Annotated in this window: 44 protein-coding genes (1 of these 44 running past the window's edge); 27 read left to right on the top strand and 17 right to left on the bottom strand. The window is 68.7% G+C overall.

The genetic code is table 11. The features are described 5' to 3' along the window. The 3 genes from ACIREE_RS21615 to ACIREE_RS21605 all read left to right on the top strand — a co-directional run. Positions 1-3095: the 3' portion of a trypsin-like peptidase domain-containing protein gene (locus tag ACIREE_RS21615; protein ID WP_404154412.1), read on the top strand. It extends 283 nt beyond the left edge of the window; 3095 of the gene's 3378 nt are visible here — the last part of the coding sequence; its start codon lies beyond the left edge, outside the window; its stop codon occupies positions 3093-3095. A 157-nt stretch (positions 3096-3252) separates the two neighbouring features. Next, positions 3253-4203, top strand: coding sequence for a bifunctional riboflavin kinase/FAD synthetase (locus ACIREE_RS21610; protein WP_404154409.1), 951 nt, complete (start codon positions 3253-3255; stop codon positions 4201-4203). Between the two features lie 106 nt (positions 4204-4309). Next, on the top strand, positions 4310-4798 hold the full coding sequence (locus ACIREE_RS21605; protein ID WP_404154407.1) for a carboxymuconolactone decarboxylase family protein: 489 nt from the start codon (positions 4310-4312) through the stop codon (positions 4796-4798). 249 nt (positions 4799-5047) lie between these two features. Here ACIREE_RS21605 and ACIREE_RS21600 read toward each other — a convergent pair whose 3' ends face one another. The 8 genes from ACIREE_RS21600 to eccE all read right to left on the bottom strand — a co-directional run bounded on the left by ACIREE_RS21600 (position 5048) and on the right by eccE (position 16547). Next, positions 5048-6121, bottom strand: coding sequence for an ABC transporter ATP-binding protein (locus ACIREE_RS21600; RefSeq protein ID WP_404154404.1), 1074 nt, complete (start codon positions 6119-6121; stop codon positions 5048-5050). Beyond that, positions 6118-7113, bottom strand: a complete 996-nt coding sequence (locus ACIREE_RS21595; protein WP_404154401.1) for an ABC transporter ATP-binding protein — start codon at positions 7111-7113, stop codon at positions 6118-6120. Before ACIREE_RS21595 ends, ACIREE_RS21600 begins: the two co-directional genes overlap by 4 nt. Further along, on the bottom strand, positions 7110-8033 hold the full coding sequence (locus ACIREE_RS21590; RefSeq protein WP_404154399.1) for an ABC transporter permease: 924 nt from the start codon (positions 8031-8033) through the stop codon (positions 7110-7112). The genes ACIREE_RS21595 and ACIREE_RS21590 overlap by 4 nt, the downstream gene beginning before the upstream one ends. After that, positions 8030-9118 carry an ABC transporter permease gene (locus ACIREE_RS21585; protein WP_404154395.1) on the bottom strand — a complete coding sequence of 363 codons (1089 nt, stop codon included), beginning with the start codon at positions 9116-9118 and terminating at the stop codon, positions 8030-8032. Before ACIREE_RS21585 ends, ACIREE_RS21590 begins: the two co-directional genes overlap by 4 nt. Before the next feature lie 55 nt (positions 9119-9173). Continuing rightward, entirely contained in the window at positions 9174-11063 is a 1890-nt protein-coding gene (locus ACIREE_RS21580; protein ID WP_404154392.1) for an ABC transporter substrate-binding protein, read from the bottom strand. A gap of 287 nt (positions 11064-11350) precedes the next feature. Then, positions 11351-14047: an SCO5717 family growth-regulating ATPase gene (locus ACIREE_RS21575; protein WP_404154389.1), complete on the bottom strand. Its 2697-nt coding sequence runs from the start codon at positions 14045-14047 to the stop codon at positions 11351-11353. A 359-nt stretch (positions 14048-14406) separates the two neighbouring features. Beyond that, on the bottom strand, positions 14407-15144 hold the full coding sequence (locus ACIREE_RS21570) for a hypothetical protein (RefSeq protein WP_404154387.1): 738 nt from the start codon (positions 15142-15144) through the stop codon (positions 14407-14409). Beyond that, entirely contained in the window at positions 15144-16547 is a 1404-nt protein-coding gene (gene eccE, locus ACIREE_RS21565; RefSeq protein ID WP_404154385.1) for a type VII secretion protein EccE, read from the bottom strand. The genes ACIREE_RS21570 and eccE overlap by 1 nt, the downstream gene beginning before the upstream one ends. A 261-nt stretch (positions 16548-16808) precedes the next feature. Here eccE and eccB point away from each other — a divergent pair, with 261 nt between their 5' ends. The 5 genes from eccB to ACIREE_RS21540 all read left to right on the top strand — a co-directional run bounded on the left by eccB (position 16809) and on the right by ACIREE_RS21540 (position 22179). After that, the gene (gene eccB / locus ACIREE_RS21560) at positions 16809-18338 is read left to right on the top strand and encodes a type VII secretion protein EccB (protein ID WP_404154382.1); all 1530 of its coding nucleotides are present in this window, start codon (positions 16809-16811) and stop codon (positions 18336-18338) included. Positions 18339-18407: 69 nt separating this feature from the next. Continuing rightward, on the top strand, positions 18408-19676 hold the full coding sequence (gene mycP / locus ACIREE_RS21555) for a type VII secretion-associated serine protease mycosin (protein ID WP_404154380.1): 1269 nt from the start codon (positions 18408-18410) through the stop codon (positions 19674-19676). Positions 19677-20016: 340 nt separating this feature from the next. Further along, a complete protein-coding gene (locus tag ACIREE_RS21550; RefSeq protein ID WP_404154377.1) occupies positions 20017-20322 on the top strand; it encodes a hypothetical protein in 306 nt (101 codons plus the stop codon). Positions 20323-20341: 19 nt separating this feature from the next. Then, positions 20342-21628 (top strand): putative T7SS-secreted protein, encoded by a 1287-nt coding sequence (locus tag ACIREE_RS21545; RefSeq protein WP_404154374.1) that lies wholly within the window; start codon positions 20342-20344, stop codon positions 21626-21628. Between the two features lie 35 nt (positions 21629-21663). Next, positions 21664-22179, top strand: a complete 516-nt coding sequence (locus ACIREE_RS21540; protein ID WP_404154371.1) for a hypothetical protein — start codon at positions 21664-21666, stop codon at positions 22177-22179. Between the two features lie 78 nt (positions 22180-22257). On the opposite strand, the gene ACIREE_RS21535 is transcribed toward ACIREE_RS21540, so the two are convergent. Both ACIREE_RS21535 and ACIREE_RS21530 read right to left on the bottom strand, forming a co-directional pair. Beyond that, the gene (locus tag ACIREE_RS21535) at positions 22258-22974 is read right to left on the bottom strand and encodes a hypothetical protein (protein ID WP_404154368.1); all 717 of its coding nucleotides are present in this window, start codon (positions 22972-22974) and stop codon (positions 22258-22260) included. 116 nt (positions 22975-23090) lie between these two features. Further along, positions 23091-23969, bottom strand: coding sequence for a hypothetical protein (locus ACIREE_RS21530; RefSeq protein ID WP_404154366.1), 879 nt, complete (start codon positions 23967-23969; stop codon positions 23091-23093). Positions 23970-24217: 248 nt separating this feature from the next. On the opposite strand from ACIREE_RS21530, the gene ACIREE_RS21525 reads away from it, so the two are divergent. Continuing rightward, positions 24218-24571: a DUF4333 domain-containing protein gene (locus tag ACIREE_RS21525; protein WP_404154363.1), complete on the top strand. Its 354-nt coding sequence runs from the start codon at positions 24218-24220 to the stop codon at positions 24569-24571. Positions 24572-24845: 274 nt separating this feature from the next. Here ACIREE_RS21525 and ACIREE_RS21520 read toward each other — a convergent pair whose 3' ends face one another. The 3 genes from ACIREE_RS21520 to ACIREE_RS21510 all read right to left on the bottom strand — a co-directional run bounded on the left by ACIREE_RS21520 (position 24846) and on the right by ACIREE_RS21510 (position 28302). Beyond that, positions 24846-25385 carry a hypothetical protein gene (locus tag ACIREE_RS21520; RefSeq protein WP_404154360.1) on the bottom strand — a complete coding sequence of 180 codons (540 nt, stop codon included), beginning with the start codon at positions 25383-25385 and terminating at the stop codon, positions 24846-24848. A gap of 86 nt (positions 25386-25471) precedes the next feature. Next, complete coding sequence (locus tag ACIREE_RS21515; RefSeq protein WP_404154357.1) at positions 25472-27754, bottom strand: hypothetical protein; 2283 nt, start codon at positions 27752-27754, stop codon at positions 25472-25474. A gap of 44 nt (positions 27755-27798) precedes the next feature. After that, the gene (locus ACIREE_RS21510) at positions 27799-28302 is read right to left on the bottom strand and encodes a hypothetical protein (RefSeq protein ID WP_404154354.1); all 504 of its coding nucleotides are present in this window, start codon (positions 28300-28302) and stop codon (positions 27799-27801) included. 457 nt (positions 28303-28759) lie between these two features. On the opposite strand from ACIREE_RS21510, the gene ACIREE_RS21505 reads away from it, so the two are divergent. From ACIREE_RS21505 to ACIREE_RS21465, 9 genes are all read left to right on the top strand, one after another. Next, positions 28760-29206: a hypothetical protein gene (locus ACIREE_RS21505; RefSeq protein WP_404154352.1), complete on the top strand. Its 447-nt coding sequence runs from the start codon at positions 28760-28762 to the stop codon at positions 29204-29206. A gap of 2 nt (positions 29207-29208) precedes the next feature. Continuing rightward, positions 29209-30981, top strand: coding sequence for a hypothetical protein (locus ACIREE_RS21500; RefSeq protein ID WP_404154349.1), 1773 nt, complete (start codon positions 29209-29211; stop codon positions 30979-30981). A gap of 90 nt (positions 30982-31071) precedes the next feature. Further along, the gene (locus ACIREE_RS21495) at positions 31072-32289 is read left to right on the top strand and encodes a S8 family serine peptidase (protein ID WP_404155131.1); all 1218 of its coding nucleotides are present in this window, start codon (positions 31072-31074) and stop codon (positions 32287-32289) included. A 123-nt stretch (positions 32290-32412) separates the two neighbouring features. Next, positions 32413-32748, top strand: a complete 336-nt coding sequence (locus ACIREE_RS21490) for a WXG100 family type VII secretion target (RefSeq protein ID WP_404154347.1) — start codon at positions 32413-32415, stop codon at positions 32746-32748. Positions 32749-32812: 64 nt separating this feature from the next. Beyond that, positions 32813-33112, top strand: a complete 300-nt coding sequence (locus ACIREE_RS21485) for a WXG100 family type VII secretion target (RefSeq protein WP_404154345.1) — start codon at positions 32813-32815, stop codon at positions 33110-33112. A gap of 113 nt (positions 33113-33225) precedes the next feature. Then, on the top strand, positions 33226-34677 hold the full coding sequence (locus ACIREE_RS21480; RefSeq protein ID WP_404154342.1) for a hypothetical protein: 1452 nt from the start codon (positions 33226-33228) through the stop codon (positions 34675-34677). A gap of 362 nt (positions 34678-35039) precedes the next feature. Further along, positions 35040-35828, top strand: a complete 789-nt coding sequence (locus ACIREE_RS21475) for a serine/threonine protein kinase (RefSeq protein ID WP_404154340.1) — start codon at positions 35040-35042, stop codon at positions 35826-35828. Between the two features lie 39 nt (positions 35829-35867). Further along, positions 35868-38075 (top strand): protein kinase, encoded by a 2208-nt coding sequence (locus ACIREE_RS21470; RefSeq protein ID WP_404154337.1) that lies wholly within the window; start codon positions 35868-35870, stop codon positions 38073-38075. A gap of 85 nt (positions 38076-38160) precedes the next feature. Next, positions 38161-40254 carry a protein kinase gene (locus ACIREE_RS21465; RefSeq protein ID WP_404154334.1) on the top strand — a complete coding sequence of 698 codons (2094 nt, stop codon included), beginning with the start codon at positions 38161-38163 and terminating at the stop codon, positions 40252-40254. Between the two features lie 108 nt (positions 40255-40362). Here ACIREE_RS21465 and ACIREE_RS21460 read toward each other — a convergent pair whose 3' ends face one another. Both ACIREE_RS21460 and eccCa read right to left on the bottom strand, forming a co-directional pair. Continuing rightward, positions 40363-40698 carry a DUF397 domain-containing protein gene (locus ACIREE_RS21460; RefSeq protein ID WP_404154331.1) on the bottom strand — a complete coding sequence of 112 codons (336 nt, stop codon included), beginning with the start codon at positions 40696-40698 and terminating at the stop codon, positions 40363-40365. Between the two features lie 193 nt (positions 40699-40891). Continuing rightward, a complete protein-coding gene (gene eccCa / locus ACIREE_RS21455) occupies positions 40892-44857 on the bottom strand; it encodes a type VII secretion protein EccCa (RefSeq protein WP_404154328.1) in 3966 nt (1321 codons plus the stop codon). Positions 44858-45227: 370 nt separating this feature from the next. Between eccCa and eccD the strand changes: the two genes are divergently transcribed. The 6 genes from eccD to ACIREE_RS21425 all read left to right on the top strand — a co-directional run bounded on the left by eccD (position 45228) and on the right by ACIREE_RS21425 (position 52384). Next, positions 45228-46745 carry a type VII secretion integral membrane protein EccD gene (gene eccD / locus ACIREE_RS21450; protein ID WP_404154325.1) on the top strand — a complete coding sequence of 506 codons (1518 nt, stop codon included), beginning with the start codon at positions 45228-45230 and terminating at the stop codon, positions 46743-46745. A gap of 227 nt (positions 46746-46972) precedes the next feature. Continuing rightward, a complete protein-coding gene (rpsO, locus tag ACIREE_RS21445) occupies positions 46973-47260 on the top strand; it encodes a 30S ribosomal protein S15 (RefSeq protein ID WP_404154322.1) in 288 nt (95 codons plus the stop codon). 283 nt (positions 47261-47543) lie between these two features. Continuing rightward, positions 47544-49760: a polyribonucleotide nucleotidyltransferase gene (locus tag ACIREE_RS21440; protein ID WP_404154320.1), complete on the top strand. Its 2217-nt coding sequence runs from the start codon at positions 47544-47546 to the stop codon at positions 49758-49760. After that, positions 49757-51136 (top strand): M16 family metallopeptidase, encoded by a 1380-nt coding sequence (locus tag ACIREE_RS21435; RefSeq protein WP_404154317.1) that lies wholly within the window; start codon positions 49757-49759, stop codon positions 51134-51136. The genes ACIREE_RS21440 and ACIREE_RS21435 overlap by 4 nt, the downstream gene beginning before the upstream one ends. Positions 51137-51166: 30 nt before the next feature. Continuing rightward, the gene (gene dapB, locus ACIREE_RS21430) at positions 51167-51922 is read left to right on the top strand and encodes a 4-hydroxy-tetrahydrodipicolinate reductase (protein ID WP_404154314.1); all 756 of its coding nucleotides are present in this window, start codon (positions 51167-51169) and stop codon (positions 51920-51922) included. 9 nt (positions 51923-51931) lie between these two features. After that, the gene (locus ACIREE_RS21425) at positions 51932-52384 is read left to right on the top strand and encodes a hypothetical protein (protein WP_404154311.1); all 453 of its coding nucleotides are present in this window, start codon (positions 51932-51934) and stop codon (positions 52382-52384) included. Positions 52385-52447: 63 nt separating this feature from the next. Here the strand turns inward: ACIREE_RS21425 and ACIREE_RS21420 are convergent, their stop codons facing one another. Both ACIREE_RS21420 and ACIREE_RS21415 read right to left on the bottom strand, forming a co-directional pair. Beyond that, entirely contained in the window at positions 52448-53002 is a 555-nt protein-coding gene (locus tag ACIREE_RS21420) for a hypothetical protein (protein ID WP_404154307.1), read from the bottom strand. A gap of 104 nt (positions 53003-53106) precedes the next feature. Continuing rightward, on the bottom strand, positions 53107-53346 hold the full coding sequence (locus ACIREE_RS21415; protein WP_404154303.1) for a hypothetical protein: 240 nt from the start codon (positions 53344-53346) through the stop codon (positions 53107-53109). A 214-nt stretch (positions 53347-53560) separates the two neighbouring features. On the opposite strand from ACIREE_RS21415, the gene thyX reads away from it, so the two are divergent. From thyX to ACIREE_RS21400, 3 genes are all read left to right on the top strand, one after another. After that, a complete protein-coding gene (gene thyX / locus ACIREE_RS21410; RefSeq protein WP_404154300.1) occupies positions 53561-54301 on the top strand; it encodes an FAD-dependent thymidylate synthase in 741 nt (246 codons plus the stop codon). A 230-nt stretch (positions 54302-54531) separates the two neighbouring features. Then, positions 54532-55431, top strand: a complete 900-nt coding sequence (gene dapA, locus ACIREE_RS21405; RefSeq protein WP_404154297.1) for a 4-hydroxy-tetrahydrodipicolinate synthase — start codon at positions 54532-54534, stop codon at positions 55429-55431. A gap of 140 nt (positions 55432-55571) precedes the next feature. Continuing rightward, complete coding sequence (locus ACIREE_RS21400) at positions 55572-57257, top strand: ribonuclease J (RefSeq protein ID WP_404154295.1); 1686 nt, start codon at positions 55572-55574, stop codon at positions 57255-57257. Positions 57258-57671: the final 414 nt, after the last annotated feature.

Genomic DNA, 57671 nt, shown 5'->3' with positions numbered 1-57671 from the left:
GGATCGCCGCCGCCGGATGGCGCGAGGCCCGGGTGCTCGGGCACGTGGACGTGACGTACACCGCGACCGACCGGTTCCATCGGCTGGAGAGCGCCATGGAGCTGGCGGTCGGGACCGCGGGGGCCGATGCGCTGCGGCTCGGCGGCGGGGCCGCGGGCGGGCCCGTCCTCGACGCGGAGACCGGCGCCGTGATCGCGGTCCTGGGGACAGCCCTGCAGGCCGGGCACCAGGCGGCCGGATTCGCGGTGCCGCTGCGCGCGGCCGCCGTCGCCGAGCCGCGGCTCGCTGCTCTGCTGGCCCGCAACGCCGCCGCCGTTCCCGTATACGGCGCCGAACTGAATCTTGCCGGGGTGCTCCACCTGACCGCGGTCTCGGTGGGCAGCGACGGCCCCGGCCATCCCGGCGTCGAGCCGGTCGAACGGCCCGATGTCGTAAGGGAGTTGGCCGACTTCACGACGGGCGGGGCGGCCGTGCTCGCGCTCGTCGGGGACCCGGGCTGCGGCCGTACGACCGAACTCGCCGCGCTCGCCGCCCGGCGGGCCGGAGGCGAGAGTGCCGCGCCGACCCTGTGGCTGCGCGGCGCCGACCTGCGCGCCGACGACACCTCGGTGTCCGACGCGGTGGGGCGCGCCCTGGAGCGGGCCGGCCGGATCGTGGCCGCGTCCCGGGACGCCGAGGCGGGTGAGCTGGGGGACATCTCGCCGGAGCGCGTCGCCGGGGTCGCCCGCGAGGCGGGGCAGCCGCTCGTGCTGCTGCTCGACGGGCCCGAGGAGATGCCGCCCGTGCTCGCGCACCGGCTCGCCGCGTGGTCACGGGAGACCGAGCGCCGGCTGACGGCCTCGGGGGTGCGGCTCGTCGTGGCGTGCCGCGCGGAGTACTGGGAGCAGGCCGGGACCCTGTTCGACGCCGAGGTGCTGCACGGGCACGCCGGACGGCTCCCCGCGTGCGTACGGATCGGGGACCTGGCGGCGGAGCAGGCGCGGCGGGCGCGCGAGCGGTTCGGGATCCCCGAGGGCGCGCTCGCGCCGAGGGACGCGGAGCATCCGCTCGCCCTGCGACTCCTGTGCGAGGTCCGGGCGGCGTTGCCCGGGGAGGTGGCCGGGTGCCCCGACCGCGACGAGGTGTTCGCGGCGTACCTGGACCTGATGTGTCTACGGGTGGCGGTGCGGCTCGCCGCCTCGGGACGCGTGCGGGGCAGCGGGGTGCGGCGGCTCGCCGCGCGCGTGTCCGGGCAGCTGCACGAGGCGGCGCGGCGCAGCCTGGGCCCGGGACAGGGCGAGTTGGACCGGAGGACCTTCGAGGAGCTGTTCCCGTGGGGGACGCGCCGCGGGGTGAGCGGGTGGGCGTCGGCCGTGCTGGCGGAGGGGGTCCTTGTGCCCGCGGGCGGCGGGTACCGCTTCGCGCACGAGGAAGTGGCCGACTGGATACAGGGGATGCACCTGGATCTGGACGCGGCCCTGGACGCCCTGGTGTTCCGGCGCTCGCACCGCGTGGGCTCGGTACCGGTGCCGCGCCACCGGGCGGGACCCGTGGTGCGGGCGCTGCTGCTGGTCGAGCGGCAGGGCGGCACGGAGGAACTCGGTGAACGGCTGCGGGAGTTGTGCGGCTGGATCGGATCGCCCGAGCCCGAGCCCGAGCCCGCGCCCGATGACGCGTATGCGGATGCGGTAAGCGCCGGTGAAGCAGGCCGGTGGGCCTCGCACCTGGTCAGCGAAGTACTGCTGGGCGTCCGTGACGTCGGCGCCTATGTGCCCGTCCTCGAAGAGCTCGCCGACCGCGGCGCCTTCGGGCCCTGGTTCTGGACCGCGTTGCCCGTGGACGACGACCTCCGGTTCGAGCTGCTGCGGCGACTCGTCGTGCACGACGGCCGGGAGGAGGGCGGGCGGTATCTCGACGCCGTCGCCGAATCCCTTGCCGCCGAGCCGGACCGGGCACAGCGGCTGCTCACCCGGTGGTTCGACGACGAGCGGCCGCTGCCCGCGCGGCCCGACGCCACCGTGGCGACCGCGGCGCAGGCCCTGCTCCACACCCATCGGCACCGGGCCGTCGACGACCTCGTCGAGGCGCTCGTCGACTGCGCGCACCCGAGGGCCGACGAACTGCTCGCGGTCCTCGCCGACGAGGAGCCGTCCGCGCTCTGCCGGGCCGCCGACCGGTGGGCGCACGACGAGCGGCCCGCGCGACGCGTGGCGGCCGCGGCGTACGGGCTGCGGGCGGCCGTCCGGGCGACGGACGAGGCCGACCGGGGGCTGCTGCGGTACGCCGCGCTCGCCCTGCTGGCCCGCCCCTGCGACCGCACGCTGCACGGTGCCGCGCTCGCCCTGCTCGTACGGGATCCGCTGTCGCGGTCCGGGTATCTGGCGCGGGCCCTGCAGTGGTTCGTCGCCGGGGATCCGCAATTGCCCGCGTCGGCGCTGGCCGCGGCCCTCGGCACGCACCCCGAAGCGGTGTTCGTGGCGTTCCAGGCCCGGCTGCAGGAACCGGGCCCCGGCGTCGGGGACCTGCTGCGCACCCTGGCCGACATCACCTCGCCCGACCTGGCCCGGCGCGCGGCCGCGCTCGTCGGGGAGCTGGCGCGGGCGGCGCCCGAGACCGCGGCCGGGCACGTGGCGACGTTCGTGGACCGGCGCCTGGAGCAGGGGTCCGCCGCGCGCGCCGTACTGTTCCCGCTCGTCGTGGAGCTGCTGCGGGCCCGGCCCGTGGCCGTCCGCGCCGCGCTCGCGCCCGTCCTCGCCGCGCCCGGTACGGCCGCCTCGCGCGGGCCGCGGGCCGAGCTGCTCGACGTCCTGCTCGGGCAGGAGCGGGAACCCGCGGTCCTGGGCGCGGTGCTGGACGCCGTCGCGTGGGGCGCGGTGCGGCGCGGGCAGCCCCGGACGCGGGAGCTGGTGCGCCGTACGGGGATGCTGCTCGTCCGTACGCCGGAGGGCGCCGCGTGCTTCGACCGGCGCCTGGTGGAACTCGCGCGGAGCGTGCCGGGGTTCGCCGCGCGACTGGCCGGCTGGCTCGCGGCCGCGCCCCAGGAGTGGGCGGCGCTGGTCGGACCGAGCGCCCGGCGGATGATCGAGAACCTGGCCGGGGTACCCGTCCCCGTCTGAGAGCCTGTCAACCCGCCCGATGAGAGCCGCGGGCGGTCGGCATGGCACTCTTAGAGCTGCGTAATCGGTATGGGACACAGAGATCGTCGGGACCGCCGAGGCCGCAGAGACCGCAGAGACGGATTCGTCGTACACAGGTTTGCGAGGAGCAATCACCGTGCAGCGCTGGCGTGGCTTGGAGGACATTCCCCAGGACTGGGGGCGCAGCGTCGTCACCATCGGCTCCTACGACGGGGTGCACCGCGGGCACCAGTTGATCATCGGGCGGGCCGTGGAGCGCGCGCGTGAGCTGGGCGTTCCCGCCGTTGTCGTCACCTTCGACCCGCACCCCAGTGAGGTCGTGCGCCCAGGTTCGCACCCGCCGCTGCTCGCGCCGCACCACCGGCGCGCCGAGCTGATGACCGACCTCGGCGTCGACGCCGTGCTGATCCTCCCCTTCACCACCGAGTTCTCGAAGCTGTCGCCCGCCGAGTTCGTGGCGAAGGTCCTCGTCGACAAACTGCACGCGCGCGTGGTCGTCGAGGGCCCCAACTTCCGCTTCGGGCACAAGGCCGCGGGCAACGTCGACTTCCTCGCCGAGCAGGGCGGCACCTACGACTTCGAGGTCGAGGTCGTGGACCTGTACGTGAGCGGCGCCGCGGGTGGCGGCCAGCCGTTCTCCTCGACTCTGACCAGGCGCCTCGTCGCCGAGGGCGATGTCGAGGGGGCCCGGGAGATCCTCGGCCGGCCGCACCGCGTCGAGGGCGTGGTCGTGCGCGGCGCGCAGCGCGGGCGCGAGCTCGGCTTCCCCACCGCGAACGTGGAGACCCTGCCGCACACGGCGATCCCGGCGGACGGCGTCTACGCCGGCTGGCTGCACGTGAACGGCGAGGCGATGCCGGCGGCGATCTCGGTGGGGACGAACCCCCAGTTCGACGCCGTCGAGCGTACCGTCGAGGCGTACGCCATCGACCGGGTGGGCCTTGACCTGTACGGGCTGCACGTGGCCGTGGACTTCCTGGCGTTCGTGCGCGGCATGTCGAAGTTCGACTCGCTCGACGAGCTCATCGAGGCCATCGCGAACGACGTGAAGCAGTCGCGGGAGCTCGTCGAGGCCTACGAAGCGTAGTGACGCCGGGGCTGGTGGCGTAGGTCACACTCCGGGCATGTCACGAACGGGCCCGCCCGATCCGTCTCGTCGGTGAAAGCACTCACCACGGCACAGGGAGCCCGTCATGGAAGCTCGTCTGAACATGTTCGCCAGCAAGTCCGCCATGGGGTTCGTCAAGCGCCTCGTCGGGGCGAACATGCCGATCATGGAGTCGACGCTGCCGGCCGCGACGCAGGAACTGGTGAAGATCCGCGCCAGCCAGATCAACGGCTGCTCGGGCTGTCTCGACATGCACACCAAGGAAGCCGCGGCCGCCGGGGAGACCTCGCTGCGGCTCAACCTGATCGCCGCCTGGCGCGAGGCCAAGGTCTTCACCGACGCCGAGCGCGCCGCCCTCGAAATGACGGAACAGGGCACGCGCCTCGCGGACGCGGCCGGTGGCGTCACGGACGAGGCCTGGGCGAACGCCGCCAAGCACTACGACGAGGACCAGCTCGGCGCGCTGGTGTGCCTCATCGCCAGCATCAACGCCTTCAACCGGCTGAACGTCATCGTCCAGCAGCCGGCCGGCGACTACGAGGTCGGACAGGCGGCGGCGTTCCACAAGAGCTGAAGCGCTCCGCTCGGGTGCGGGTGCGGGTGCGGGTGCGGGTGTGGGTGCGTTGCCGGGTGCCGGCCGGTGGGGGCTGGTCGCGCAGTTCCCCGCGCCCCTGGGGGCGTTGCGGCTTCGCCGCTGCCCCAGGGGGCGCGTGATGCGCGCCTATGAAATGGCGCACGCAGTGTGCATTTCAGGGGCGCGGGGAACTGCGCGATCAGCCCCCACCGGCCCGCGGTCGCCCACGAAGCAAGCAGGAGGCAGACCCTAAGGCGCACCCTCCGCCACACGCGCCCGAGCCCAATGACAGGCCACCTCAGACCCGCCGCCACCCGAAAGCACCGGCAGATCCACGGTCCGGCACGCGTCGGAGACACCGGCCCGCTCGGCCTCCCCGCTCGCCAGAACCTGGCACCGCGCATGGAACCGGCAGCCCCCAGGAATCCGCGAGGGATCCGGTGGCTCACCGCTCAGGACCACCGGATCGCCGGGAGCCTCCGGCAGCACCGACAACAGGGCCTGGGTGTAGGGGTGTTGGGGCGAGGTCAGGACTTCCTCCACCGCGCCCGTCTCCACGATCCGGCCCAGGTACATCACCGCCACCCGGTCCGCGATGTTCCACGCCAGACCCAGATCGTGCGTGACCACCAGCGCCGAAAGCCCCAGCTCGTCCCGCAACTTCAGCAGCAGCGCCAGGATCTCGCCGCGTACCGACGCGTCCAGCGAAGCGACCGGCTCGTCCGCGACGATGAGTTCGGGCTCCAGGACCAGTGCGCCCGCGATGACGACGCGCTGGCGCTGCCCGCCGGACAGCTCGTGCGGATAACGCAGGAAGAAGCGCTCCGGAGGCCGAAGCCCTGCCCGGGACAGGGCATTCGAGACGGCCTCGCGCTCATCGCCCGCGTACCCGTGGATCCGCAGGCCCTCCGCCACCGCGTCGTACACCGTGTGCCGCGGGTTGAGCGAACCGCTCGGGTCCTGCAGCACCAGCTGCACCCGCTTGCGGTACGCCTTCAGCGCGCGGGACCCGTAGTTCAGCGGCTCACCGGCGAAGGTGACCTGCCCCGACGAGGGCCGTTCGAGCCCGAGCAGCGTGCGCGCCAGGCTCGTCTTGCCGCAGCCGGACTCGCCGACCAGGGCCACGATCTCGCCCGGCTCGATGTCCAGGTCGACGCCGTCCACGGCCCGTGCCTCGGGAGCGCCGCGCCGGCCGGGGAACGTCACTTTCAACTGGTCCGCGGACAACAGGGCCCGGGTGCCGGTCACGCCGGTACCCGTCCCGCCGGAGCCCTTCACACCAGTACCCGTCACGCCGGAATCTGTCATGCCGGTGTCCGTCATGCCGTGGTGCTCCTTGCCTCGACGTCCAACGCGTCTGTCCCGCCACTCGATACGTGGACACAGGCCGCCCGGCGCCCGGGCCCCGCGTCCCGCAGCGCCTGGTCCTCGACGGCGCACACCTCGAGCGCCACCGGGCAGCGCGGGTGGAACGTGCAGCCCGAGGGCAGCGCGGACGGGTCCGGCGGATCGCCGGGCAGGCCGCGCGGCGCGAACCGGGACGCCGGGTCGCCGATCGTCGGGAACGCCGCCGACAGGGCGTTCCCGTACGGGTGCAGCGCGTTCTCGTAGACCTGCGCCGCCGGGCCCTCCTCGACGACGCGGCCCGCGTACATCACCGCGAGCCGGTCACAGGTGTCGGAGAGGACCGCCAGGTCGTGGCTGATCATGATGAGCCCGAGGTCCTGCTCCGTCACCAACTGCTCGATCAGGCGCAGGATCTGGGCCTGGATCATCACGTCGAGGGCCGTCGTCGGCTCGTCCGCGATGATCAGCTCCGGGTCGCAGGCGAGCGCCATCGCGATCATCACGCGCTGGCGCTGGCCGCCGGAGAGCTCGTGCGGATACGCCGCCGCGCGCGACGTGGGCAGCCCCACGTGTTCGAGCAGCTCGGCGACCTTCTTCTTCGCGCCCGCCTGCGTCGCCTTCTTGTGCAGCAGGATCGGCTCGGCGATCTGGTCGCCGATGCGGTGCACGGCGTTGAGCGAGTGCATCGCGCCCTGGAAGACGATGGAGGCACCGGCCCAGCGCACCGCGCGGACCCGGCCCCACTTCATCGTCTGGATGTCCTCGCCGTTGAGCAGGATCTCGCCGGTGACCTTCGTCCCGGCGGGCAGCAGGCGCAGAAGCGCCAGCGCCAGTGTTGATTTGCCGCAGCCCGACTCGCCCGCGATGCCGAGCTTGTGGCCCGCTTCGACGGACAGGTTCACGCCGCGGACGGCCTGTGCCCCGCCGGCGTACGTCACCGTCAGGTCGTTCACCTGAAGCAGTGTCATGACCGGGCTCCCAGTTTCGGGTTGAGGACGGACTCGATCGCGCGGCCGCACAGCGTGAAGGCGAGCGCCACGACGGCGATGGCGATGCCGGGCGGGGCCAGGTACCACCAGTCGCCCGCGCTGACGGCGCCCGCCTCGCGCGCGTCCTGGAGCATGCCGCCCCACGAGGTGATCGTCGGGTCGGACAGGCCGAGGAAGGCGAGCGTCGCCTCGGTGAGGATCGCGGACGAGATGATCATGGTGGTCTGGGCGAGGACCAGCGGCATCACGTTCGGCAGCACATGCCGGGTCATGATGTGGCTGTGGCCGCCGCCCAGGGCACGGGAGCGCTCGATGTACGGCCGTGACTCCACGGCCAGGGTCTGGGCGCGCACGAGCCGGGCCGTCGTCGGCCAGGTCGTCACGCCGATCGCGATGATCACCGTCCACATGGAGCGGTCCATCACCGTGGCAAGCGCGATGGCCAGGACCAGCGTCGGCATCACCAGGAACCAGTCCGTGATCCGCATCAGCACGGTCGAGTACCAGCCGCGGAAGTGCCCCGCGACGATCCCGATGACCGTGCCGATCGCCACGCACAGGAACGCCGCGAGCAGGCCCACGGTGAGCGAGACCCGCGCCCCGTACACCAGCAGAGCGAGCACGCTGCGGCCGAACTGGTCGGTGCCGAGCGGGAATTCACCACTCGGCCCCTCCAGCGGGCCGCCGGGCGCGTCCGTCACGCTCTGCGCGTCCGAGCCGACCAGAGCGGGCGCGAACACGGCGATGAGCGCGATCAGGATCAGCAGGCCGAGGCCCCACAGACCGCTCCGGTGCGCACGGTACGTATGCCAGAAACGGGCCAGGGACTGGCGCTTGCGGGCCCTCGCGAGCGCCCGCGGATTGCCCGTCTTCGTGACGGGAGCGGTCTCGGTCGTCATCGGCCCACCCTCGGGTCGAGCAGCGGATAGAGGATGTCGGCGAGGGTGTTCGCGAGGATCACCGCGGTGGCGAAGACGAAGAACAGGCCCTGGACCAGCGGGAGATCGGGCACGGACAGAGCCGAGTAGAACAGCCCGCCGAGACCCGGCCAGGAGAAGACCGTCTCGACCAGGATCTGCCCGGCGACCACATGCCCGAGGTTCACGAACATCAGCGTGAACGTGGGCAGCATCGCGTTCGGCACCGCGTGCTTGCGGCGCACCACGTCGTCCCGCAGCCCCTTGGCGCGCGCGGTCGTCAGGTAGTCGCTGCCCATCTCGTCGAGCAGCGAGGAGCGCATGACGAGCAGCGTCTGCGCGTAGCCGACCGCGACGAGCGTGATGACCGGGAGGATCAGATGGTGCGCGACGTCGATGATGTACGCGAATCCGGTCTCACCGCCCGATTCGAGGCCGCCGGTGGGGAACATGCCGGGGATCGGCCCGATGCCCACCGCGAAGACGATGATCAGGAGCAGCCCGAGCCAGAACGACGGGATCGAGTAGAGGGTCAGCGCGAAGGCCGTGTTGAAGCGGTCGCTGCGCGAACCGTTGCGCCAGGCCGTGCGCGTCCCCAGCCAGATGCCGAGCGCCGAGTACAGGACGTACGCCGTGCCGGTCAGCAGCAGCGTCGCCGGGAGTGCGTCGGCGATCTTGTCGATGACCGGGGTGTGGAACTGGTACGAGGTGCCGAAGTCGCCGGTGAGCGCGTCCCCGATGTACGACGTGAACTGCTTCCACATCGGCTGGTCGAGGCCGAACTGGTGGCGCAGGTTCTCCAGTTGCTGCTCGGAGACCCGCTTGCCGCCGGTCATCTGCTTGACCGGGTCGCTCGGGATGAGGCGGAAGAGGAAGAAGCTCGTGACGAGGACGGCGAAGAGCGAGACGATCGCGCCCGCGATCTTCCCCGCCGCGTACTGGAGGTACGCCTTGGTGTTGCGGGCCCGTGGGCCGCGGGCGCCCGGCGACGCCCCGGCCGGGAAGGCCGGTTCGCCGTCGGGCGACTCCGCGGGCTGCACGAGCGCCGGAGTGCTGTCAGCTGTCATGGTTCCTGCGAACTCTCGTTACTCGTGCGGGTGTCGACCGGTTCGTAGGAACTGACTACTCGCGGTCGTCCGCCGTGGTCCTTCGCCGCATGACGAAGAAGACGCCGCCGCCGCCGATGACGAGAAGCGCGGCGATGACGATCCCGACCACGGCGCCGGTGGAGCGCCCGGACGAGTCCGAGTCGCTGCTCGACGCGGCGGCGGGCTCGGCCGACCACCAGCTCCAGTACCCGTCCTGGCCGTAGATGTTGCCGGCCGCGGTGGGCATCGTCTGGATGGACTTGATCTGGTCCGTGCGGTACGCCTCGACCGCGTTCGGGTACGCCATGACATTCATGTACCCGGAGTCGTACAGCCACGACTCCATCTGCTTGACGTAACCGGCGCGCTTGGCCGGGTCGTATTCGGCGAGCTGCTTGTTGTAGAGCTCGTCGTACGTCTTGTCGCAGATGCCGTTGTCGGTCGCCGCGGTCTCCCGGGCCTTGGTGGGCAGCGCGGCGCAGGTGTGGATGCCGAGGACGAAGTCCGGGTCCGGGTTGACCGACCAGCCGTCGAAGGCGAGGTCGTACTCACCCGCGTACCAGGGCACGGAGACGTCGTCGACGCAGTTGAGCTTCAGGCCGACGCCGATCTTGCCCCACCACTCCTTCAGGTACTTGCCGACCGCCTTATCGTTCGGGTCGGTCGCGTGGCACAGCATGCGGAAGTCGAGCGGCTTGCCGTCCTTGCCGACGCGCTTGCCGTTCTTGAGCGGGTAGCCCGCCTGGTCGAGCATCTTGCCCGCGTCCGTCGCGTCGTACGAGAGCTTCTGGCTGTCCGACGGCTGCCAGAAGTACTCGGAGAAGCGCGGCGGGATGTACCCGGCACCCTGCACGGCGTGGCCCTGGAAGACCTTGTCGACGATGGTCTTGGTGTCGACCGCGCGGAACAGCGCCTGACGCACCTTCTGGTCGAGGAGCGCCTTGTTGCCGTCGCCGAACTTCTTGCCGTCCTTGGTCTGCCAGCCCGGATTCACCGCGATCGCGTAGAAGCGACGGCCCGGACCCTCATTGACCTTGATGTTCTTCTCGCCCTTGAGCGACGCCGCCTGCGCGGGCGTCAGCGCGGGGGAGCCGGCGACGAAGGAGACCTCGCCCTTGCGCAGGGCCGCGACCGCCGCGTCCTGGTCCTTGTACGTCTTGAAGACGATCTCGTCGAACTGCGGCGTCTTCGACTTGCGCCAGAAGCTCTTGTTGACCTTCAGCTTCACGTACTGGTCGGTCTTGTACTCGGTCAGCGTGAAGGGGCCGTTGCCGACGATCGGGAACTTCTCGTCGTTGTTGAACTTCGAGTAGTCCTTGACGTCCTTCCAGATGTGCTCGGGCACGATCGGGACGTCGAGCGCGGTCATCGTCGCCTGCGGCTTCTTCAGCTGGACGACCAGCTGGGTGTCGCTGGGCGCCGTGACCTTCTTGAAGTTGCTGACGAACGAGCCGTTGGCGGTGGCCGCGCCCTCGTCGGTCATCATCTTGTTGAACGTGAAGGCCGCGTCCTTGGCGGTCGCCTTCTGGCCGTCCGACCACTTCGAGTTCGACCGAATGGTGTACGTCCACGTCAACTTGTCGGCTGACGGCTTCCACGCGGTGGCGAAGCCCGGGACGACATGGTTGTCCTTGGGGTCGTAGTTCGTCAGGAACTCGTTCGTCAGGCGGAGGATGCTCGTACTGAGCAGACGCTGTGCCAGGAACGGGCTCAGCGAGTCGACGCTCTGCGCGACGGCCACCGTGAGGGTCTTCTTACCGCTGTCGGCCTTGGCCTGCGCCTGCTGCGGGGCCGGGTTCAGCGGCGTGGCCAGGCCCGCCGTCAGGGTGAAGGCGGCGGCACCGGCCGCCAGGAAGAGCCGCACGCCGCGGCGCCCGGGGCGGGCCGTTCTGTGGTGCTTGTCTTGCTGAGCCTGTGTATCCATCGGTCGGGGACCTCACGCATCGCTCGCACAGCCCGGCTGGACTCTGAGTTTTCAGGTGGAATGAAGTGTTGGTCTACCAGCGGCAGTTGACGCACGTCAACGGCAGGTGAACCCCATGTGGCCTGCGGAAATAACGAGTTGACCCGCATTTCACGCCCATTGGTCGAGACCTCTGTCGCTTTGCAGGCCAGCGCGTGGCGCCGGATCGCCCATAACGCGGCGATACGCTCCTGAACACACGAAAGGCCCGCACCGTCCAATGGTGCGGGCCTTTCGGGGAGTTGCCCCTACTGCTGAGGCGGCTGTTGCTGCCAACCCGGGGGCGGCCCCGGCTGCTGAGGTGCTGCCTGAGGGGCCGGTTGTGCCTCCTGCTGACCGGGCTGCTGGTGGGACCCCGGCGGAGGCGGCGGCACCTGCCAGCCGGGCTGCGGACCCGGCTGCTGCGGCTGCGCGGGCGGCGGCGGACCCTGCGGCGGGTACGGGGCGGGCGGCTGCTGCTGGTCCGGGTACGGCTGCTGGCCCGGGTAGGGCTGCTGACCGGGGTAGGGCTGCTGTCCCGGGTACTGCTGGTGGCCGGGGACCGGCGGGGCCATGGTGGGCGGCGGGTTGCCGTCCGAGGTCCACAGGCCCTGCTGCTGCTGGGCGCGCGAGAAGTCCTCCGCGACCATCGCGGAGAGGTTGAAGTACGCCTCCCGCACCTTCGGCCGCATCATGTCGAGGTCGACCTCGGCGCCCGCCGACAGGTGCTCGTCGAACGGGACCACGACGACACCGCGGCAGCGCGTCTCGAAGTGGCTGACGATGTCCTCCACCTTGATCATCTTGCCGGTCTCGCGGACTCCGGAGATGACCGTGATGGAGCGCGAGACGAGGTCGGCGTAGCCGTGCGCGGACAGCCAGTCCAAGGTCGTACTGGCACTGCTCGCGCCGTCCACGGACGGCGTGGAGATGATGATCAACTGGTCGGCCAGGTCCAGGACGCCGCGCATCGCGGAGTAGAGCAGGCCCGTACCCGAGTCGGTCAGGATGATCGGGTACTGCTTGCCGAGCACGTCGATGGCGCTGCGGTAGTCCTCGTCGTTGAACGTCGTCGAGACCGCGGGGTCCACGTCGTTCGCGATGATCTCCAGGCCGGACGGCGCCTGCGAGGTGAACCGCCGGATGTCCATGTACGAGTGCAGATGCGGGATCGACTGCACCAGGTCACGGATGGTCGCGCCGGTCTCGCGGCGCACGCGGCGGCCGAGCGTGCCCGCGTCCGGGTTGGCGTCGATCGCGAGGATCTTGTCCTGCCGCTCGGTCGCGAGGGTGGAGCCGAGCGCCGTGGTCGTCGTCGTCTTGCCGACGCCGCCCTTGAGGCTGATCACGGCGATCCGGTAGCAGGACAGGACCGGCGTGCGGATCAGCTCCAACTTCCGCTGCCGCTCGGCCTCTTCCTTCTTGCCGCCGAGCTTGAAGCGCGCGTTGCCACCGCCGGGGCGGGTGCTCTTCGCCTTCTGCCGCTTGTTGTTGAGCAGCCGGTCGGCCGACAGCTCCACGGCCGCCGTGTAGCCGAGCGGGGCGCCGCCGACGTTCGTGGGCTGACGCTGGTCGTGCTGCACCGGCTGCGGCCAGGCGGCACCGGTGCGCGGGTCCGTCGGGGCGTGCTGCTGCGGAGCGGCGTACGGGGGCTGGGGGGCCGGAGGCTGCGGTCCCGGCTGGCCCGACTGGGGCTGCTGCGGGGGGAAGCCGTAGCCCGGCTGCTGCGGGGGCTGTGCCTGCTGCGGGGGCTGGGGCTGCGGGTAGCCCGGCATCGGGGGCTGCGGTTGCTGCTGCTGCGGTGGGACCTGGGCCGGGGGCTGCGGCTGGGGCTGTGCCTGTTGCGGGGGGAAGCCGTAACCGGGCTGCGGGGCAGGGGCGTTGGGTGCCGGATGGCCCTGGACCGGGGGCTGCGGCTGTGCTTGCGCGGGCGGCTGCGGGAAGCCGTAGCCGCCCTGCGCCGGCTGCTGCGGGAAGCCGTAGCCGCCCTGCGGCGGGGTCTGCTGAGGCGCGGGCGGAGCCGGCGGTGCGGGCGCCGCGGCAGCGGGCTGCGCGGGCCAGGCAGGCGGCGCGGCGGGGGGCTGCTGCGCCGGGGCGGGCTCGGTCCACTGCGGCGCGGCGGGCGGTGCGGCAGGCTGGAACGCCGGCGGCAGCGGCGGGACACCGCCGTCCGGCGCGGGCGGGGGAGTCCAGGCCGCGGGGGGCGCGTGCGGTACGTCGCCGGGGGCCGCGGGTGCGGCTTCGGGGGTCGGGGTCGGGGCGGCGGCAGCGGTGGGCTCCGCCTCGCCCTCCGCGTCAGGCTCCGTAACGGCGGCGGTGGCGGCGTCCGGAGTCTCCTCGTCCGCCTCCCGGCCCGCCTCCCGCTGGGCGTCCTCGCTCGTCGCGGCGTCCGTGCTGTCCGTGGCGTCCGCGGAGACCGGCGCGAAGTCGGTATCGGTCGAGGCCCCGGTCGAGGGCTCGGTGGACCGGACCGGCTCTGCGGCGTTCTCGCCGGAGGTGCCGTGCGTGTCCACCCAGGACCGCGGCGACTCATCGGGCGCGGTACCGGCGCCGGCGCCTGACGAGGCGGCGGCGTCGGGGCTCTGCGCGTCAGGGGTGTTCTGCTGCTCGCCGAGGGCGGCCAGCTCCGCGAACTCCCGCTTCAGCGAGGCCGCGGAGAACTTCATGGTCGCGCCGCTCTCCAAGTCCCCGTTCCCGGAACCGGAGTCCGGCGCGGGGGCGACAGGTGCGGGGGCGACCGGGCCCGGGGCGGCAGGGGCCGGAGGAACGGGCGCCGGGGCCGGCGGCACCGGAGGCGCGGGCGGCTCGGGCGCGGCACCGGACGCCGACGCGTTCTGCGTGTACCAGGCCGGCGGGGCGTAGTCGATGGTGAACTCGCCCGTCATCTCGACACTGGACTCCGCGTCGGACTGATCATCGACGGGTGAATCCCAGCCCCCGCGGATATCGTCCCGATCGCTGTTCACAATGCCTCCTGGTGTGGTCGAGCACCCTCGTGCCGTGCTGGGGGCCGACCGTTCCTGTCGATCCGCCGGGCTGACCCCTGGCCCCCTGACGTACGCGGCACCCGCACACGAGTGCTCACAACACGTCCTGCCCCAGCCTAATCACGAAAACCACATGCATGGCAGGCCCGTCCACCCCGTCGCGGTGTCCGCTGCGTCACGTAGGGCCCGACAGCGCTCGGGCGCACCGCGGACGTACACCAAAACGTGACGAACGAGCACCGCTCAACGCCGACAAATGTCCGAATCATACGGATAGGGGCTGGAGTTCGCCGGTCGCGGGCCGCGACACCGGGACGCCGGCGCCACGCGCCGCCGACTCAGTCCATCCGCCGGGCGGTTCCCAACAATCCGGTCTCGGCGTCCGTCGCCTGCGTCATCACGTACTGCCGGTCGCGGTCGGTGCACCACAGGGTCACGCCGTCGGCGAGCGTCGGCAGCGACTCGTACTCACCGCGCGGCAGCCCTATCACGCGCCCGATCTCGGTCGCCTCGTCCGGTGACACCCGCTGCACGCCCACCAGCCGGGCCTGTCGCATCAGGCGCGGCGCGACCGGGCTCAAGTACGGCAGCAGCGTCAGCACGGACTGCCAGGGCGCGGAGGCCACCCGTCCGCGCGGGGGCCGCATGCCGCAGTCACGGATGACGAGCACGGGGCCGCCGGCGGAGGCGCCCTGCGGCGGCACGCGCCCCACGTCGTGCACGGTCATCCCCGACTGACCGCCGCCGACCGCCTGTACGAGCTGCGCCCACGCCTGCGCGCGGCCCGTCTCCACGGCCACCCGCGCACCCGTCGCGGCCGCCCGCAGCGCGAGCACCTGCGCCGTCCACAGGCCGCCGATGAGCACGATGTCGTACGGCGTCGGGCGGTTGACGCCCATCACCGCGGGCTGCCCCTCGGCATCCACGCCGACGACCACACCGTCGTCCCCTATGGGCAGCGCCAGACTGTCGAGCTGCTCGGGGGAGAGGGAGTGCCGCTGGTGGCGCGGGCCGAGCAGCCCGAACCCCGTCCGCAGGCGCTCACCGAGATCGGGAAGCTGACTGGTCGTGGCCATCAGCGGGCACCTCCGAGCGGCAAAGTGGCGAGTACACCGGGCAGTTGCTCACGGTCGAGCCGGACGAGCCCGGTGCGCACCTGGCGCGCGGCCCGCTCCAGATCGCGCCGGGCGGTGGTCAGCTCGCTGTCGCTGCGCCCCGTGATCCGCATGTGTCCGGCCATCGTGACGTCCTGCTGGTCGCCCTTGGCCAGCGTCAGACTGAACGTCGTAGCGAGCGCGGGCACCGTCGTCAGCTGGGCGACGAGCTGCGGCAACGTCGCACCGCCCGCGCCCAGTTGGGGCCAACGGCGCACCCAGTACGTGGTGTGCCGCCGGTTGTCGCAGCGCCAGCTGCGCCCGGACTCCTCGGTGCGCCGCTGCGGCGCCTCGCTCCGTCCGGCCTGCGCGGTCACCATCGGGTTGGCGCACGCGGAGGTGGCGACCGCGGAGATCAGCTCTTCCTCGGTGAGCACGCTCGCCCGGAACCCGGCGCCGCGCAGCCGGCTGGACAGGTGCTCGGCGACGCGCGCCAGGCACTTCTGCGCGCCGATCACGCCACCGCCACGGGCGGCCACGGCCTCCGGGCACAGCTCGGGGTCGAGCTTCAGCGCGATCCATGTGATGCGCACCGCCGGCGACCCGGTCTGCGCCTGCAAAGGCGCGTAGTTGCTCACGGCCACCGACTGCTGCGGCAGGTGCAGCGCGGGGGCGGGCTGCGTGTGCAGCACGATCTGCGCCGACTCCAGTCGGATGCCGTCCACTTCGAGGGCGTCCCGTACAAGGCCGACCGGCAGCGGCCTGCGGCTTCGCTCGGCGCGCAGTGCGGTGGCGTCCGATTCGATCTGCAGCACGGCGGTCAGGAAGCCGCCGTCCCCGACCATGCCGACAGGACGCTGGTCGCGGTCGTCCCCGCGGTTGTGGCTGTACGTCCGCAGGCTCGGGTCGCACTCGACGGCAGGCGCGAGACCGGGCTCGGTCCCCGGCGGCACCGGTGTGCCCGCCGCGGTGCGCCGCCGGGCCCGCATCGCGAGCACGGTGCCCAGCCACTCCGGCAGGGAGCGCCCCCGGCGGCGTACGAGAGCGAGCACCAGCAGAACGGCGGCGACGGCGCCGGTCGCCATCATCGCGGCCGTCCCGGCCACCCAGCCGCACACCACGAGGGCGGCGGCCGCCTCGATCATCACGAGTCGCTGCGCGCGGAACGAACCGCCGCGGCCGGAGCGCGACTTCAAATGCGGTGTCACGGCCCCGCGGTACGGCGCCTGGAACCCGGTACCCGAACGGGAGTCGCGCGAGTTCTGTGCAGGAATGTGCGACATCTGTGAAGGAGAAGGGGAGCCCTGTGGCGAACCCTGTCCAGAACGGTCACCCGATCGTGACCTCGATTGCGACCGCGATCGAGCCCGCGTTGCGGAAGCCATCACTCCAAACCCCCCGAACTCTCCCGAAATCCCATGCGCAAAGGCTCCTCGAAAAGGCCCGGCGGGCCCCTTGGAAGGGCTCAGCACCCTACCCGTGCCACACGCGCAACGTCGTAACAGGCATAGTAGGGGCCGGGTCTGACAGCCACGGCAGCCGCACGACAGTCGATCGGCGGCCCGAGGCACGCACAGTCGACACCGGTCGACCGAAGTCGGGGGAACGCGCCCCCACGGCTCCGCACGGGGAGAGAGCGGACACAGATGGCATCACGGCGGGACGAACTCAACGCCTATACCTTCGCGAAGCGACGCACTCTTGCCTCCTTCGTACAGCCCTCTCCGTCGGGTTCGGAGGAAGGGGCACCCAGGCCGCTGCGCGCGGTACTGCCCGGCACGATCATGGGCGTGGTGATCCTCGCGGTCTTCGGCGGGATCGGGATGTTCAAGCCGACAGCGCCGCAGGGCTGGGACAAGACGGCGACGAACGTCATCGTCGCGAGCGACTCGACCACCCGTTACGTGGTCCTGACGACGGGCAAGCAGAAGCAGCTCCACCCGGTCCTGAACATGGCATCGGCCAAGCTGCTCCTCAACGACTACACCGACAAGGTCGTCACCGTCGACGAGGGCGTCCTCGACAACGGCAAGCTCTCGCACGGGGCCACCCTCGGCATCCCCTACGCCCCCGATCGCCTCCCGACCGCCGATGAGGCCAAGGCCGCCAAGCGCTGGATGGTGTGCGAGCGCCCCAGCGACGGCGGCCGGGCCATCCAGAAGGCGGCGTTCGTCTTCGCCAAGAAGGACTGGAAGAAGACCGAGGGCCGCAACCGGCTCAGTGGCGGCCAGCTGATGTACGTGGCCGACTCGGTCACGAAGAAGCAGTACGTCGTCGACGCCAAGGGCACCGCGTACCCGATCGCCGACCCCGAGCAGGTGGGCGTGCTCCGCGCGCTCGACACCCGCAACCGGGCCCCGCAGCGGGTCTCGTCGGAGTGGCTCAAGACGCTGCACCAGGGCACTCCCGTCTCCATCCCGACCGTCCCCGGCCAGGCCGGACAGACGGCCAACGCCGTCGCGGGCAGTGGCAACGCGCAGTACGACAAGGTCGGCACGGTCCTCAAGTCCCTCGACGGCACGAAGACGCAGTACTACGTCGTGCTCCAGGGCAAGGTCGCGCGCATCTCCGAGTTCACCTCGCGGCTCCTGCTCAACAGCGAGCAGCTCGTCGACGTCAACTCCTCCGTCAAGGCACAGCAGGTGAACCCTGCCGCGGTCGACTCCAGCGTCCCGTTCGAGGGCGAGGGCGCCGCCTGGCCCACGCTCCAGCCGGAGACCGTGAACGACGGCACGAGCGCGACCAGCGGCCGCAACACCGCCTGCAACGTCCTGCGCACCGTCGGCACCGGCGGCACGACGCTCTCCACCTGGGTCGGCACCGACTTCCCCAAAGAACTGCCGTCCGGCTCCTCCAGCGCGTACGTCACGCCGGGCTCCGGCCAGGTCTTCCGCCAGATCCAGGGCACGGCGACCAAGACGGGCCAGATCTTCCTCGTCACCGACACCGGCCTGCGCTATGCACTGCAGTCCAACGGCGACAGCATCTCCAGCGACACGAGCGTCGGCACCTCCGCCAAGAAGCGCAAGGAGCTGGAGAACGAAACGAAGATCACGCAGAAGCTGCTCGGCTACGACCAGGTGACGGCGCAGCCGGTCCCCATGACCTGGTCCACGTTCCTGCCCACCGGGCCGCGCCTGTCCCAGCCGGACGCGGGTCAGCCGCAGGGTTCGTAAGCGGCGACCGGGCGCAATGGGAACGGGAGGGGCCACCAACTGATGCCGAGTACAAAGAACGTGAAGCACATGAGGCGTTTGAAGCGTGTCCTGCGGCGCCCCGGCGCACTGGTCGCGGCCACGGCACTGACGGCTTCCGTGTCGGTGCTCGCGCTGCCGGCGGCGCCGGCGGTGGCGGACAGCGGGGAGTGCACGTTCGGCGGGAAGGACTACAAGGGGCGCCCGTGGTCGCTGCAGCGCGTCAACCTCGACGAGCTGTGGGCGAGCGCGACGGGCAAGGGCATCCGGGTCGCGGTGATCGACACCGGGGTGGACACGAAGAACCCCCAACTCGCCGACGCGGTCGAGGTGTCGGCGGGCAAGAACTTCCTTCCGCCCAAGGACGACAAGGGCGAGAAGATCGCGGACCGCGGCAACGAACACGGCACGACGGACACGGTCGGCCACGGCACACGCGTGGCCGGCATCATCGCCGCCCGCAAGGACGAGAAGAACACGGGTTTCGTGGGCCTCGCCCCCGACGCCACGATCATCCCCATCAAGCAGAACGACGCCGAGGGCCACGGCGATTCGAACAAGCTGGCCGACGCGATCAACTACGCGGTGAACAACGCGCACGCCGACGTCATCAACATCTCCCAGGACACGGAGAAGGCGCTGGCCGCCAACTCCGCCCTGGCGCTGGCCGTCGAGAACGCCCTGCAGAAGAAGGTGGTCGTGGTCGCCTCGGCGGGCAACGACGGCCTGGGCGGCAACCAGAAGGCCACCTACCCCGCCTCCTACAAGGGAGTCCTGGCGGTCGCGGCCTCGGACCGCAACAACGAGCGGGCCACCTTCTCCCAGTCCGGCGACTTCGTCGGTGTGGCGGCCCCCGGCGTCGACATGATCTCCACCGTCCCCAAGGGCGGCCACTGCTCGGACAACGGCACGAGCTTCTCGGCCCCGTACGTGGCAGGCGTGGCCGCGCTCCTCAAGCAGCACCACAGGGACTGGACGGCGCAGCAGATCGTCGCCCAGATCGAGGAGACGGCGGAACGCTCCATCCCCGGCCATGACAACCGGGTGGGCTGGGGTGTCGTCGACCCGGTCAGGGCGGTCACCGAGATCGCCGACCCCAAGAACCCGATCGAGTCCCCCGAGCCCGACAAGGCAGTCACCAACGTCGAACCCCCCGACCTCGCAGCCGTCCACTTCGGCGAAACCGCCGACGAACGCAACTCCCGCCTGGGCACCTACTCCGCGGTCGGCGCGGTAGTGGTGGTCCTGGGTCTCGCGGGCGCGGCGGTGGCGGTACGGGACGCGCGACGCAGGCGGGGCGGCAGGGAGCGCGGCGCATGACGGCGGAAGCCGGAACTCGCTACCCCGCGGCTGCACATGGTCGTGCGAGCCGACCGTGGCGATACCCGAATCACCGAGCGTCCGACGGCGAGTAGCGCCACGAGGCAGAGGACGGGGCCGTGGATATGTTCTGCGGCTTCTTTCTGGCACATCCATGGGAATAGATGTTCCGTCCCGCCGTCGATGTGTCGCTCAAGGTGTGAGGGCGCTTCGCGTACAACTCGCAGACTCTGTGAAGGAATTGCCCGCGTTCGAAGGGGTCACTTCTCGAGTGCGATCCGAAGTACTCCCGGCCGGTAGGGTTTGCCTCCGCATTACCGTGAAGGAAATGGAGGGGGCAGTGACAACCGACCTTGGAGTAGGGCCGGGGACGCTGAAGAAGGGCGCGGGGGACATCCTTGAGATCCTCACGCCGGTCAAGAAGGTGGACCTTGAGGACTCGTCCAAGGCGGGCGACGACCTCGGCGACGACGATGCGGCCAAGGCTCTCACGGCATTCTGCGCGACGTGGGAGATGGGGGCCGGTTTCCTGAACGACTGCGCGGCGACGCTCGCGCAGGGGCTGAACTCCGCGAACAAGGATTTCGACGCGACGGATCAGGCGATCCGTGATGCGGTCGATTCGGTGAAGACGGACCTGGGTTAGAGGCGGGGTACAGGGATCCATGGGCGGAAACAGGCTGGGATGGACGGACGATCCCAAGGACCTTGTTCCGGGTGACGCCGGCAAGCTCGGCGGGGTCGTCACCACCTTCAACGGCTGGTCGACCAAGTTCGAGGCGATCGGGGACGGTCTGCGCGACCTCAAGGTCCCGGGGTGGACCGGTCAGGCCAGCGACGTCTTCTGGCCCACGCTGAGCAAAGAGAAGAAGGATTGGTACCTCGCCGCGGACGCGATGTCGGACGCCGCGAAGGCCGTCACTTCGTACTCCTCGACACTGAGCTGGGCGCAGCAGCAGGCGCGGACAGCGATCCACAAGTGGGACAAGGGTGAGCACGACGCGGCGGAAGAGGTCCTGGAGGCTGCGAAGAAGCAGCTCAAGACCGCGGCCGAGAAGCTGACCAAGGCGCTCGGCAATCTGGCGGGCGACGCGAAGGACAGCCCCAAGTGGCTTGCGGAAGCCAAGGATTACGTCGACGCGAGGCAGTGGGCCGCTGAGCACGGGACGCTCAAGACCTCGCAGACCCGGTGGACCTGGGCGAACGAGAAGTGGCGGACCAGGGCCGACGGCACGGAGCAAAATACACGCAAGGTCTGGGGCAAGGACGAGAACGGCAACTGGTTCATCAAGGACCAGACCGTCGACCCGACCGCTCCACCGCAGTCCAACAAGCCCGGTGTGAACGTCAAGCTCGCCGAATGGCAGGGCAGCGCCGACGCCTGGTCGCTGGGAACTTCCGGTGACGGCAAGGTCGGCGTCTTCGACGTGAAGGGCAACGCGGGCATCTCCACGCTCGGCGTGAGCGCGGGTGCCGGCGCCGGCTTCGTCGACGGGCAGCTCCAGGCGAACGCCTCGGGCAGCGCGTACCTGGCGCAGGCCTCGGCCACCGGTAGTGCGGAGTACGGCATCGTCGCCGGCCAGGCCGAGGGCAAGGCCTTCGTGGGAGCTGACGTCTCGACGAACCTGGGCGTGGGCAAGGACGGGTTGCACGCCGGAGCGGAGGCGTTCGCCGGGGCCAAGGCCACCGGGTCGGTCTCGGCCGACGTCGGTGGTGTCGGCGCGGGTGCAAGCGGCGAGGCATGGGCAGGCGTGGGTGCGTCCGCCAGCGCCGACCTGGGCATGAAGGACGGCAAGTTCACCATTGGTGGTGACCTTGGTGTCGGCCTTGGTGTCGGCGGCAAGGTGTCGGTCGACATCACTGTCGATCCCGGCAAGGTGGTCGACACGGCGGAGGACGCGGTCGATGCCGTGGGCGATGCCTGGGACAGCACGGTCGGCGGCTGGTTCTAGCCTGAGTCGACGTTCACCGAAGGATTGGAACCACCATGGCGACGACGTTGCCGATCAAGATCTCCTTTTCGCTGCCCGACGGGTGGCAGGCGGCGCCGCCGGACGAGGTGGGGGCTCCGGGTGTCGCGTTCGTAGCGCTCCACCGTGCCTCCGTGGATGGCGGATTCACCGCGAACATCACCATCGCCGGCGAAATGCGCAACGACGGTGCCAGCCTGTCGCAGATCGCCGATGAATCAGTGCCCCGACTGTCGCAGGGCGGGACCGTCCGGGTCCTGAAGAAGGCTGAAGTGGGGACACCGGACATCCCCGGTCTGACCGATTCACCCGGCATCGTCCAGAACCTGACTCTCTCGACCACTCTGCGGGGGGAGCCCGTGGAGCTGTGTCAGAGCCAGGTGTACCTCGGCATGGAGGACGTGAAGAACCCCGCCAAGCGCGCGCTCATCGAACTCGTCCTCACCGCCAAGCAGAGCCAACTCCAAGAAGTGATCGAGGACTTCAAGGCGTTTCTGCGAACGGTGCGCCCGGCCGAGGAGACGTCGGACTGAAACGTGTGGAGCGCCGAAGTGCCCCTTGCCTCCACTGCGGCAAGGGGCACTCGTCTGTGGGCCTTCGTCTGTGTCCGTTCAGGCAGCGCTCCATGCCTGGGCCGGAATGCGGTCCAGCGCATCGCACAGAAAGTTCAGCTTTTCGTCGGCGGCATCCGAGGACAAGGTGCCCCGGTACCAGGTGCACAACTCGTTCTTGCGGAACTGGAGCGGGGACGACGGAGCCCGTGAGTCCGTCAGCATGAAGGGCACCACGGTGTCGCCCAGCACGTTCCGCACGAACTCTTCGTCGTCGGTGACGACCCGGAATTTCTCGTCGAATTCCGGCACGCCGAGTTCCGTCCTGGCCCTGCGGTCGAGAACGGCGTCGAGTTTGCTCGGCAGCAAAACGTCCACGGTCGGCGCGAAGCCGGGCGCGGTGACGATGAAAACCGAGTCGACGATGACCGTCTTCGCGTCTCCGGGTTGACTCGTCGCGGAGCCGCTGACTTGACGGTGCTCGAAGAATACGAAGGACCGCCCGCGGAACTCGCCTGTTGTGTAGTGATGGGCGCCCAGGTTCGACCCTGACCCCGGCATTGGCCTCGTCCCGCAGTACTGATCGATTCGCCCGTATACGTGGGGTGTGTACGTCCACCCTTTTTCCGGGGCGATCCGGGCCAGTTGCGTGTATGCCTCAGTGATCTGTTTGTTCTTCTTGCGTCCGTGCCTGGACAGCATGAAGACGAGGACGAAGATCCCCGCAATGAAGGCGAAGATGAGCACATTCACCAGAATCTCAACCAGTTGATTCATGCCCCCACAGTATGGTGCGCATCGCTATGGCGTGAACTCGGTCCGGAACGATAGCTTCCGCCCCCAGGGACTGCCCATCGGGATGGCCCCATCGGACCCGCCCAACCTCCCGATACCTAACCCAGGTTGCTCAGGAGCAGGGCGATCGGCGCGCCGACCGCTCCGCCCAGGAAACCGATGCCTGCGATGACCAGAACCAGCTTCGTCCCCAGGGACTGTCCCTTCCACAGCCCGGGCTTGGGCGCCGCGTCGGCCGCGGCGGGTGCGGCCGACGACCGAGGATCGGACGACCAGGCGTGAGCGGGCACCCGGTCGAGCACGTCACACGTGTACGTCAGCTTCTCTTGGATGACCTTCGGCGACAGGGCGCCCGTGTACCAGGTGAAGAGCTCGTCGTCGCGGAGCTGCAGCGGAGATTCCTTCGCCTGTGGGGCGGCGAGAAGAAAGGGCACCAAGTCCGCGCTCAGCACCTGCCGGGCAAAGCTCTCGTCCGCCACAACAACCCGGAACTTCTCGTCGAATTCCGGCACGCCCAGCTCCATCTTGGCCCGCGCGTCGAAGAAGCCGTCCATCCGACCGGCGCGTCGCAGCTCCAGGTCCGGCCCCGCACCTGGAGCCGTGACGACGAAGACGGTCGCCACCGTGATCTGTCGCTGGCCGGTCTGCGTAGTCGGTGAGAGCGGGTCGGTGTAGTGGTATTCGAAGCACTTGAAGGAACGGCCGCGGAACTCACCGGTCATGTAGTGCCAAGTGCGCAAATTCGAACCACGCCCGGGAAGAGGACCGACCCCGCAGTACTGATCGATCTGTCCGTAGGTGCGCCTTTCGTACGTCCATCCGCGCTCTCGGGCGAATCCGGCCAGTTGTGCCCGTCCTTCACTGGTCCGCCTGTTCGCACGGTTCGTGCGGACGAACATCGTGATGACAAGAGCGAACATTCCTACGACGAAACCGAAGAAGAGCACCTTCGCCAGGATCTCTACGAGCGTGTTCATGGCTCGAGAGTAGAGGGGATATCGCTGAGACCGTGATCGCGGTTGCGAAGTGAAGATCGTTCGCTGATATGGCGAAGACCCTATGGAACGTTACGGCTTGACCGTTTTAATACGAATTATACCGAGTGTGGTCTCTCTGAGCGCCATATGCTGAGCATGCTCCGAAGGCGACCGTGTACGTCTCCGCGCCACCTCGTATCCACGCCTGTCTGATCTCTGTCTGCCTGAACATCTGGAACGGAACCACCATGCGCAAGTCCCGTCTCTCCGCCGCAACGTGGACCCTCTCGGTCGCAGCCGCGGGAGTCCTGCTCATCGGCTGCTCGGGCTCGGTCAGCGTCGGCGACACCGACCCCAAGGTGTCCAAGGAGAAGCTGTCCGACACGGTCGCGGAGCAGCTCGCCAAGTCGACGGGCCAGCCCAAGCCGGACATCACCTGCCCCAAGGATCTCGTGGGCAAGGTCGGCAACACCGCGCGTTGCACGCTCACGGCTAGCGACGGCAGCACCCTCGGCGTGACGGTCAAGGTGTCCAAGGTCGACGGCAAGAACGTCGACTTCGACATCAAGGCCGATGACACGCCTTCGCCGGCTGCGAGCTGACGGCCGGAACCTCGCCGAGTCCTGCGCCGACACGCGTCTGCCGTCTGCCGTGGGACCGACCCTGATGCCGCTGTCTTCGCCCAGGGCTGGAGGGTCTGAGCTCGGACGGTCGTGGAACCGATCAGGGGCGCCCGGGCCGACACCCGAGCCCTCCGGAAAACCCCGCAACACCTTGCCGACGCCTGAGTGACGACGACCCACTGTGCGAGATGGCGGCGAGGTTCATCGCCTGTCCCGCCCGGGGCGAAGCGGCGAACAGACAGAAGGTCCGTCTTCAGAGTTTGGCGCAGGCATCCGTCCCGGCCACCGTATCCGCGTAGGCGCGGATAAAAGCCAGCATGTCCTTCTCCCCGGCAGGGTGCGTGGTGCGCGCGGTGACCCACAGAGAGCGCCCGGCCTCGGCCGACGCGGAGCACTCCACCCGCCCGACCGCGCCCGTCTTCGCATAGACGAACCGGCCGTTGTCCGCAACGGAGTCCGTGGGCTCGACGCCCAACGCGGACTTGGCCGCGTCCTGTGCCGAAACATCGGAAGAACGCTTCTCCACGCTGCTGGAGAACGCCGTCTCGCCATCGACCTGGAGGCGGCATCGTTCGACGTTCACGGCAGAGGTCGGCTGGGCGGAGATCTTCTTGCCCGTCGGGAGCAGTGGTTTCAAGGAGCCGCTCGACACTTTCGTGCCGCACAGGCTGTCCGGGACCGTGTACGCGCGCTCGGGCGGCGAGGAGGAACACGCGGTGACTGACCAGGACAGCAGCACCGCACCGAGCGCAAGGACGGTCAGGCGGCCCCACCGGGGCGGAATGCGATCCATGTCTTCTTCATGCCGTTCATGTGAGCTGGGATGGGTGGGGGATGGGGTCAGGGTCTCCGCGCGGCGACCCTCACCCCAGGGCGGGGTCAGTCGGGGATCTCCGTGTCGAGATCCTTGGCCATCGCGTGGATATCGGTGTTCGCGTCGTTGAACCCCGTGGCCGTTCCTTCGCTCACCCAGGTGTCGATCTGGTCGCCGTAGCTCGCGTGATGAGCCTTGGCTGCCTCGTTCGCGGCCGAGTAGTTCACGTTGGTGGTGGTGTCCTTGATGGTTTCCCAGCGCGTCGCGATGTCGTGACCGGCCTCCGACCGGTACTCCCCCTGTTCGTCCTTGAAGAACCCTTCCAGAACCGCGGACGTGACCGTGCCTGCCACACCGCCCACCCCCGCACCCACCACGGGGGAGGCGATGAAACTCGTACCGATGCCGACACCGGTCCCCACAATGCCGGAGATGACGTTCTTCTTCTGGTTGACGGCGTAGTCGAAGTCGCCGTCCTTCTCGTTCGCCGGGCCGAGTACCGCTTCCTGGCGACCCTGGGCCAACAGGCCGTTGAACTCACCGGATTTGCGCGAAAGACTGGTGATCGTGTCCTTCGCGTCGTGCGGGTAGCGCTGGTCCTCCGGCAGGTCCGGGTTGAGGTGGTAATCCATGAGGCTGGCTGTGTAGGCCTTCTCGCCGACGTTGAGCGCGGCGTAGCCCTCGGGGTTCTGGCTCGCCGTGACGAGGAATCGAGCGACCGCGTTGTGGTCGAGCTTCGCGTCCTCGCCGGCCAGCGGGTAGAGCTTGTTCCAGCTCGACGTGTCGCCGTCGCCCACCTTGGGGCCGTCGGCCATCGCCCGGTGGATATCCGGGAGATACTCGGCGCCGATCTGGCCGACGCTGTCCGACATGTAGTCGTTGTCCTTGAGGCGGCCTGGGTCCTCTGAGATCGAGTTGACCAGATCCCGCATGAGACCTGCCTGGTCGGCGGTGTGCGCGGGAGTGTCCGCCGTGGGGAGCTCGCCCGCGGGGTGACCGGTCGTGGCCGCTTCCAGGGCCAGAGCCATATTGTTCTGCCCGGTGTGCAGAGCGTCACCGTGCAGGTCGGTCTCCTCGGGCCACTTCCGGTCCTCGAAGAGATACTTGAAGTTGCTGACGGCTTCCTTGTGGTCGTCGTCTTTGGGCAGGTACTCCTCGTTGAAGAAGTCGGTCGCCGCGTCCGGGGAGTTGGACAGACCCTTGAGGTAACCGGTGAGCGGGTCGGCGCCGCTGTCGTCGCCGATGCGGTTGAGCCAGGGCATGTTCATCCCGCGCGTCCAGATGCGGTTGTCGACCTCGCCGTCTCGCGTGATCTTGCGCTCGGTCTCCATGAGCTTGGTGCCGTAGCTCTTGAGGAAGTCGTCGTCGTAGTCGCCCGTCCGCATCAGGTTGCTCATGACCTGGAAGCCGGTGGGACCGAGGCTGTTGGGGCCGACCGGCTGATCGCCCAACTTGATCATGTTGCCCTTCCAGCTGGTCATGTCGCCCGAGTCGCTCCGGGTGGCCGTGGCGAGCGTCATGCCGAGGTTGCGCTGGAGGTCGTCGAGCTTGTCGAGGCGTTCGCGGCCGACGTTCGGGTTCACGTGCGGGTCGTTGATTCCCTCCCAGAACTCGAGGGTCTTCTTCGGCCCGAGCTGGGTGGCGAACCGTTCGGCGAACAGCGGGTCGTCCTTGTACTTCTCCAGACCGGCGTTGATCTTGTCGAAGTCGGCGGGCGTGAGGTCTTTGGGATTCTTCGCCGCGATCTTCGCGAGATCCTCGGCGGCCTTCACGGCGTCCGCCGCGGAGTCGCGATCCTTGTAGTTGGCGTCGGAGAAGCCCATCTGTGACTGATCGGCGATCGCGGTCAGGACCTTGCTGGCCGAATTGTCGCTCTCCGAGGCCTTGCTGAGGATCCCCTGCACCTCGTCGCGCAGCGCGGTGACGTCGCTCTCGCTGTGCTCCGGAACGGTGGTCCCCTTGGCCGCCCTGTCCGGATGGATGTTCATGGTGACCGTGAAGCCGCCGTCGCCGGTGCTGGTCACGGTGAGGTTCTTCTTGAGCCCGCGGTCGATGGCGGAGTCAAGATCCTTCTTGTACTGCTTCAGCTCGTCCCGGGTGTCGCTCAGGATGTTGTGAACGGTCGTGGCCTGCGTGTGGGCATCCGTGAACTCGCCGGCCGTCTTGCCGATGAACTCCTTGGACACTTGGGCGTTGACTCCCGCCCAGTTGGCCTTGTTCGCCGCGGCGTGCAACCCGTCCTCGGCGTCCTTCTTCAGGTCCGCGAGGTGGCGTACGAGAAGGTCCCAGTCGGAGACGGCGTCGTCGAGCGTCTTGAAGTTGGCGAACCGCAGCGCTTCGAGATCCATGAATCTTCGTTACTCCTTTTTGTCTCTGATGCCTCTGCGCTTCGCTACTTCTTCTTCGGTTCGTAAACCGGGTTCTTCTCGCCGGGCCCGCCGACCCGTTCGTCGAATCCCGCGTCCAGCGCATCGATGCTGCTCATCTGTCGCTGGATGTAGGCGTCGTCGCCCGCGTGCACCTTCTTGGTGACCTGCATGTGGTTCGAAATTTGCGCACAGGCGTCCATCAGCGACTTCAGCTGCTCGTCCCACCGGTTGGACACATGCTTGAGGCCGCTGCCCAGTGCGAACCCTTGCCCCGACAGATCGCCGGCCGCTGTGTCGCTACTTGGGATGGACACGCGTGCCTTGTCCCACAGCTGGTTGTAGAGCGTGTGCGCATGGCCGCCGATCTTGGCCAGGTCCGCGTTCTCCACGTGGAGGTCCCCGGTTTTGCCCGGCAACGCCGATGCACCCCCCTCGCCGCCTCCGCCGTCGAGCTGGTTCAACTGCATATGAGTCGACTGCCGTCCGGCGGCGTCCGCTTTGAGCTGCTCCCACTCATCCCATGCCATGGGCGATCCTTCCCCCGCGTAACAAGAGCCGTGACGCCACAGCTGGACGCCTTGATTCCGGGTCAAGTTAGCAACTGGTCAAAAAATGCCAGGCCGGAGCCTGAATCGCTCCAGTCCCGAATGTGGATGTTCGGTGGAGGATCTTTTACCAGCTCTGCTCGTTCGTCGGATTCATCCGTACGGGGACGATTCGTGCGACGCAGCTTGGTGCAGGGGTGATGTGGTGCCGGAGGGTGCGACGGGGAGGATTATTCCGGTTCGCCCCGGAAGGTGTGGCTCTTGATGCAGTCTCGTAACGGAGTTAACGCAGAAGCTCGGTTGGAGTGGATGTACAGGGTGACTACAGTGGTAAGAGCGTTGTAAGGCATCGCGGCATCGCGATTGCGACAACGAGCGAGCAGATGCACGGTGGGGCTCGGCTGAGCCGGGCGTACGGGGAAACGGGGAGGAAGGCGTCGTGCTTCCAGCAGACATGGTGGGGGGACCTTCGGCGGCCAGAGCTGCCAACCTGGAGGTGACCAATGAGGCGCTGACCACGTTTCAGAAGCGGGTCGACGCGGTGCTCCGGGATCTGGACTCCTCGGCGGGCAGTCCCACGAAGGTGAGTGCGCAGAGCATCAACAAGGCTTCTCTGCACAACGCGGGGGCACGCGCCTTCCCTGAGGCGGAGGACCTGTTCACGGCCTACAACGCGGTGCACACGAACCTTGTCACGCTCTCCAAGACGTTGAGCCTGCAGATCGAGGCGATCGGTATCGCTGTGCAGGGTGCTCACCGTGGCTTCGGCAACCTTGAAGAAGAGCAGCGGCAGCGGTTCTGGGCGATCCAGACCGAGATCTCCGAGTTCCAGGCTGACGGCAAGGGCACCAAGCACGACAACGAGACGAAGCGGGCTGGGTTCTGACCATGACTGGACACAACCACGAGGCGGACCGGGAACGGGTCCAGCAGCAGAACCAGTTCACAGACTTCGCCCACGACGTAGAGGACAACAACACCGGCGGCGGCTGGTTCAACGGCGTACTGCACGCCGCTGTCGGATTCACCCCGGCGGGCCAGGCACTCGGCGAACGCGAGTCCGACTTCGAGTCCCCGGGCATCGACCTCAACACGATGCTCGACATGGTTGCGCAGACGAACCCGGCGGACCTCGAGTCGTCCGGCACCGCCCTGTGGAACGCGCGTGACGCGATCAAGAAGGCCGCATCCGAACTCGACGGGCACGTCACCAGGGTCCACTGGGTCGGTAAGTCCGGAGACAGCTTCCGCGGCTTCGGCAGGGACCTGGTCGCATACGGAGAGCAGCTCAGCACGTTCGCGGGTAGCGCCGGCGACCAACTCTCCTCGGCATCGATGGGGTTGGCGTCCGTCCGCGGTGCCATGCCGGAGCGCGACACGCGTCCGGCAGACCAGCAGAAGATGCAGCCGAAGGACTACCCGGCGCACAAGCAGGTGGACAGCAACGCCGAATACGCGGCGGCGGTCAAGGTTGAGAAGAACCGCCAAGAGGCGATCAACCAGATGAACCGGTTGTCCTCCTACTACGTCGTGTCCACGAAGCAGTTGACCGCGCTGAACGCCCAACCGCCGAAGCTTGGGGCAATGCCGGATGTAGGGGTGCCGAAGCCGACGGGTGCCGTCATCGACGGCAGTCAGCGTCAGAGGAGCGGCGGTTCCGGGGGCGGTAGTGGCGCATCCTCGGTGACAGGCAGCGGGGACGCAGGTGCCGATGGTCGCACTTACGTCGATGAACACAGGGCCGACGCAACGCCGCCCCGTACGGACGTCACTGGCACTATCACCTCCCCGGACCGCCCTGTCGGTACGGAGATCAACAGCGTCGGTACGCTTCCGTCGCCCCCCACGACCTCGCCGACGACCGGACCTTCCCCGGTCTCCGGACCGAACCCCACGGGGCCTTCGCCCACCGGATTCAGCAACGGGTACGTCCCCCCGATGACGGGCGGCACGACCGGCCGCAACATGGGTTCGGCCGGGTCACGCGCCCCGTTCTCGTCGCAGGGGCGGCCCGGAGGGGCGCCCGGCACGAACGAGTCGGGCACGGCTCGCTCCGCGGGGCGTGGCGGCGCCGGCGAGATGGGCAGGGCGGGCTCGACTGCCAAGTCCGGTGGCCCTGCTGGGAAGACATCGCCTGTATCGGGACGAGGCATCACGGGCGGGTCTCCGCGGGCTACCGGGGGACAGACGCCCCGCACGGCCGGCGGGACAGGTGCCGGTCGCTCGAACGGTGTGGTGGGCGGTCGCCCCACGGCTGCGCGCACCGGACAGAGCGGTTCGCGCATCCCTCGTGGCTCGGTGATGGGTGCTGAGGGAACCGCGGGGAACGGCCGGTCGACGACGGGTCGTGTAGGACAGCGAGGCGTCTTCGGTGGACCCGGCTCTGCCGCCAAGCAGGCGGGCCCCAACGCAGCTGGGACGAGGAGCGGTGCCCCATCACGCGAGTCGGTGACCGGCAACCCCGCCTCGCGCGGCTCCGCAGCGCGGGCCGAGCGGAACGGGATGACACGTGGCGGCTCCGGCCTGGTGCGCGGCCCGGGTAACAACGGTGAGCCGCGCGAGGAAGAGACAGAGGTGTCGGAGCGTCCCGACTACGTCGTCGAGGACGTGAACACACATTTGCCTGCCGACCGGCGCGACGTGCCGCCGGTCGTCAACTGAAGCCGAGCGAGGACTGAAAGCACCATGAAGTCAGCTACCAGCCGACGAACCGATCGTTCCGCGCCGCTCAAGGTCCGCAGTGGCAGACGTGTGCGCGCGGTAGGGGCGGTTGTCGGTGTCCTGGCAGCCGTGAGTGTGGGGTTCGCGCCGGGCGCTGCGGCGTATGACGCACAGTCCAAGCAGTGGTACCTGGACGCGATGCAGGCCGACCAGATGTGGAAGGTCAGCACGGGCAAGGGCGTCAAGGTTGCTGTGATCGACTCAGGCGTGAACGCGCAGACGCCGTCACTGAAGGGGCAGGTCCTCACAGGGGAAGTGCCCAAATCGGTCTCGTACCACGCCACTCAGGACTACACAGGTCACGGCACGACGATCTCGGAGCTCATCGCGGGAACGGGCGCCGGCGGCGGCTTGAAGGGTCTTGCGCCTGGGGCGAAGATCGTGCCGTACCGCATCAAGCTCACCGGCCTTGAGGGGAAAGCGGAGCTCGCCAAGACACCAGAGCCTGCCGCGGCGATCAGGGCCGCAGCGGACTCGGACGCCAAGATCCTGAACATGTCCTTCGGTTCGGCCACGATCGACCCCGACCAGGAAGCCGCGCTCAAATACGCGACGTCCAAAGGCAAGCTGTTGATGGTGGGTGTCGGCAACGAGGGCGAGTCTTCGGGGCACATCAGCTACCCGGCGGCGTATCCCTACGCGGTCGGCGTGTCCGCGGTCGACGAGACCGGCACGGTGGGGAAGTTTGCCTCGAACGGTAACTATGTTGACCTGGCAGCCCCCGGCCAGAACATTCCCAGGTGGTGCGATCAGAATTTCCGGTCGTACTGCGACGAAGGGCAGGGCACGAGCCAGGCGACAGCTGTCGCCTCCGGCGCCGCCGCCCTCGTCTGGTCCGCCCACCCCGACTGGACGGCGAACCAGGTCCTGCGTTCGTTGATCGACACGGCGAGCCGTACGTGGAAGAAGGACGACCCGAGCAAGTACCTGGGCTACGGAACTGTCCGCCCTCGCAAGGTGCTTGAGGACGCTGACTACAACGCTGGTTCGGCGAAGTCGGATCCGCTCGCCAAGGAGAACGGCGGCGCGGCGAAGCCCGCCACCGAGACGGAGACCAAGCCCTCCGCCTCTGCATCAGGCTCGTCACAGCCCTCGCAAAAGGCTTCAGATGTCCCGGCCGAAGCGGCAGGATCGGAAGCGAAGTCGTCAAGTGGCAGCAACACGTTGTGGATTGTGCTTGGTGCTGTCGCCGCAGTGATCGTGATCGGCGGCGGGGGATTCGCTGTGATGAGGTCGCGGCGCAGCTGACAAGACTTTCAACCGTGGGTTCCCTGCGTTTCTTGGGCGGACCACGGGGGAGCGGCTCAGCCTCATGAGGGGCGGAGTCGGAGTAATGGATCAAGAGGCAGACCGAAGAAGGGCAGGAGCAGCATGGCAACGCCACAGCAGAAGCTCGAAGATCAGCAAGTAATCAAGCTTGAGAAGCAGATGTCGGAGAAGTACGACGGCATCCGGCAGCGTGTGCACAGCCTGCAGGGCGTTATCGACGGCCTTGAGGGCAAGTGGCAGGGCATCGGTCGCGCCGAGTTCGACAAGAAGCAGCTTGAGATCAACACCTCGCTGCAGAACATCGGCAAGATCCTGGCGGATGTCATCGACTCGATGAACAAGACGCGCAACATCAAGGACAGCACTGAGGACGACGTGCGTTCCTCGGTGGCCAAGATCTCCGCCACGGACGGCGCGTCTTCGCTGAGCACCTTCTGACGCGTCAGCGCATTGAAGGCATCAGAAGTCAGACCACACACAGGATCCAGCGAGGTAAACGCAGATGGTCAGTAACGGCGATGGCCTGCTCGTAACGTACGACGGGCTCGATCAGGCAGCGACCCAGATCGGCAACGACGCGAAGACGCTCGAGGCCGACCTGGCGGAGCTCAAGCAGCTTGTAGTCAAGAGCCGTGAGTACTGGGCGGGCTCCGCTCAGGACACCTTCGGCACCAAGCTGCAGAAGTGGGACAAGGAAGCTGCCGACATTCACGCGGCGCTGCAGAGCATCGGCCACGTTGTGGGTACCTCCGGCGGTACCTACATGGACGGCGACAAGAAGGCTGCCAGCTACTTCCAGTAGTAGGCAGTTGTAGGGGAACTCAGGTGGGCGCGCGCGGGAGGCGCCCACCTTCTCTTTTTGGAATTTCGGGTGAGTCGGCTGTTGGCTGACGACTGAGGAAGGCGCAGATCGCCATGACGTTCGGGCCGCCGCCCTCTGAGTTCACCCAGTCGCGGCAAGAAGCACGGGGGCGAGGTCGCCGCCGGTCCTACGTACTTGCCGCAGTCTTCGTGGGGATCGTGGCCTTGCTTGTCGGCGGCTGGGTCCTCTGGCCCAAGGTGTCGAACTCTTCGGCCGAGGTAGAAAAGAAGACGACGCCAGCTTCTGCAGGGGATGACATCAGGGAGAGCGTGGAAGCGCGTCCCAAAGGTGGGGTGGGGCATCTTGAGGCCACGATGATGGCTCGAGGTGTGGCGCCGGGGAAGGAGCAGCCCACTCTAGGTACATGGGCTACCAAGAAAACCCTGGTCAACGGAAAGGGCGCTTCCCTTGTTGCCGTCAAGGTCGGCACAGCTGAAGAGGACGCGTGGACTCTCCAGCTTCCCGGGGACATATGTGCGGCGTCGCCCTATGTGACCGTTGATGGTCGTACGGCTGTCGCCTATAAGGGCGGCAAGGACGAGGATGCCTGTGATCACCTGGTGATGTTCAACCTCGACACCGGAAAGAAGCTTTGGGACGTCCCCATTCCGTGGAAAGCGTCTACCTTCGACGAGCCTACACATATCACTATGACCCGTGGTGTGGTTGTCGCGACGTGGTGGGAAGGCACCGCGGGCGTCGATATGCAGTCCGGGAAGATGCTCTGGGAGCGTGGCCGGACGAATCAGTGTAATGACGCTCAAGTCCAGGGTGGTAAGGCGCTTGTTGTGAGTTATATTTGCGCCCTCAGTGATGATTATAAAGATATTCGGTATCAAGTTCAGAAGTTGGATCCGCGTTCCGGTCGAATCGATTGGATCTATCACGCGGCTCGACACGTCTACATGAACATCGTGTCGAGTGAACCCGTCGTTGTGGCAGTCGAGGCAGGGGAAGCCGAGGTCACGGACCTGCTCTCGCTCGATGACCAAGGAAAGCTCCGCGCGACCATCCGTATGGACGGGGACCACTACCAGGTGAGGTGCGACCCCGATCGGGGCAATGGCTGTGCCGGCGCCATTGTCACGGACGACCAGGTGTTCGTCGTAAGTGGTGCCGTGAGTGAAACTCTCGGTAATGATACGAATTGGCTCGTCGGTTTTGATCTTTCAACTGGTAAGTCCGGTGTGAAATTCGACGCGGGGCCCAACCAGCAGCTGCATCCGATTCGTATGAGCGGTGGCCGGATTCTCGCCGCCAAGGAGGGAACGGATGAGGTGGCCCCTAATACGCTCGTGGAGTTGGATCCTGCCACTGGCAGGGAGCGTTCGTACTTCAGCTTCACCCTTCCCCCAGGCGTCACCAGTGGGGCAGGGGGTAACACGACTACGGTTACGGTCGAGGATGGAAGGATCTTCTTCGGTAATTCGGTCGTCATGGGAAGCGGTAAGAAGAGTCTGCCTGATGCGCAGTGGATCGCCGTGGGGATCGGCAGAGCGGACTGACTTGCCGTGGAGGGCCTGAGGTCGCTCCGATCACCGTGGAGCCGTACGCCCTTCGCGCGGTCGTTGTCGACGTGCGGATGCTCAGTATCCGGTGGCACGCCCCCTCAGCCCCTCTAGTAGGCTCGCGCCGCTTGCGCTGAACCAGGGGGAGTTTGTTGCACGTGCAGAGGTCGGAAAGCGGTGTCGGGGCGGGGGGACGTGCTCAGCGCGTGGGGCCGTACGCGCTCCTCACACCGCTCGACCGCGCGAACGGTGGAGCCGGCAGCCCGCCTCCGGCAGCCCGCTACATCGCCCGAACCCCCGATGGGGACCGCACGGTTCTCCTCAGTACTCCTCTTCCTGGTGCAGACCCTGCCCGCTTCATGGCAGAGGCCGACGCCTCCCGCTACCTGGTGGGGAGTTGGGTGCTGCCCGCTGTAGAGCTTGCTCCGCCGGGGCAAGGGGCGTGGCACGCCAGCTCTTACCTTCCCGTGCTGCCTCTGCCCGTCGCGCTCGCCGTCAACGGCGGCCCATTGCCCGAGCGAACCGTGCGGGCCCTGGGTCTCGCCCTCGCCGAGACGCTCTCCGTGATCCACGGGCAGAACCTCACCCACGCCGGGGTGTCGCCTGCCGCCGTGCTCGTGGCACACGACGGACCCCGGCTCACCGGATTCGGTGCCGTACGAGTTGCGGCACCCGACGGGGCTGTGCGGCACGGTCTGCCAGGGGTCGACCTCAGCGCGCTCGCGCCGGAGCAGGCCCAGGGCGGGATGCCCCGGCCGCTCGGAGACGTGTACGCGCTGGGTGCGACCTTGGCGTACGCCGCGACCGGCAGTACGGCCCCCGAGCGGGACGAGTTGCCGCCGTGGCTGCGGTCCGTCGTCGGGCGGTGTATGTCACGCGACCCCGTACATCGGCCCCAACTGGCCGACTTGGCGAGCGAGTTGCTGGCTGCTGGTGGCGCTGCCGCGCAGTCGCAGGGATTCGGTGCCCCGGACCGCGCCTCATCCCTCCTCGGCCCTGGATGGCTGCCCGCCCGAATCGTCGCCGCCCTCGCGCACCAGGCGGCCTCAGTTCTCGCGGCGGAGACGCCCGTCGAGCCGGAGCCGATGCCTGCGGCCTCGTACGGCATGGCGGCGCACGCGCCGTACCCCGGCCCCCACACCCACTGAACCGGCACACCGGACGGACCAGACGGACACGACGCTGCTATGCCAACACCTCTCACCCACGACGACCCCGCCGTTCTCGGCCCGTTCCGCCTGATCGCGAGACTCGGCAGCGGTGGCATGGGCACCGTGTACGTCGCCCGCAGTGCGGGCGGCCGTACCGTCGCGCTCAAGACGATGCACCCCGGGATCGCCGAGGACCCTGCGGCCCGGACCCGGTTCCGCCTCGAGGTGGACGCGGCCCGGGTCATCGGTGGGCAGTTCGGGGCCAAGGTCTTCGACGCCGATCCGCTCGCGGTTCCGACGCCCTGGTTCGCCACCGAGTACGTGCTCGGGCCGGCTCTCGACGAGGCCGTCGAGGCGGTCGGGCCGCTGCCCGAAAAGACACTGCGGGCGTTGGGGGCCGCTCTGTGCACGGCACTTCACCAGTTGCATCAGTCCGAAGTCGTTCACCGCGACCTCAAGCCGTCCAACATTCTCGTCACCGCGTACGGCCCGAAGGTCATCGACTTCGGTATCGCCCGGGCCATCGGCGATGAACGGCTGACGCGGGTCGGGGCCGCCGTCGGCACCCCCGCTTTCATGTCGCCGGAGCAGGCCACCGGACAGGAGCACGGGCCGGCGGGGGACGTGTTCGCGCTGGCCGGCGTGCTCGTGTATGCCGCGCGGGGAAGCGGGCCGTTCGGGAGGGGGCAGGCGACCGATCTGTTGTACCGGGTGCGGTACGGGGAGGCGGATCTCGGCGGCGTACCTGACGCCCTGGTTCCTGTTTTGAAGTGGTGTCTGAGCAAGGATCCCGCGCAGCGGCCCACTGTTGGGCAGTTGGCCAGCCAACTGCATGATGGAAAAGGCGAGTTCGTCGACCAGCTTCCGCACGGCCTGCTCGGTGAGATCGGACGGCGGTCAGCCGACGTATGGCAGATCGTGCCGCAGCGGTTGCCCGCACCCGTGGGGCCCTCACTCCCCGAGACCGCGGTGGGCTCGGCGCGAGCAGTGTCGCGCCGAGGACTTCTCGCTGTCGGCGGGGTGTTGACGGCGGGTGCGGCCACCGGGGGCGGTGTGTGGTGGTCGCGTGGGAGAGGCCCCGAGGGAGGCGGCGGGAGCGTTGCGAGTGACGACAGCCCCTCCAGTACGCGGAACCTCGATCCGACGTGGAATGCGGCCGGCAGGTCCAACGCGGCCGAGTACGGGCTCGTCCTGCCACGCTTCGTGAAGGATCTGGTGATCATTTCGTTGGCCGGTGCCAGCGATGGGATCGTGGCCGTCAGCGGCAAGGGCAGCTGGACTGCCACGACGTTCGAGTCCGGGTGGGCGGTCGCGGTGGATGACGACAAGTTGTACCGCCTCACAGCGAAGCTCGGGGACGCCGAGCTGGATCCGCACGGGCCCGTTGCCCTGCAAGTCGTCGACGTGGCGAGCGGACAGACGTCCAGGACCGTGGCACGGTTCTCCGCCACCAACGACCAGTTGCTGCCCTCTCAAATACTCGCTGTGAACGCGGGAGTTGCCTACCTCGTGGTAGGGGTGGGGAAGGCGAGCCCTCTCGGCTTTCTCGCGTCCCAGACCTGGACGTTGCGCGCCGTCGATTGCGCATCCGGGCGGACCCTGTGGACGAAGCCGCTGCCGCGACGTGAGGACGACAGCACACGGCTGCACTTCACTTCTGCGACGGTCGTCGGCGACCTGCTGGTGACGTACCAGGAGACCAAGGAGTGGGAACCGCGTCTCGTCGTGCGGAGCACGAAAACAGGCGGGGTGGTCTGGGACGTCGCGGGCGATGCTGCCAAACCCAACGCGTTGCGTTGCGGACCCGCGGTTGATGGCACGTACGTGTATGTCGGAGGAGAGCGGTTGCGCGCCCTGCGACTGCGCGACGGCCGGGAATCCTGGACATCGCGGAAGGCGACGGGACCGAACTTCGGGCCGCCCATGCTCAAGGACGGGAAGCTGTATGCCGTCGACGGAGGTGCGGGGCTCGCGGTCTTCGCCGCCGCGGATGGCAAGCAGTTGTGGCGGGAGCGCACCACCGACCGTGACAGCGGCGACGGAGCGAGCGCCGACTGGGCGCCGATCGTCGGTAATGAGTATGCGTACTACAAGAACGGCGCCAGGCTGCGTGCCGTCAGCCTGGGCGGACATGGCGTGGCACGGACGTACCGCACGACCGCCGACCAGTTCTTTGCGGCTCCGGCAGGCAATGCGATCGTGGGCGTCACCGAGGCCTACGTCTATGGGTTCCCGATGAGTTGATCACGCTTGCCGTCGTCGACTCGTCGACTCGTCGACTCGTCGCCCTTCGCCCCCTGCCCAGTACTTGCCTGGAGAAGACCTGATCATGAAACCCCTTGGCGCCGGAGATCCGCTCCGACTCGGTCCTTACCGCATCCTCGGCGTCCTGGGCGAAGGCGGAATGGGCAAGGTATACGTCGGGCAGGACAGCGCCGCGACGCTCGCAGCAGTCAAGGTGCTGCGGCCCGAACTCGCCCACGACACCAATCTCGCGCAGCGTTTCGTGCGCGAGGCACAAGCCGCGCAAGCCGTACGCAGCAAGGGTGTTGCGAACGTGCTCGGCGCGTGGACCGAGGGCGGGCGCCCCTGGATCGCCAGCGAGTTCCTGGCGGGGCTGACGTTGGACCAGGCCGTCGGCGCGTACGGTCCGCTCGACGAGCCGGCGCTGCGGGCTCTCGCGGCCACGCTCGCGAGCACGCTGGCCGACATCCACGCGGCCGGGTTCATCCACCGTGACCTCAAGCCGCCCAACATCGTGCTGACGTCGACCGGCCCGCGCATCATCGACTTCGGCATCGCTCGCCCGGAACACGGCCTGACCCTCACCACGACAGGACAGGTCCCGGTCACCCCGGGGTACGGCGCGCCCGAACAGGTCCTCGGGCAGCGGGTCGCGCCGTCCGCGGACGTGTTCTCGCTGGGTGCGGTGCTGGTCTACGCGGCGGGCGGGCGGCGGGCCTTCGAGGGGAGCCATGTCGCGGCCGTCCAGTACGAAGTGGTGCATGGCGAGCCCCGACTCGATGGTGTACCCGAGCAGGTGCGTCAGCTCATCGTCCCCTGCCTGGCCAAGGACTCCGCATGGCGGCCCACTCCAGCGCAGATCGCTGGTGCCTTCGGACCGCCCAAGAACGCCGAGCGGGCCTGGACGCGTGGCGCGCTCGCTGCGGACATCAAGGAGCGTGAGGGCGCAGCACGCCAGTTGACCACCCAGGTCACGACTCCGGCCGGATCCGAAGGGCTGTCGCGGCGACGGCTTCTGACCGTCCTCGGCACCGGGGCGGCCGTTCTGGCGGCCGGGGGCGGCAGCGCGGCGTGGTGGCTCGGCAGTCGGACCGACAAGGCCGACCCCTTCGACATCCCGCCCGCGGTCAAGCGCCCGACCGCGAAACTCGACACCGTCAACCGGCTCGTCGCCTTTTCTGGCCCGAAGTCCCTATGGGCGGAGGACGACGTGGACACCGACTCTCCCCGACTGCTTCCGGTACGCGACGTCCTCGTCTTCGGCAAGGTCGACGCGGGCATCGTCGCGTACGACGTCGTGCGCGGCATACAGCGATGGGGAGCCCCGCACATGCGGGTCAAGAGCAGTTACCTCTCCCTGTCCGACCGGCTGGTCGCGGCGGCCGACGGCGAAGGCGTCCTGCACACCTTTGTCCCGTCCACGGGTGAGGCCAAATGGAGCTGCAAGGCTGCGGAGGCGGAGTTGCTGCTCGCCGCCGACGACACGGCCGTGTACGTGCTGACCAAGGACGGCCGGTTGCGCAGCATTCGCAGATCGGACGCACGGGTGCGTTGGACAGCGAATCTCCCCAAGGAGATCGTCAACGGCAAAGTGCGTGCCCGGCCCGGTATCGGGAGCGGGCGGCTCGTACTGACGACAGAGGACAGCCACGTCTGCGCAGTGCGCACCTCCGACGGACGCAAGGTCTGGACCCACACCAGCCCGGAGTCGGCGAACGTTTTTCCGGCCGTGTACGGCGACACCGTGTACGTCAACGGCAAGACCCTGGACGCGAAGCGTCTCAGCGACGGAAAGACGCTGTGGAGCGCAAAACTGTACGACTGGGAAACCAACTGGCAGGAGTGGGGGCCGCCGGACGCCACCGCCGACGCGATCTACGTCAACGCGGGCATCTACACGCGCTGCCTCGACCCGAAAGGGGGCGCCGAGCGCTGGTCGACCTCACTGAGCGTCTCGGCCGCGAACCGTGCTGTCAGGCAGGGGAACGGTATCTGGACCGTGGAGGAGTTCGCGGGAGGGAGCGCCCGCGGAGTCGTCCTGCGCACCGTGTACGAGGACAGCGGCAAGAACGCGTGGACCTACTCCTTCGACTACACCCAGAGGCACACCCTGATCGGGGATGGGAACCGCTTCTTCATCCAGAACGCCGACACAGTTCACGCCTTGTCCGTCTTCTGATCGAACGGCTCTTCCTGGTCCGCCGTATGCGTTGAGAGGGGCGTTCCCACAGGGTGGAGACGCCCTGAAACCCGTCTGCGCTCTCGAGGCTGATGACCAAGGCTCCGACTACGTGTCCGCAAGCCCCCCATTATGCGGCGCAGGCTCCAAATCGAACTCCCCATCCCTGGCCCCCAGCACAAACGCCGTCCACTCCGCCTCCGTATACCGAAGGACCGTCTCCGGCTCCAGAGACGACCGCATGGCCACCGCGCCGTCCGGCAGATACGCGATCTCGACCCGCTCCTCGTGCTGCTCCGTGCCGGGGGCGCTGTGCCACTCCACGCCGGAGATGTCGAGCGCGTACAGCTCGTTCTTCTCGCGCTCCTTGCGGGCCGTGATCTCCTCGGGGGTCTCGGGCGGGCGAGACTCCCGCGCGGTGTGCTGCTCCTGTGCATCCGCCATGGTGAGCGGCCCCTTCCGGACGTACGAACTGCCTGTTCGGCCACCCTACTTGGCGCGGGCCCACCGACTCGTGGATCCCGCGGGAAAGCCCCCGTAGGCAGTACGAACATGCATGAGGAACAAGCAGCGCGAAGGGGGCCGCACTCCCCAGAGTGCGGCCCCCTTCAACAGCCCCGCCGATCGCGACCCGCCCCTACTCCTCCAACCCGACCTGCACCAACGGCTTCCCCCGCTTGCGCGACACGAAGACGCCCCGACCCGCCGGCATCGGCCGCGGCCGCACCCCGCCGAGCAGGTCGCCCTCGTTCGGGTCGCCGGCCAGCACCACGCCCTGTGCGCCGAGTTCCTTGATGCGCTGCATGAAGGCCTCGTATCCGGCGCGGCCCGAGCCGGCGGTGGAGCGGGCGATGATGAAGCGGACGCCGACGTCGCGGGCGAACGGCAGCAGTTCGGTCAGGCCCGAGAGCGGGTTGCCGCTGGACGTCGACACCAGGTCGTAGTCGTCGATGACCACGTAGACCGTCGGGCCGCGCCACCAACTGCGGTCACGCAGCTGCTGAGCCGTCACGTCTGCGGTCGGCGTGCGCCGCTGCATCAGATCGACCAGCGCGTCCATGTGGTGCGACATCTGGTTCGACATCGGGATGTACTCGGCCAGGTGCGAGGCCGGGGTGACATCGAGGAGCGAGCGCCGGTTGTCGACCACGAACAGCTTGCAGCTGTCGCCGCTGTAGCGCTGCGTGAGCTGTCGGATGAGCAGCTTCAGCAGGTTCGACTTGCCGGACTCGCTCTCGCCGAAGATCAGGAAGAACGGGTCCTGGTCGAAGTCGACGAAGACCGGCTCGAGGTTGTCCTCGTCGAGCGCGAAGGAGACGCCGCGCTCCGGGAACCGGTCGCCCGGCGGCAGCTGGCGCGCGGGGAACTCGCGCGGCAGGAGCCGGACTTCGGGGGCGCCGGGCTGCGTCCAGTGCCGGGTGACCTCCGTGGCGAGCGCCGACGTGGCCTCGGCCAGGTCGGTGTCCGAAGAGAGGCCGTCGATGCGCGGGACCGCCGCCATGAAGTGCTGCTTCTGCGGGGTCTGGCCGCGACCTGGCACGCCCGTCGGGACGTTGGCCGCGATCTTGCGGTCGAACTCGGAGTCCATCGTGTCGCCGAGCCGCAGTTCCAGGCGGTTCATGAGGTGGTCCTTCATGTTCGCCCGGACCTCCATGGACCGCGACGCCGTCAGGACCACGTGGATGCCGTAACCGAGGCCGCGGGCCGCGATGTCCAGGACGAACGGCTCCAACGCCTCGTAGTCCGTACGGAAGTTGCCCCAGCCGTCGATGACGAGGAACACGTCGCCCCACGGCTGGTCGGTCATCGAGATGTCGCCCCGCGCGCGGCGGTTGCGGAAGTCGGCGATCGAGGCGATGCCCGCCGTACGGAAGTACTCCTCGCGACGCGTCAGCACGCCGTAGACCTCGGCGGCCGTACGGCGCACCTTCTCGGGGTCCAGGCGCGAGGCCACGCCACCCACGTGCGGCAGGCCGGCCACGGCCGCCATACCGCCACCACCGAAGTCGAGCCCGTAGAACTGCACTTCCTGCGGCGTGTGCGTCAGCGCGAACGACGCGATGAGCGAGCGCAGCAGCGTCGACTTGCCGGACTGCGGACCACCGAGGATCTGCATGTGGCCCGCCGCGCCGCCGAAGTCGATCCACAGCGGGTCGCGCCGCTGCTCGTACGGCTTGTCGACGAGGCCGACGGGAACGACCAGGCGTCCGGCGCCTTCGTAGCCGGGCTGTGTGAGACCGCGGCCCTGTACGGGCGTGAGGCCGGGCAGCAGCGAGTCGAGCGACGGCGGGCTGTCCAGCGGCGGCAGCCACACCTGGTGCGCCGCGGGACCCTGCGCCTCCAGGCGCCGCACGATCACGTCGAGCACGGTGTCGGCGAGCGCGTCGTCCTTGTCGTCGCGCGGTGCCTCCTCGCGCTGCTGCGGCACCGGGATGTACTGCACGGGCACCTCGGCCGCCGTGAACAGCGCCGGCCGCCGGTCCACCGGAAGCGATCCGCTGGGGGTCGCGACCTGCGCCGAACCGGTGCGGTACACCCCCGACACGTATGCGGCCTTGAACCGCACCATCTCGTCGGTGCCGAACTTCAGGAAGCCGGAACCCGGCACGTTCGGCAGCTCGTACGCGTCCGGGACGCCGAGGGCGGCACGGGACTCGGCGGCGGAGAAGGTCCGCAGACCGACCCGGTAGGAAAGGTATGTCTCCAGGCCGCGCAGGCGGCCCTCCTCAAGGCGCTGCGAGGCGAGCAGCAGGTGCACGCCGAGCGATCGGCCGATGCGGCCGATCTGCACGAACATCTCGATGAAGTCCGGCTTCGCCGTCAACAGCTCACTGAACTCGTCGATCACCAGGACGAGCGAAGGGATCGGCTGCAGCGGCGCACCGGCCGCGCGCGCCTTCTCGTAGTCGTGGATGTTCGCGTAGTTGCCCGCGTCGCGGAGCATCTCCTGGCGGCGGTTGAGCTCACCGCGGATCGAGTCACCCATGCGGTCGACGAGGGTGAGGTCGTCCGAGAGGTTCGTGATCACGGCCGCGACGTGCGGCATCTGGGACATGCCGGCGAACGTGGCACCACCCTTGAAGTCCGCGAGGACGAAGTTCAGCGTCTCGGAGGAGTGCGTCACCGCGAGACCGAGCACCAGGGTGCGCAGCAGCTCCGACTTACCGGAACCGGTGGCGCCCACGCACAGGCCGTGCGGGCCCATGCCTTCCTGTGCGGCTTCCTTCAGGTCGAGCATCACGGGCCGGCCGTCGTCGCCGACACCGATGGGCACGCGCAGGCGCTCGGCCTGCGAGCGCGGGCGCCAGGTGCGCTTGGTGTCGACGGTCGCCGCGTCGCCCAGGTTCATCAGGTCGGTGAACTCGAGGTTGGCGAGCAGCGGCTCGTCGTCGCTGTCGCCGCCCGACGCCATGCGCAGCGGCGCGAGCTGGCGGGCGAGCGCCTCGGCGGCCGCGTACGAGAGCACGTCCGGGGTGCCTTCGTAGACCATGCCGTGCGCCGACTCCAGGCGCAGCACCTTCGGCTGTACGACGACGGAGAGGTCGCCGCGGCCGGCCGCGAGGTCGCCGGGCACGACCTCCAGGACCGTCACGCCTTGCAGACCTTCAGGGCTGGCCAACAGCGACGTAGGAGGCAGGGAGACACCGTCGAGGACGACCACCAGGTGCGGCTGCTCGGGCACGGGCGCGCCGCCGGGGTGGAAGCGCGGCCGTCCTTCGAGACGGGTGCCGAGCAGTTCCTCCAGCTCGTCGGGGACGGTCGTGATGAGGCGGCGGCTGCCCGCGCCGTCGGAGAGCCCCGGCACCTGGTTGTGGGGGAGCCACTTCGCCCACTCCCATTCCGGTGCGGTCTGGCGCCCGGCGGCAACGGCGACGACGAGGTCCTCGGGGGAGTGCATCGAGGCGAGGGAGGCGACCAGGGCGCGGGCGGAGCCGCGCACGGTCGTCGGCTCGCCGCTCACGGACACGTGGTAGAAGGCCCGCAGCGACACCGCCATCGGTAGTTCCTCGAGCGTGCTGTGCGTGGCGAGGAAGCGCTGCATCGCGCCTGCCGTCAGCGGTTCCAACTCGTCGACAGGGGCGGTCTGCGGCGGCACCAGGGGAGTGGCCAGACCTTGTGGGCCGAGGCCCACCCGTACCTGCCCGAAGTCCTCGTCACCGGTGCGCCGCTCCCATACGCGGCTGCCCTCGGCGACCAGCGCCCACAGTTGCTCGGGCGAAGGGTGCAGGTAGTACTGCGCGTCGCGCTGCTTGCGGGCCGTGCCCAGGGCCTCGCGCCGCGTCTGCGACAGATAGCGCAGGTAGTCGCGGCGCATGTCCGCCATCTGCCCCTGGTTGCCCTTGCGGTAGCGGGCGAGCATCGCGATACCCATCGCGATCGTGGACGCCACCATGACCATGCCCATGATCTTCATGAAGGGCTGGGCCTGCGGGTTGAAGAAGAACACGACTGAGCCGCCCATGCCGAGCATGGGGAGGATCTGCATCAGCGCGCCCTCTTGCTGCCCGCGCGGAAGCTCCGGCGGCGGCTGCAGCACCACCTCTTCCGTGGGCACCTCGGACGGCAGTGCCCGAGGTGGGCGCTTGACGACGATGTGGCTCACTCTGCACCAATTCCCTTGCCGGACCGAGCTGTTCCGTCCGCCGCCCCGTGTCAGGCGGACGTCGATCGCGGTTCGCGATCCTACTGACAACCACTGACACGGGCGGGCGGTAGGGTGCCGGTGGTGCGCGTGAGCAGTTGCGAATCCGCCCGGGAAAATGGGGCAATCCGCACGGTTCGGATCGTGTGCCGCCCCCGGATTCCGGGCCGGACGGCGCGTGTGACCGGCCCCGCGGGACGCGGGGCGCAACGTACACAGGATCTTTACAGACGGACGGGCTCGGTACCGCACCGCGCCCGTCCCCGCACGACCGAGTTTTTCGGAAGAGCCTCGCAAGAGTCTTCGCAAAAAGGGGGAACAGCAGGTGAGCATGACGGCCTCCGCGCCGACCGGCCGAGCCGGCGGAACGGGCACCCAAGCCCCTGCCGTGGCGAGCACGGGTCTCGGCTTCTGCCGCGTCACCATCGTGGCGCCCGACAGCCGCATCGACGTGGCGCTGCCCGACGACGTACCGGTCGCCGACCTGTACCCCGAGATCCTGCGGCTCTCCCAGCAGAGCCCGGCCGAGGGCGCCCCCGTCGGCTACCACCTCGTACGCCGTGACGGCACGGTCCTCGACAGCGCCCGCTCGTTCGCCGCGCAGCGCATCCTGGACGGCGAGCTGCTCACACTGCGCCCGTTCTCCGAGTCGCTGCCGCCCGCGGTCTTCGACGACGTCTCCGAGGCCGTGGCCTCCGCCGTCACCAAGGACCGCACCCTGTGGAGCGGCGACCTCACGCGCGCGGCGGGCCTGGTGGCCGGCGGCATCCTGCCCGCCCTGATCGCCTTCGTGGCCTGGAACTCCCAGATCCGCCACGACATGCACAGCCTCCAGGGCATCCTCGCCGGCGTCGCCGGTCTCCTCCTGATCACCCTGGCGTGCGTACGCGGGCGGGTCTACGGCGACCGCGGCTCGGCGGTCGCGCTCGGTCTCGGCGCCCTGCCGAACATCGCGGTGGCGGGTTCGGGACTGCTGCCGCTCTCCGCGGGCCAGGGCATCGGCCGCCTCCAGTTCCTGCTCGCCTGCGCGGCGGTCCTGATCGTCTCCGTAGTCCTCACGCTGGTGTCGCCCGGCGGTGACGGCCCCTTCGTGGCGTTCGTCTTCGCCTCCCTGATCGGGCTGCTGACCACCTTCATCGCGCTCCTCACGCATCTGAAGCCCATCGAGACGGCCGCCATCTGCGCGCCGCTCTCCGTATGCGCGCTGGCCTTCCTGCCCGGCCTGTCGATGCGTTTCTCGCGGCTGCCCATCGGCTTCGAACCGCCCAACCAGGCGCGGGCCGGCTACGAGACCGCGAGCGGCCCGGCCGACCCGCACGAGGCCGTCGACGCCGAGCGCGTCGCAGCACAGGCCCGCCGCGGCCACGAACTGCTCGTCGGCCTCGTCGGCGGCTGCGCCCTCGTCTCCGTAGGCGCGTCGATCGTCCTCGGCTTCTCCAGCAACGTATGGGGACAGCTGCTGGCGCTGGCCACCGGCATCGCGATGCTGATGCGCGCCCACCTGTTCCGCTACACCGCACAAGTAGGCGCCACCCTCGCGGCGGGCCTCGCGGCCCTCGTCTTCCTTGGCCTCGGTCTCGCGCTGCACCCCCCGATGGAGTACCTGCACGAAGCCGTGCTCAAGCACGACACCACCGCGCTCGACATCCGTACGGTGTGGATCGCCGCGGCCATCGGTGCGGCGACCGCCCTGGTCACCGCGATCGGCCTGATCACCCCGCGCCGCGGCGTCACCCCCTTCTGGGGCCGCTTCCTGGAGATCGCCGAGACGTTCGTGCTGCTCACCCTGATCCCGCTGGCCCTCGCCGTCTTCGACGTGTACGCGTCGGCACGGGCCATGACCAGCTGAGACAACCGGCTGAGACCGGACGGGCCAGTCGGGGCCGGTCGGATCAGGACCCGGTCGGGGGCGCTCCCGGCGGCTGGTACGCTGTGTGACGGCCGCTTGTGTACGCGCCCCCGCTCCAATCCTGGGGGGCAGCGCCCGGCGGATCCCCGGCTCCGAGTTACGGAAGCTTCCCTGAGATGTAGACCAGGGGCGCTCGGTGGCCACGAAGAACACTACGAGGAGTACGCGTGTCGCTCGACGCCGCTACGAAGAAGCAGCTCATCTCCGAGTTCGGCCAGAAGGAGGGCGACACCGGCTCCCCCGAGGTCCAGGTCGCCATGCTCTCCCGCCGTATCTCGGACCTCACCGAGCACCTCAAGACGCACAAGCACGACCACCACTCGCGTCGTGGTCTGCTGATCCTGGTCGGCCAGCGTCGCCGCCTTCTGCAGTACCTGGCCAAGAAGGACATTCAGCGCTTCCGTGCGCTGGTCGAGCGCCTCGGCATCCGCCGCGGTGCGGCCGGCGCCCGCTAGAACGCCATGAAGGGGAGCGGTTCCCACTCTTGAGGGGGCCGCTCCCTTTGCTGTACGTGCGCATTGTCACAGACGCTTTGTAGTCTGGTGACGTACGAAGAGGAGAAGCGCACCCTCGCCGCCGCCGGTCCTCGGTAGTGGCCCCCGGAGACGTAAGAGGATCACCGGGAGCTTCGATCGAAGACCGGCCCGCATTCACGGCGCGCTTCTCCGCCCGTCCCCCTGCCACACGGGCAGATGCGGACAAAAGACGAAACAGACGAAAGTAATGGAGAAAACGCTAGTGGAGAACGAGACCCACTACGCCGAGGCCGTCATTGACAACGGCTCCTTCGGCACCCGCACCATCCGCTTCGAGACGGGCCGTCTGGCCCGCCAGGCCGCCGGCTCCGCCGTCGCCTACCTCGACGACGACACCATGGTGCTCTCGGCCACCTCGGCCTCGAAGAACCCCAAGGAAAACCTCGACTTCTTCCCCCTCACGGTGGACGTCGAGGAGCGGCAGTACGCCGCGGGCAAGATCCCCGGCAGCTTCTTCCGCCGCGAGGGCCGCCCCTCCGAGGACGCGATCCTCACCTGCCGCCTGATCGACCGCCCGCTGCGCCCGTCCTTCAAGAAGGGCCTTCGCAACGAGATCCAGGTCGTCGCCACGATCATGGCGCTCAACCCCGACCACCTGTACGACGTCGTGGCGATCAACGCCGCGTCCGCGTCCACGCAGCTGGCCGGCCTGCCCTTCTCCGGCCCGGTCGGCGGCGTCCGCGTCGCGCTGATCAACGGCCAGTGGGTCGCGTTCCCGACGCACACCGAGCTCGAGGACGCCGTCTTCGACATGGTGGTCGCCGGCCGCGTCCTCGAGGACGGCGACGTCGCGATCATGATGGTCGAGGCCGAGGCCACCGAGAAGACCATCCAGCTGGTCAAGGGCGGCGCCGAGGCGCCGACCGAGGAGGTCGTGGCCGCCGGTCTCGACGCCTCGAAGCCCTTCATCAAGGTGCTGTGCAAGGCCCAGGCCGACCTCGCCGCGAAGGCCGCGAAGCCGACCGCCGAGTTCCCGATCTTCCTGGACTACCAGGACGACGTGCTCGAGGCCCTGACCGCCGCGGTCAAGACCGAGCTGTCGGCCGCCCTGACCATCCCGGGCAAGCAGGACCGCGAGGCCGAGCTGGACCGCGTCAAGGGTCTGGCCGCCGAGAAGCTGCTCCCGCAGTTCGAGGGCCGCGAGAAGGAAATCTCCGCCGCGTACCGCTCGCTGACCAAGTCCCTGGTCCGTGAGCGCGTCATCAAGGAGAAGACCCGCATCGACGGCCGCGGTGTCACCGACATCCGCACCCTGGCCGCCGAGGTCGAGGCCATCCCGCGCGTGCACGGCTCCGCCCTGTTCGAGCGTGGCGAGACCCAGATCCTGGGCGTCACCACGCTGAACATGCTGCGCATGGAGCAGCAGCTGGACACCCTCTCCCCGGTGACCCGCAAGCGCTACATGCACAACTACAACTTCCCGCCGTACTCCGTCGGTGAGACGGGCCGCGTCGGCTCCCCGAAGCGCCGCGAGATCGGCCACGGCGCGCTCGCCGAGCGCGCGATCGTGCCGGTCCTGCCGACGCGCGAGGAGTTCCCCTACGCGATCCGTCAGGTCTCCGAGGCCCTCGGGTCGAACGGCTCGACGTCCATGGGCTCGGTCTGCGCCTCCACCATGTCGCTGCTGAACGCCGGTGTGCCGCTGAAGGCCCCCGTCGCCGGTATCGCCATGGGCCTGATCTCCCAGGAGATCAAGGGCGAGACGCACTACGTCGCCCTCACCGACATCCTCGGTGCCGAGGACGCCTTCGGTGACATGGACTTCAAGGTCGCCGGCACCAAGGAGTTCGTGACGGCCCTCCAGCTCGACACGAAGCTCGACGGCATCCCGGCCTCCGTCCTGGCCGCCGCCCTCAAGCAGGCCCGTGACGCCCGCCTCCACATCCTCGACGTGATGATGGAAGCGATCGACGTCCCGGACGAGATGTCCCCGAACGCCCCGCGGATCATCACCGTCAAGATCCCCGTGGACAAGATCGGTGAGGTCATCGGCCCCAAGGGCAAGATGATCAACCAGATCCAGGAGGACACCGGCGCCGACATCACGATCGAGGACGACGGCACCATCTACATCGGTGCCGCCCAGGGCTCGCAGGCCGAGGCCGCCCGCGCCACGATCAACGGCATCGCCAACCCGACCATGCCGGAGGTCGGAGAGCGCTACCTGGGTACCGTCGTGAAGACGACGACCTTCGGTGCGTTCATCTCGCTGCTCCCGGGCAAGGACGGTCTGCTGCACATCTCGCAGATCCGCAAGCTCGCCGGTGGCAAGCGTGTGGAGAACGTCGAGGACGTGCTGGGCGTGGGCGCCAAGGTCCAGGTCGAGATCGCCGAGATCGACTCCCGCGGCAAGCTCTCCCTCATCCCCGTGGTCGAGGGCGAAGAGGGCGACGACGCGAAGGACGACACCGACAAGTGACGTCTCGTAGCACCAAGGCGACGGCCCGCACCTCCTCGGAGGCGCGGGCCGTCGCCCGTACCCAAACCCTGATCAAGGGCCACAACGGCATCGGCACGGTACGTAAGACCACGCTCCCGAGCGGGCTGCGCATCGTCACCGAGACCCTGCCCTCCGTCCGCTCGGCGACCTTCGGTATCTGGGCACATGTGGGCTCCCGCGACGAGACGCCGACGCTGAACGGCGCGACGCACTACTTGGAGCACCTCCTCTTCAAGGGCACCTCCCGTAGGAGCGCCCTCGACATCTCCGCCACGATCGACGCGGTCGGTGGCGAGATGAACGCCTTCACGGCGAAGGAGTTCACGTGCTACTACGCGCGCGTGCTCGACACCGATCTGCCGCTGGCCATAGATGTCGTCTGCGACATGCTGACCGGCTCCCTCATCGAGGAGGCGGATGTCGACGCGGAGCGCGGCGTGATCCTCGAAGAGATCGCGATGACCGAGGACGACGCGGGCGACGTCGTGCACGACCTGTTCTCGCACACGATGCTCGGTGACACGCCCCTGGGCCGCCCCGTCCTCGGCACGGTCGACACGATCAACGCCCTCGACCGCGGCCAGATCAGCCGCTTCTACAAGAAGCACTACGACCCGACCCACCTGGTCGTCGCCGCCGCGGGCAACGTGGACCACGACAAGGTCGTACGGCAGGTCCGCGCGGCCTTCGAGAGGGCCGGCGCGCTGAGCGGTCCGGCCGCGGCTCCCGTCGGCCCGCGCGCGGGCCGCAAGACGCTGCGCACGGCCGGCCGCATGGAGGTCATCGACCGCAAGACCGAGCAGGCCCACGTCATCCTCGGCATGCCGGGCCTGGCCCGCACCGATGAGCGCCGCTGGGCCATGGGCGTGCTCAACACGGCGCTGGGCGGCGGCATGTCGTCCCGCCTCTTCCAGGAGGTCCGCGAGAAGCGCGGGCTTGCGTACAGCGTGTACTCGTACACCTCGGGCTTCGCGGACTGCGGCCTCTTCGGCGTCTACGCGGGCTGCCGCCCCAGCCAGGTGCACGACGTCCTGAAGATCTGCCGGGACGAGCTCGACCAGGTCGCGCGGGACGGTCTGAGCGACGACGAGATCCGCCGCGCCATCGGCCAGCTGGCCGGTTCCACGGTCCTCGGCCTGGAGGACACGGGCGCGCTGATGAACCGCATCGGTAAGAGCGAGCTGTGCTGGGGCGAGCAGATGTCGGTCGACGACATGCTGGAGTGCATCGCCGCCGTGACCCCGGACGAGGTGCGCGAGGTCGCACGCGACATCCTGGGACAGCGCCCGTCCTTGTCGGTCATCGGCCCGCTCAAGGACAAGCAGGCCGCGCGCCTGCACGAAGTGGTCGCGTAACAGCCCACCTACGTAAGGATCAGGGAAGACATGAGCAAGCTGCGCGTGGCGGTCCTCGGAGCCGGGGGCCGCATCGGCTCCGAGGCCGTACGGGCCGTCGAGGCCGCCGAGGACATGGAGCTGGTCGCGGCCCTCGGTCGCGGCGACAAGCTGGACACCCTCGTCGAGTCGGGCGCCCAGGTCGCGGTCGAACTGACCACGCCCGACTCGGTGCTGGAGAACCTGGAGTTCTGTGTACGCCACGGAATCCACGGAGTCGTCGGCACGACGGGCTGGACCGAGGACCGCCTCGCACAGCTCCAGCAGTGGCTGGCCGCGTCCCCGGGGACGGGCGTGCTCATTGCTCCGAACTTCTCCATCGGCGCGGTCCTGACCATGAAGTTCGCCGAGGTGGCGGCCCCGTACTTCGAGTCCGTCGAGGTCATCGAACTGCACCACCCGAAGAAGGTCGACGCCCCCTCCGGCACGGCTTCCCGTACGGCGCAACTGATCGCCGCGGCACGGCAGAAGGCGGGCAGCGCCCCGCAGCCCGACGCGACGACCACAGCGCTCGACGGAGCCCGCGGCGCGGACGTCGACGGCGTCCCGGTCCACTCGGTGCGGCTGCGTGGCCTCCTCGCCCACCAGGAGGTCCTCCTGGGCGGCGAGGGCGAGACGCTGACCGTCCGCCACGACTCGCTGCACCACAGCAGCTTCATGCCGGGCATCCTGCTGGGCGCCCGCAAGGTCGTGACGGCTCCCGGCCTCACCTTCGGCCTGGAACACTTCCTCGACCTGAACGGCTGAACTGCAGCGATGCGCGCGAAAATCACCTACGCCGTCACGGCCGCCGTCCTGGTCGTCTACTTCGTCCTGGCCGGCGACCGCGGCGTCATGCTGCTCCAGCAGGGCACGTTGCTGACGGTCACCTTCGGCCTGGCCGTACTGATCCTGCCCGTGATCGGCGTGTGGTTCCTCTGGGCGAACACCCAGTTCGTCCGCAAGGCCAACCGTCTCGCCGGACTCCTGGAAGCGGAGGGCGGACTGCCCGTCGACGAGCTGCGCCGCGACCAGTACGGCCGCATCGACCGCGACTCCGCCGACGAGGTCTTCGGCCGGCGCAAGGCCGAGACCGAGGACACCCCGGGCGACTGGCGCTGCTGGTTCCGGCTGGCCGTGGCCTACAAGGACGCACGGGACACCCCGCGCGCGCGGAAGGCGATGCAGCGCGCGATCGCTCTGCAGGAGGGGCGCCCTGTAAGCGCCTGACACAGGTGAAGGGGCCCGCACCGTCATGACGACGGTGCGGGCCCCTTCACACGCCCGTGCGGCTCAGTGCTGGGGCCGGTACTCCTCGGTCCACACCTCGATGCTGTCCGCGGCTCGGTCGAACGCGGTAGACCGGCCGAGGAAGTCTCCGCTCGCGCTGGTGAGCAGCGCCGTCGCTTCCCCCTGCCGATCCCGTCGTACGAGGACCAGGGCCTGCCCCTGCACGGTGCGAGGCAGTCCGAGCCAGCGCACCGGCTGCTGCACCGTGCGCGTGGCCACGACCGTGTTCCAGGGCGCGGTCAGCGTCCTGAAGAAAGAGACATGACGCAGACCGAGGGCGCTCACCCACGTCCCCATGCGCAACAACCGCAGCGAGGCCGCGATGATCAGGACAGCGCACACCCCGCACACACTGGCGGCCGTGGTGTCCCCGGCGACCGCGATGATCACTGCGGCGAACAGCACGTACGACGCCAGGAGCAGCACCAGCGCGGCCGCGCCCACCCGGTACGGGCCCGGGCGGTAGGGGCGGCGCCACTGGTCGCGGTCGTCGAAGGGCAGCGCAGTGTCCGCGGCCTCGTCGAAAGCACGGTCGGCCGTCAGGAAAGGCAGGGGCACGGCGGGTCCTCACTCGATCCACACTGGATGGGGGCTGTGCCCGGTGAGGCTACCCAGGCACGCTCCGGCCTTCCACCTCAGGGGGTCCGGACGAGTGCGACGCTTCAACGCCCGTCGGAGGCCTCGGACTGCTGAACGTGCTGGGTGGACTGATCGGCCGACAGCGCAGGCATCCCGAACAGCAGGGAGCCCACGAGCCCGGCCACGACGGTCAGACCCACCAGCGTGCGACCGGCTACCTGACCTGCGGAGGGACGCGCGCGCTCAGGCGGCGTGACGTTACTGCGGAACTTGTCGGCTTCGGCGATGAAGGCGAACGGTACGGGCTCGCGCCGACGAAACATGGGCGGTGCTTCTCCTCAAGGGGTTCGAACGAAGTGTGTTCATCTACACAGACGAGCGAACGGCCCAAATGGTGCCCACTTTCACCAAATTCACAGAAGTTCGCTCTCGTTCGCGGGGGATCGTCGCGAGAAGCGAGCGAATGACTCGTTGTCAGTGGCGGCCCGTAGAGTGGGCGCCGCCCGACAGAAGTGATGGAAGGAACCCCCCCGAGCCGTGACCGAAACACCTGCCGAAGACCTCAAGCCGACGTTCCGAGGCGACGTCACCGTCGAGCTGGTGAAGCACACCGCGAGCGACTCGGACGTGCTGTTCGCGGCCCGCGTCTCCACGGTGGGCGAGCAGTCTCTGGACGAGATGTCGAAGGACCCCGAGCGTTCCAAGGGCCTCATCAACTACCTGATGCGGGACCGGCACGGCAGCCCCTTCGAGCACAACTCGATGACGTTCTTCATCAGCGCCCCGATCTTCGTCTTCCGCGAGTTCATGCGGCACCGCGTGGGCTGGTCGTACAACGAGGAGTCGGGCCGGTACAGGGAGCTCCAGTCGGTCTTCTACGTCCCTGACGCCGACCGCAAGCTCGTGCAGGAGGGCCGCCCGGGCAAGTACCGGTTCGTCGAGGGCACGCAGGCCCAGCAGGAGCTGACGGGCCGCGCCATGGAGGCCTCCTACCTTCAGGCGTACGAGGCCTACCAGGAGATGCTGGCCGCGGGCGTGGCCCGCGAGGTGGCGCGCGCGGTGCTGCCGGTCGGTCTGTATTCGTCGATGTACGCGACGTGCAACGCGCGCTCGTTGATGCACTTCCTGGGCCTGCGCACCCAGCATGAGCTGGCCAAGGTCCCGTCCTTCCCGCAGCGGGAGATCGAGATGGTCGGCGAAAAGATGGAGGCGGAGTGGGCCAAGCTCATGCCGCTGACGTACGCGGCGTTCAACGCCAACGGACGGGTGGCTCCGTAGCCCTGGACCTGGGCGCCCCTTGATCACTCCACGGTGGGGGCGGCACAGATGTGCGGATGGGCCGCCGAAGTGTCCGTATTGCGGCATTTAAGAAAGTCCGTCTAGCCTGGTCGAACGGACCCGGCACTGCTTGAACCCCCGAGCAGGCAGTGCCGGGCTCCATCTTTGTCGTGACTTGTCGCATCCCCCGAGGGGGGACCCGGTACTGAGCAGCGAGTAGCGTGTTACCCATGGCTCCGACCTCCACTCCGCAGACCCCCTTCGGGAGGGTCCTCACCGCCATGGTCACGCCCTTGACGGCGGACGGCGCACTCGACCTCGACGGCGCGCAGCGACTCGCCGCCCACCTGGTGGACGCAGGCAACGACGGCCTGATCGTCAACGGCACCACGGGCGAGTCCCCGACCACCAGCAACGCGGAGAAAGCGGATCTCGTACGAGCCGTCGTGGAGGCGGTCGGCGACCGCGCCCACGTCATCGCCGGGGTCGGCACGAACGACACGCACCACAGCATCGAGCTCGCCCGCGACGCCCAGCAGGCCGGCGCGCACGGCCTGCTCACGGTCACGCCGTACTACAACAAGCCCCCGCAGGAGGGCCTGCTCCGCCACTTCACGGCGATCGCGGACTCGACCGAACTGCCTGTGATGCTCTACGACATCCCGGGCCGCAGTGGCGTACCGATCAACACGGACACGATCGTGCGGCTCGCCCAGCACCCGCGCATCGTCGCCAACAAGGACGCCAAGGGTGACCTCGGCCGCGCCAGCTGGGCAATAGCCCGCTCCGGCCTCGCCTGGTACTCCGGCGACGACATGCTCAACCTGCCGCTGCTCTCGGTCGGCGCATGCGGCTTCGTCTCGGTCGTCGGCCATGTGGTCGCACCCGAACTGCGCGCGATGCTCGACGCGTACCTGTCGGGCGACGTGCACAAGGCCACGGAGATCCACCAGAAGCTGCTCCCCGTCTTCACCGGCATGTTCCGCACGCAGGGCGTCATCACGACGAAGGCGGCGCTGACCCTGCAGAATCTGCCGGCCGGACCGCTCCGCCTGCCGCTCGTCGAGCTCACCCCTGACGAGACGGCACAGCTCAAGATCGATCTTGCTGCCGGTGGGGTACAGCTCTAACCACAGACTTCGAAAAGCTTCACAACTGAATCAACAGAACATAGGCAACACCGAAGAAACACCAACAACTGCTACTGCACGAACGTCATGCGCGCCACGTGCCTACAGGTACGTGGCGCGCGTGCTTAAGGGAGAGTCTTTTGAGTCATCCGCATCCTGAACTCGGTGCCCCGCCGAAGCTCCCGAAGCGCGGCCTGCGCGTCACGCCGCTCGGCGGCCTCGGTGAGATCGGGCGCAACATGACCGTCTTCGAGTACGAAGGCCGTCTGCTGATCGTCGACTGCGGAGTGCTCTTCCCCGAGGAGGAGCAGCCCGGAATCGACCTGATCCTGCCGGACTTCACGTCCATCAGGGACCGCCTCGACGACATCGAGGGCATCGTCCTGACGCACGGCCACGAGGACCACATCGGCGCTGTCCCCTACCTTCTCCGCGAGAAGCCGGACATTCCGCTGATCGGCTCCAAGCTGACCCTCGCCCTGATCGAGGCGAAGCTCCAGGAGCACCGCATCCGCCCGTACACGCTCGAGGTCTCCGAGGGTGACCGCGAGCGGCTCGGCCCCTTCGACTGCGAGTTCATCGCGGTCAACCACTCCATCCCGGACGCGCTGGCCGTCGCCATCCGCACTCCGGCCGGCATGGTGGTCCACACGGGCGACTTCAAGATGGACCAGCTTCCGCTGGACCGCCGCCTGACGGACCTGCCGACCTTCGCGCGGCTCGGCGAGGAAGGCATCGACCTTCTCCTCACCGACTCGACCAACGCCGAGGTCCCCGGCTTCGTCCCGCCGGAGCGCGACATCTCGAACGTGGTCCGGGGCGTCTTCGCCGGCGCGCAGAAGCGGATCATCGTCGCGTCGTTCGCCAGCCATGTGCACCGCATCCAGCAGATCCTGGACGCCGCGCACGAGTACGGCCGCCGCGTCGCCTTCGTGGGCCGCTCGATGGTCCGCAACATGGGCATCGCCCGTGACCTCGGATACCTGAAGGTCCCGCCGGGCCTGGTCGTAGACGTGAAGACGCTCGACGACCTTCCGGACAGCCAGATCGTCCTGGTCTGCACGGGCTCTCAGGGCGAACCGATGGCGGCCCTGTCCCGGATGGCGAACCGCGACCACCAGATCCGCATCGTCTCCGGTGACACGGTGATCCTGGCGTCGTCGCTGATCCCCGGTAACGAGAACGCGGTCTACCGCGTCATCAACGGCCTGACCCGCTGGGGCGCCCACGTCGTCCACAAGGGCAACGCCAAGGTGCACGTCTCGGGCCACGCGTCCGCGGGCGAGCTCCTGTACTTCTACAACATCTGCAAGCCCAAGAACCTGATGCCGGTCCACGGCGAATGGCGCCACCTGCGCGCCAACGCCGAGCTCGGCGCCCTCACCGGCGTCCCGCACGACCGCATCGTCATCGCCGAGGACGGCGTCGTCGTCGACCTCGTCGAGGGCAAGGCGAAGATCGTGGGCAAGGTCCAGGCCGGTTACGTCTACGTGGACGGCCTCTCCGTCGGTGACGTCCGTGAGCCCGCGCTCAAGGACCGCAGGATCCTCGGGGACGAGGGCATCATCTCGGTCTTCGTGGTGGTGGACTCCAGCACCGGAAAGATCACCAGCGGCCCGAACATCCAGGCACGCGGCTCCGGCATCGAGGACTCGGCGTTCACCGCCGTCGTCCCGAGGATCCAGGAAGTCCTGGAGAAGTCGGCCCAGGACGGTGTCGTCGAGCCTCACCAGTTGCAGCAGCTGATCCGCCGCGTGCTGGGCAAGTGGGTGTCGGACACCTACCGCCGGCGCCCGATGATCCTCCCGGTCGTCGTCGAGGTCTGAGGTCGCGGCAGCAGTACTCAGGAGCGGGGCGCCACGATTTGCATCGGGGCGCCCCGCTCCAGTAGGTTTACGGCTCCGCCCGAGGGGGAACCCCGCGCACTTACCGTGCTCGGACACGTTCCCAAGAGGGTCGGGAAATCCGACTCAGAATCTCTGATAAAGTCGGAACCGCCGGAAAGGAAAACCGCGAAAGCGGAAATCCTGAAAAGCGGAGCAAGACCCCGAGGAAATCGGATCGGAAAGATCTGATAGAGTCGGAAACGCAAGACAGCAAGACCGAAGGGAAGCGCCCGGAGGAAAGCCCCAGAGAATGTTCTGCGGGTGAGTACAAAGGAAGCGTCCGTTCCTTGAGAACTCAACAGCGTGCCAAAAGTCAACGCCAGATATGTTGATTACCCCGTCTCCGGCCGTCAT

Origin of the sequence: Streptomyces sp. NPDC102467 (assembly GCF_044765445.1) — a bacterium.
In the GTDB taxonomy this organism is placed as follows: Bacteria; Actinomycetota; Actinomycetes; order Streptomycetales; family Streptomycetaceae; genus Streptomyces.
The sequence above is the reverse complement of the archived record's forward strand: the minus strand, read 5'-3'. Positions and strand labels throughout refer to the sequence as shown.

Bases quoted from the DNA above. Each gene is read 5' to 3' on its own strand.
- ACIREE_RS21605 (WP_404154407.1), top strand. From the start codon at position 4,310: ATGGAAGCTCGTCTGAACATGTTCGCCAGCAAGTCCGCCATGGGGTTC.
- ACIREE_RS21600 (WP_404154404.1), bottom strand. From the start codon at position 6,121: ATGACGGACACCGGCATGACAGATTCCGGCGTGACGGGTACTGGTGTG.
- ACIREE_RS21595 (WP_404154401.1), bottom strand. From the start codon at position 7,113: ATGACACTGCTTCAGGTGAACGACCTGACGGTGACGTACGCCGGCGGG.
- ACIREE_RS21590 (WP_404154399.1), bottom strand. From the start codon at position 8,033: ATGACGACCGAGACCGCTCCCGTCACGAAGACGGGCAATCCGCGGGCG.
- ACIREE_RS21585 (WP_404154395.1), bottom strand. From the start codon at position 9,118: ATGACAGCTGACAGCACTCCGGCGCTCGTGCAGCCCGCGGAGTCGCCC.
- ACIREE_RS21580 (WP_404154392.1), bottom strand. From the start codon at position 11,063: ATGGATACACAGGCTCAGCAAGACAAGCACCACAGAACGGCCCGCCCC.
- ACIREE_RS21570 (WP_404154387.1), bottom strand. From the start codon at position 15,144: ATGGCCACGACCAGTCAGCTTCCCGATCTCGGTGAGCGCCTGCGGACG.
- eccE (WP_404154385.1), bottom strand. From the start codon at position 16,547: ATGGCTTCCGCAACGCGGGCTCGATCGCGGTCGCAATCGAGGTCACGA.
- eccB (WP_404154382.1), top strand. From the start codon at position 16,809: ATGGCATCACGGCGGGACGAACTCAACGCCTATACCTTCGCGAAGCGA.
- mycP (WP_404154380.1), top strand. From the start codon at position 18,408: ATGAGGCGTTTGAAGCGTGTCCTGCGGCGCCCCGGCGCACTGGTCGCG.
- ACIREE_RS21545 (WP_404154374.1), top strand. From the start codon at position 20,342: ATGGGCGGAAACAGGCTGGGATGGACGGACGATCCCAAGGACCTTGTT.
- ACIREE_RS21540 (WP_404154371.1), top strand. From the start codon at position 21,664: ATGGCGACGACGTTGCCGATCAAGATCTCCTTTTCGCTGCCCGACGGG.
- ACIREE_RS21535 (WP_404154368.1), bottom strand. From the start codon at position 22,974: ATGAATCAACTGGTTGAGATTCTGGTGAATGTGCTCATCTTCGCCTTC.
- ACIREE_RS21530 (WP_404154366.1), bottom strand. From the start codon at position 23,969: ATGAACACGCTCGTAGAGATCCTGGCGAAGGTGCTCTTCTTCGGTTTC.
- ACIREE_RS21525 (WP_404154363.1), top strand. From the start codon at position 24,218: ATGCGCAAGTCCCGTCTCTCCGCCGCAACGTGGACCCTCTCGGTCGCA.
- ACIREE_RS21520 (WP_404154360.1), bottom strand. From the start codon at position 25,385: ATGGATCGCATTCCGCCCCGGTGGGGCCGCCTGACCGTCCTTGCGCTC.
- ACIREE_RS21515 (WP_404154357.1), bottom strand. From the start codon at position 27,754: ATGGATCTCGAAGCGCTGCGGTTCGCCAACTTCAAGACGCTCGACGAC.
- ACIREE_RS21510 (WP_404154354.1), bottom strand. From the start codon at position 28,302: ATGGCATGGGATGAGTGGGAGCAGCTCAAAGCGGACGCCGCCGGACGG.
- ACIREE_RS21500 (WP_404154349.1), top strand. From the start codon at position 29,209: ATGACTGGACACAACCACGAGGCGGACCGGGAACGGGTCCAGCAGCAG.
- ACIREE_RS21490 (WP_404154347.1), top strand. From the start codon at position 32,413: ATGGCAACGCCACAGCAGAAGCTCGAAGATCAGCAAGTAATCAAGCTT.
- ACIREE_RS21485 (WP_404154345.1), top strand. From the start codon at position 32,813: ATGGTCAGTAACGGCGATGGCCTGCTCGTAACGTACGACGGGCTCGAT.
- ACIREE_RS21480 (WP_404154342.1), top strand. From the start codon at position 33,226: ATGACGTTCGGGCCGCCGCCCTCTGAGTTCACCCAGTCGCGGCAAGAA.
- ACIREE_RS21475 (WP_404154340.1), top strand. From the start codon at position 35,040: ATGGCAGAGGCCGACGCCTCCCGCTACCTGGTGGGGAGTTGGGTGCTG.
- ACIREE_RS21470 (WP_404154337.1), top strand. From the start codon at position 35,868: ATGCCAACACCTCTCACCCACGACGACCCCGCCGTTCTCGGCCCGTTC.
- ACIREE_RS21465 (WP_404154334.1), top strand. From the start codon at position 38,161: ATGAAACCCCTTGGCGCCGGAGATCCGCTCCGACTCGGTCCTTACCGC.
- ACIREE_RS21460 (WP_404154331.1), bottom strand. From the start codon at position 40,698: ATGGCGGATGCACAGGAGCAGCACACCGCGCGGGAGTCTCGCCCGCCC.
- eccD (WP_404154325.1), top strand. From the start codon at position 45,228: ATGACGGCCTCCGCGCCGACCGGCCGAGCCGGCGGAACGGGCACCCAA.
- dapB (WP_404154314.1), top strand. From the start codon at position 51,167: ATGAGCAAGCTGCGCGTGGCGGTCCTCGGAGCCGGGGGCCGCATCGGC.
- ACIREE_RS21425 (WP_404154311.1), top strand. From the start codon at position 51,932: ATGCGCGCGAAAATCACCTACGCCGTCACGGCCGCCGTCCTGGTCGTC.
- ACIREE_RS21415 (WP_404154303.1), bottom strand. From the start codon at position 53,346: ATGTTTCGTCGGCGCGAGCCCGTACCGTTCGCCTTCATCGCCGAAGCC.
- dapA (WP_404154297.1), top strand. From the start codon at position 54,532: ATGGCTCCGACCTCCACTCCGCAGACCCCCTTCGGGAGGGTCCTCACC.